Raw genomic sequence first — 46198 nt, 5'->3', positions numbered from 1 at the left:
CCTTCGTGGCCACGAGGGGCACAGGCTCCTCCTCCCAGGTGAAGGCGGCGTAGACCTTCCCCTCCTTGAGGGAGAGCTCCACGTTGTAGGGGAGGGAGGCGTGGACACGCTCCACCAGGGCGCTCAGGTTGGGGTGGGAGGTCTTCACCAGGGCGTGGGCGTGCCTCCCGTTTCCCAGGTTGACGCGGAGCCAAAGGGCTCCGTCCTTTGCCTCCAGGCGGAGGTTGAGGTTGCCCCCTTTTGTTCTGTCCCCTCGGGAGTAGAGAAGCCCCTGGCGCTTCTCCTTCCATTCCCGCTTGACCTTCTCCCTGCGCTTGCCGGAGAGGTGCTTGCGCTTGAGCTGCTCAAAGAGCCCCCTCCCTCCGAACACCACCTTGCGGGGGTCTTCGCCCAGTTCCCTGGCGGCGTCTATGAGGGCCTGAGCTTTCAGGACCGCGTCGTCCGCGTAGCGGGTGTTCAAACCGAATAGGGTGCAGAGGGGGCCGTTCTCCCGCTTGAGGGCTTCCCGGCTCCATCCTTCCAGGAGGCGGTTGTAGGCGTACCGCATGGCGGCGGAGAAGCGGCGCATGAGGTCCAGGAGGAGGTGGAGGTCCTCTGTGAAGGGGAAGAAGAGGAGGGCGTGGACCCCGGTGAAGGTCTTCTTCTCCTTCCTTTTCAAGGTACGCTTACGCGTGACCCTGGGCTTCTTCTTCACCGGGAGCCTCCTTGGGGAGAGTATAGCGTTCCCAGGCTTTTGCGTCGTGGGGGCTCGCCGAGGTGAAGTGGCGGGAACTGGGGGCGCGTGAGCGATGGGGTGAAGTGGTGTGCGCTATTTCCCAACTGTTTGCACCTCCCCGAAAATACTACTACCGCCACAGGGGGCATAAGTTTCTCACGCCAGACGCCATCCTGCAAGCCCACCACGAAATTCTGGAGAAGACCGGGGGACCCTGGGACTCAGGGACAGGAAGGCTTTGGAGAGCGCCGCCTATGCGCCACGGGAAAGCGCTGGTGGTCAGGACGCTTACCCCACCTTTTTCAGCAAGGTAGCGGCCCTGGGCTACCGCCTCTGCCAAAACCATCCCTTTGTAGACGGAAACAAGCGCACAGCCCTCCACGCCATGGTTTGGACGCTCGAGGCCAACGGCTACACAGTTCGCCTAGAACCCCTCGCCAGCGCTACGGTCATGGTGCTCGTGGCCACAGGGGCCTTAACTATCCTGGGCCTCCGAACCGCGCTGCTTCTCTGGTGCGACCTTAACCCCGCCGACGGAAGCCTTTAGAGCTCCACCAGGTCCACCCGCTCCAGGACGGGAAGGGCCCTCAGGGCCTCCAGCACCTCCGGGGCGGGCTTCTGGTCCACGGTGAGGACGAAGAGGGCCCGGCCGCCGGGCACGTCCCGCCCCAGCTGCATCCCCGCGATGTTGACCCCCGCCTCGCCCAGAAGCGTCCCCACCTGACCCACCACCCCAGGGCGGTCGTAGTTCACGCAGACCAGCATGTAGCCTTCCGGCACCACCTCCAGGGCGTAGTCGTCAATGCCCACCAGCCTGGACCTGCCCCCCATGACCACGCCCCGGGCCCGGCGCTCCTCCTGGTCCGTGGCCAGGCGCACCTCTAGAAGCCTCGTGTACTCCCCCGCCTCCTCCTGCCGCCGGGTGACCAGGCGGATGCCCCGGTCCTTGAGGAGGGGCCTGGCGGAGACCAGGTTCACCGCCTCGCCCCCCAGCACCCGGGAGAGGAAGCCCTTGGCCACGGCGCTGGCCACGGGCTCGGGGTCCTTCTCAAACTGCCCCAGGAAGCTCACCTCTAGGACCTCGGGCCGCCCCTTGGTGATCTGGGCCAGGAGCCTGCCCAGGGCCTCCCCCAGGGGCAAAAAGCCCTGCAGGGCCTGGAGGGCCTCCGGGTCAAAGCCCGTGTTCAGGGCATGGGAAAGGTCCCCCTCCAGGGTCCGCACCACCCGCTCCAAGACCGCCTCCCCCACCCGCTCCTGGGCCTCGAGGGTGTTCGCCCCCAGGTGGGCGGTGAGGACCACCCGGGGGTGGGCGAGGAGGGGGTGGTCCTTGGGCGGGGGCTCCTCGGTGAAGACGTCCAGGCCTGCGGCGAAGAGGTGCCCCTCCTCCAAAACCTCCAATAGGGCCCTCTCGTCCACGATCCCGCCCCTGGCCGCGTTCACCACCACCGCCCCCCGGGGAAGAAGGTAGAGCTCCCTCCGGCCGATCATCCCCCGGGTCTCCTCGGTGAGGGGGGTGTGGACCGTGAGGAAATGGCTCTGCCGGAGGAGGTCCTCCAGGTGCTCCAAAAGCTCCACGCCCAGGCTCTCCGCCCGGGTCCTGGGGATGTAGGGGTCGTAGGCCAAGACCCGCATCTCAAAGCCCTTGGCGAAGCGGGCCACCTGGCCGCCGATCCTGCCCAGGCCCACGATCCCCAGGGTCTTGCCCTTGAGCTCCAGGCCCAAAAACTTGCGGTCCCACTCCCCTCCCCGAATCTTCCGGTCGGAAAGGGCGATGCCCCGGGCCGCCGCCAGGAGGAGGCCAAAGGCGAGCTCGGCGGCGGAGCGGGTGTTGGCCTCGGGCACGTTCACCACCAGGATGCCCAGGCGGCTTGCCGCCTCCAGGTCCACGTTGTCCACCCCCACGCCGCCCCGGCCCACCACCTTGAGCCGCTTCCCCCGCTTTAGAAGCTCCGCGTCCACCCGGGTTCGGCTCCGGGTGATGAGGGCATCGTAGGCGGGAATGACCTCCAGCAGCTCCTCCCGCCCGATTCCCGGCCGGTAGTCCAGGATGACCCCCGGGTACCTGGCCTCCCCAAGCCGCATGTCGTCGGACACGAGAACCCGCCACATATACCCTTGACCCTAGCAGAAATGTCCCCCAGGGGCAACAAGCGGGCTACACTACACCCTACCCCTATGGTATCCTGGGCCGGACCGGAAGGAGGCCTTATGAAGGTAGCCCTGGTAACCGACTCCACCTCCGACCTACCCAAGCCCCTGAGGGAAAGCCTGGGGGTCCGCGTGGTCCCCCTCTACGTGAACCTGGGGGGCAAGGTCTACAAGGACTGGGAGGAGATCACCCCCGAGGCCATCTTCCAGAAGGTGCGCCAAGGGGAGGCCTTCCCCACCACGAGCCAACCCTCCCCCGAGGACTTCCTCCGGGCCTACCAGGAAGCCCTGGCGGGGGCGGACCACGTCCTTTCCATCCACATCTCCGCCAAGCTCTCGGGAACGGTGCAGTCGGCGGAGCTGGCCGCCCAGAACTTCCCCGGCCGCGTCACGGTGTTTGACAGCCAAGCGGCCTCCTTGGGCATCGGCATGATGGTCCTGCGCGCCCACGAACTCCTCTCCCAGGGAAAGGGCCTGGAGGAGGTGCTGGCGGAGCTGGAACGCCTCCGCCGGGACCACTTCGTCCGCTTCAGCGTGGCCACCCTGGAGTTCCTAAAACGGGGGGGGCGCATCGGCGGGGCCCAGGCCCTCCTGGGGACCCTCCTGGGCATCAAGCCCATCCTCACCCTCAAGGAGGGCCGGGTAGAGGCCGCGGGCCGGGCCCGGGGGGAAAGGAAGGCCAAGGAGGAGATCCTGCGGGACTTCAAGGCCTGGGGGGCCGGGCGGGGGCGGATCCGCGCCTTCTTCCTCTATAGCGCGGAAGAGGGGGCGGTGCGGGAGCTCAAGGAGCTGATCCTCGCCTCCGGGCTACCCGTGGAGGAGGCCCTGGTGAGCGAGCTGGGGGCGGTGATCGCGAGCCATACGGGACCGGGCACCTATGGCTTCTACGCCTACAGCCTCTGAGGTGGCCTTCGTGGCCGACTCCACCCTGGGCTTAGGCCTGGAGGAGGCCAGGAAGCGGGGCATCCACGTGGTGCCCCAGCAGGTGATCTGGAAGGACCGGGCCTTCCGCGACCTGGTGGAGATCTCCCCCGAGGAGGTCCTGGCCCTCCTGGAAAAGGGCGAGCGCCTCTCCACCAGCCAGGTGGCCCCCGAGGACCTGAGGCGGACCTACGAGGACCTCCTCGCCACCCACCGCCGGGTCCTCTCCGTGCACGTGTCGGGCCAGCTCTCGGGCACGGTGGCCACCGCTAAAGCGGTGGCCCGGGACTACGGGGGAAGGGTCAAGGTGCTGGACTCCTGGTCCCTCAGCGGAGGGCTTTGGCTGGTCCTGGAGGAGGCCCGGCGGCTCCTAAGGGAAGGGGTATCCTGGGCGCGCCTGGAAGAGGCCGTCCACCCCTACCGGGAACGGGTGCGGGGCTACGTGCTGCCCAAGACCCTGGCCTACCTCCACCGCTCGGGGCGCATCTCCGGCCTGCAGAACCTGGTGGGAAGCCTCCTGCGCGTCCTGCCCGTCCTCGAGGTGAGGGAGGGCAGGGTCCTCCCCGGCCCCCGGGTGCGGGGCTTCGCCGAGGGCCTGCGCAAGGTGGTGGAGGTCTTCCGCCGGGACTTCCCCCAAGGGGCCCTGGTCCACCTGGCCCACGCGGGGAACCCCGAGGGAGCCCTGGCCCTGGGCCAGGGGGTGCGGGCGGAGGGGGTGGAGGTCCTGGCCCTTTTGCCGGCGGGGGCCGCGGTGAGCGTGCACGCCGGGCCCGGAACCGTGGCCCTCTTCGCCGGGCCCAGGAGGTAGGCGGTGCGGGCGGTGGTGCAGCGGGTTTCCGAGGCCTTTGTGGAGGTGGAAGGGGAGGTGGTGGGGAGGATCGGCCAGGGCCTTTTGGTCCTCCTCGGGGTGGGGCAGAAGGACACCCCCGAGGACGCCTTCTACCTGGCCCGGAAGATCGTGGCCCTCCGCATCTTCCCCGACGAGGCGGGGAAGATGAACCTGTCCCTGAAGGAGGTGGAGGGGGAGGTGCTTCTGGTGAGCCAGTTCACCCTCTACGCGGACACCCGCAAGGGCAACCGCCCCTCCTTCGTCCAGGCCGCCCCGCCCGACCAGGGCAAAAGGCTCTACGAGGTGGCCCTCGAGGCCTTCCTGCAGCAAGGGGTCCACGTGGAGACGGGCGTTTACGGGGCCCACATGCGGGTGCACCTGGTGAACGAGGGGCCCGTGACCCTCCTTTTGGACTCGGAGGAGCGGCTCAAACCCCGCTAGGCCAAAAGGGGGCTGGCCGCCCCAGAAGATACCCTTGTCCCAGGCGGTAGCCCGCCCGTAGGAGCCAGGCCCGTTCCTCCTCCCGCTCCACCCCCTCGGCCACCAGGAGCAGGCCGAGCTCCTGAGCCAGGCCCACCACCGACCGAAGGACGGCCTCGGCCCTGGGTTCCCGACCGATGCCCCGGGTAAAGGCCCGGTCCACCTTGACCACGGAGAAGGGGTGGCTGGCCAGGGTTTTCAAGGAGGCGTACCCTTGGCCGAAGTCGTCCAGGGCCAGGCCGAAGCCCATGCGCTTCAAGGCCAGGAGGACCTCCTCGGAACCCGGTTGGGCCAGGGCGTACTCCGTGAGTTCCATGCGCAGCCTCCGCCCCTGGAGCCCCCTGGCCACCTCCAGAAGCCTGGGGTCCAGGAGGGTCTTGGGGGACAGGTTCACGTGGTAGCACGCCCCCGTGTCGGGGAGGGCCCCCACCTGGCGCAACACGTAAAGGTCCAGCTCCGGGATGAGCCCGGCCTCCTCCGCCAGGGGGATGAACTCCGCGGCGGGAACGAACCCCCCTTCCCTGGACCAGCGCAAGAGGAGCTCCAAGGCCACCGGCTTCCCCGTGTCCAGCTCCGCGATGGGCTGGGCGAAGAGGGCCAGGCTCCCCTCCCCTAGGGCCCGCTCCAGGCCGGAAAGGAGTTCGGTCCGCCGCCGGTAGGCCTCCTCCACCTCGAGGTCAAAGAAGGCCAAGCCCCCCCGTCCCTGGGCCTTGGCGCGGCGCAGGGCCAGGTCGGCCCGGCGCAGGAGCGCGGGGAGGGCCCGCCCGTCCCGAGGGGCGAAGACTACCCCCAGGGAGGCCCGCACCCGGACCGGCTGGCCCAGCACCGGCACCGGGTGGGCCAAGGCCTCCTGTAACCGCCGATGGAACGCCTCCACCCCCGGCAGGTCCAGGGGCAGGAGGAAGAGGAACTCGTCCTCCCCCGTGCGGTAAAGGCGGGCCCCCGGGGGCAGAAGGCCCTCTAGGCGCTGGGCCAAGGCCCGAAGGAGGGCATCGCCCCCAGACCGTCCCAGGGCCTCTTGGACCTGGCCGAACCCGTCCAGGTCCAGGAGCGCCAGGGCCACGGGCCCGTCCAGCTGGGGGTGCTCGGCCTCCAAGCGGGCCCGGTTGGGCAGGCCCGTGAGGGGGTCGTGGTAGGTGAGGTAGTGGGCCCTGGTCTGCTCCCGCTCCCACTCCAAAAGCCCCCGGAGCTCCAGGGCCAAGAGCTGGACGGTCTCCCCTACGCTTTGGGGCAGGGGCGCCGCGAAAGAGGCGAAGAAAAGCAGGCCCACCGCCTTTCCCGCCACCTCCAACCGGGCGTAGACGGCCTCGCGAAGCCGCAAGAAGCCCGCCTGGAAGAGGCGGCGCTTCTCCTCGGGCAAGGCCTGGAGGAGGCGCCCCACCTCCTCCCCGCCCAAGCGGCCCCAGGCGGCCAGGCCCAACCCCTGGAACTCCTCCTCCGTGAGGACGAGTTCCCCCAGGCTAGGCTCCATCCCCACCAGGGCGGCAAAGGAGTAAAGGCCGTCCTTCCCCTGCAGGAGAAGCCCGGCCCCGTCCGCCCCCGGCACCGCCTCCAAGGCCTCCCGCAAGAACCCCTGGAGGTGGCCCCGGCCCGCCCCCTGCCGCAAGAAGAGGTCCAGGTGCCGCAGGAGGACTTGCTGCACGCGGTAGAGGCTATATTCCCGGGTGATCTCCCTTCCCGTGGAGGCGTAGGCCACCACCTGCCCCCTGGGGTCCCGCAAGGGGGTGAGGAGCTTGTGCTCCACGAGGAGCTGGCCATCCTTCCTGCGGTTCCAGAAGACCGCCTGGAACACCTGGCCCCGGTCTAGGGTCTCCCAGAGGGCCTGGTAAAAGGCCGCGGGGTGCTTCCCCGACTTGAAGAGGCGGGGGGTTTGCCCCAGAACCTCCTCCGGGGCGTAGCCGGTATGGGCGAAGAGGGCCCGGTTGGCGTAGAGGATGCGCCCCTCCAGGTCGGTGACGAAGATGCCCTCGGGCACCTCCTCCACCACCTGGGCCAGGAGGTGGGCCCGGGCCTCGGCCCGGAAACGCTCCAGGCTCTTCCCCGCCAGGCGGGCCAGGTCCTGAAGCAGCTCCACCTCCTCCGCGTCAAAGGCGTCCGCCTCCGGGGCGTAGACGTTCAAAGCCCCCCAGACCCGCTCCCCCAGGCGGATGGGCAGGGCCGCGGAGGAGGCAAGGCCAAAGGCCCGGGCCCGGGCCCGCCAAGGGCCATATCGGGGGTCCTGGTCTCGGTCCCGAAGCACCTGGGGCATCCCCAGGCGCACCGCCCGGCCCGTGGGGCCCTGCCCCTCCGGGGCCTCATCCCAGCGCACCACCAGGCCCTCCAGATAGGCCACCGCCCCCGCACCCTCCACGGGGCGCACCCGGCCGTCCGCCAGGGCCTCCCCCACCCAGGCCAGGGCGTAGCCCTCCTCCACCAGGAGGGCGCACAGGCCCTTCAGGTACGCCGCCTCGTCCGCGGCCTCGAGGCTCAGCAGGGTAGCCCGGTGCAACACCCTCGCCGCCCGCTCCGCCCGCTCCCGAAGCACCGCCAACGCCAACAGGCCCGCCGCCATCTCCAAGGTGGCCCGGGCCTCGGAGGAAAGCCTGGCCCCGGGCTCCAGGTACAGGTTCAGCACCCCCAGCACCCGCTCCCCCACCTTGAGGGGGTAGAGGGCGTGCCCGTGGGGCGGCATGCCCTCGTAGCGGGTCTCGTGTTCCTCGTCCACTTCCGCAGCGTGGAGGGCCACGCCCGTGAGGCCCACGCGCCCGCAGAGGCACCGCCCCAGGGGCACCCGGGCGCAGAGGGACTTCAGGGGCCCGTCCAGGTTCCTCTCCGCCACCAGGTGGAGGCTCTCCCCCCGCTTCAGGAAGATGGCCCCGGTGGGCTTAAGGGGTAGCCAGGGGATGCCGAGGAGGACCAAAAGAAACCGCTCCAACTTCTTCGGCCAGGAACCTTCCTCCAGAAGCGCCTGGGAGAGGCGCAGGGCCACTTGGGTTCGCCGGGGCATCTCGCAGGCCATTTTAGCCCAGGGCCCCTTACCTGGGAGTGAATTCCCACCCCCGTTCCCCTACCCGGAACCGCCCTCTCATCGCCCTCATGATTCCCCAGGGTACCCTAAAGGGGCTCCCGAAAAGAGGAGTGATTATGGCGAAAGTAGAACCCAAAGACTGGATCCCCCTCATCAAGCCCTACGCCAAACCCAACCTCTCCCGAAGCCTGCGCCAGGTGGCGGACACCCTCCTGCCCCTCCTCCTCCTCTTCTACCTGGCCCATAGGGCCCTTTCCGTCTCCCTCCTCCTCACCCTGGCCCTGGACCTGGTGGCCGCCCTCTTCCTGGTGCGCCTCTTCATCCTCCAGCACGACGCCGGGCACGGCTCCTTCTTCCCCAAGAAGTGGATGAACGACACCCTGGGCTTCCTCGCCGGGGTGCTGACCCTGGTGCCCTACCACCACTGGCAGCTCTCCCACGCCCGCCACCACGCCACGAGCGGCAACCTGGACAAAAGGGGCGTGGGGGACATCTACACCATGACCCTGGAGGAGTACCTGAAGGCCACCCCCTGGCAACGCCTGCAGTACCGCCTCTACCGCAACCCCTTCGTCATGTTCCTCCTGGGGCCCATCTACGTCTTTATGCTCTCCTACCGCCTGCCCTTGGGCTACGGCTCGGAGAAGCCCTCCGTGCGGAACGCCGTGGCCCTCACCAACCTCTTCCTGGTGCTCCTTTGGGTGGGCATCTACCTGGGCTTCGGCCTCAAGACCCTCCTCCTGGTCTACCTCCCCATCCAGTACCTGGCCGGGATGCTGGGCATCTTCCTCTTCTACGTGCAGCACCAGTTTGAGGACGCCTACTGGGAGCACGACCCCCGCTGGGAGTACCTGAAGGCGGCCATGGAGGGAAGCACCTACCTGAAGCTTCCCAAGGTCCTCCAGTGGCTCACGGGCAACATCGGCTTCCACCACATCCACCACCTGGCCCCCAAGATCCCCAACTACCACCTGCCCAAGGTGCAGGAGGAGGTGGACCTGGTCCGGGTGGCCCCCACCGTGACCCTGAAGGACGCCCTTAGGATGGCCTTCGCCGACCTGCACCTCCACGACGAGGAGAGCCGCAAGCTGGTGGGCTTCAAGGAGGCCCACCGGCGCCTGCGGGAAGCGGCCAGGCTCGCTAGTGGCGGAAGTGGCGCACGCCCGTGAACACCATGGCCATCCCCGCCTCGTCCGCCGCCTTGATGGAATCCTCGTCCCGCACGCTCCCCCCGGGTTGGATGATGGCGGCGATGCCGAAGGAGGCGGCCAGGCGCACCACGTCGTCAAAGGGGAAGAAGGCGTCCGAGGCTAGGACTGCCCCCTTCGCCTTCTCCTTGGCGGTCTTCAGGGCGTGCTTGGCCGCGGCGTAGCGGTTGGTCTGCCCCACCCCGATGCCCAGGGTCTGGCCGTCCTTGGCCACCACGATGGCGTTGGAGCGGGCGTGCTTCACCACCTTCCAGGCGAAGAGGAGGTCGGGCCAGAGGGCCTCTTCCGGGGCCTTGGCCGTGACCACCTTCAGCGCCACGGGGTCCTCGGTGTCCGCGTCCTGAAGGAGCACCCCACCCCTTAGCCGCCTCAGGTCCAGGTAGGGGCCCCGGGCGGGGAAGGGCACCTGGAGGAGGCGCAGGTTCTTCTTCTTGGCGAGGACCGCCAGGGCCTCGGGGCTGAAGGCGGGGGCCAGGACCACCTCCAAGAAGACCCCCGCCATGGCCTCGGCCGTGGCCCCGTCCACGGGGCGGTTGAGGGCCACGATGCCCCCGAAGATGGAGACGGGGTCGGCCTCGTAGGCCTTGCGGTAGGCCTCCAGGGGGCTCTCCCCCAGGGCCACCCCGCAGGGGTTCTGGTGCTTGACGGCCACGCAGGCGGGCCCCTCAAACTCCGACACCAGGTTCCAGGCGGCCTCGGCGTCCAGGTAGTTGTTGAAGCTCATGGCCTTGCCCTGGAGAACCCGGGCCTGGAGAAGGGGCCCCTCTTCCCCGGCCACCCGGTACAGGGCCGCCTCCTGGTGGGGGTTTTCCCCGTAGCGCAAAGGGGCTTCCCGCTTGAGGGGGAGGAGCTTCTCCTCGGGGAACTTCTCCCCGGCGAGCCACTCCGCGATGGCGGCATCGTAAAGGGCGGTGTGGGCGAAGGCCTTGCGGGCAAGCTCCCGGCGGAAGGCCGGGGTGGGGCCTTGGCGCAAGGCCTCGAGGACCTTCCCGTAGTCCTCGGGGTCGCAGACGGGGAGGACCGCCAGGTGGTTCTTGGCCGCCGCCCGGAGCATGGCGGGCCCCCCGATGTCAATCTGCTCCAGGGCCTCTTCCCAGGAGGCCCCCCGGGCCACCGTCTCCCGGAAGGGGTAGAGGTTCACCGCCAAGACCCCGATGCGCTCAAAGCCCAGGGCCCTGAGCTCCTCCTCCTGGTCGGGCCGGGCCAGGAGGGCGGCGTGGACCTTGGGGTGGAGGGTCTTGACCCGGCCCTCGAGGACCTCCGGGAAGCCCGTGAACTCGGAGACGGAGGTGACGGGAAGCCCCGCCTCCGCCAGGGCCCTGTGGGTCCCCCCGGTGGCCAGGAGGCGGAAGCCCAGGGCGAGGAGCCCCCTGGCGAAGTCCACAAGCCCCCTTTTGTCGGAAACGGAAAGGAGCGCCCACATAAGCGCATTTTACGGGCTAGACTAAGGGGGATGGGGATCTACGAGGCCATCAAGGAGACCATCAAGGAGGCCATGAAGGCCCGGGACCAGAAGACCCTGGACTTCGCCCGGGTGGTGAAGGCGGAGCTGGACCGCAAGGGGGACGGCAAGCCCCTCCCCGACGCCGAGGCGGTGAAGGTGCTCAAGGCCCTGAAGGAGATCGCCCTGGAGCAGGGCAACCCCTTCGAGGTGGAGTTCCTGGACCGGTTCCTCCCCAAGGAGATGAGCGAGGAGGAGCTGGAGGCCTGGATCCGGGAGCACATAGACTTCTCCCAGTTCAAAACCCCCCTGGCGGCCATCGGGGCGGTGACCAAGGCCTTGGGCCCCAAGGCGCCGGGGGACAAGGTGCGGCGGGTCATCGAGCGGATGACGCGATGAGCCCCTGGAAAAGGCTTTCCCTGGAGGAGATCCTCTCCGAGCCCGTGCGCCTGGTGCGGGAAAGGCTCCGCACCCACACGGGCAAGGAGCTCACCTACATCTACCGCCCGGGGCCCGTGGCGGCCAGCTTCGTCCTGCCCGTAACCGAAAGGGCCACCGCCCTCCTCATCCGCCAGTACCGCCATCCCACGGGAAAGTTCCTCCTGGAGATCCCCGCGGGCAAGGTGGACGCGGGGGAAACCCCCGAGGAGGCAGCCCGGCGCGAGCTTTTGGAGGAGGTGGGGGCCCGGGCCCGGGAAGTCCTCTCCCTTCCCCCCTTCCACCCCCAGCCCTCCTTCACCGCCGTGGTCTTCCACCCCTTCCTGGCCCTGGGGGCGGAGGTGGTGGCCGAGCCCCACCTGGAAGACGGGGAACTCCTGGAGCCCGTGGAGTTGCCCTTGCGGGAACTCTACGCCCTCCTGGAGGGGGGAAGGGTGGAAGACGCCTCCACCGCCCTCACCCTCTTCTACGCCAGGCCCCACCTCCTGGCCCGGGGCCTGCTCTAAACCCCCCGCAAAACCCTGCGTTCTCCCCGCATAAAGTGCCCCTGGGAAAGGGCCTATCCCCCTGGTAGACTGGCCCCGTATGAAACCGGAAGTGAGGACGCCCCTCCCGGGGCCCAAGGCCAAGGCCCTCCTGGAAAAAGGGGAGGCTCTGCTTTCCCCCAGTTACGTCCGGCCCTACCCCTTCGTCCCCGCCAAGGGCCAGGGGGTCTTCCTGGAGGACGTGGACGGCAACGTCTTCTTGGACTTCATGGCGGGCATCGCCGTGAACACCACGGGCTACGCCCACCCCCGGGTCCTGGAGGCGGTATCGGCGCAGGCGGCGCGCTTCGCCCACGTCTGCTTCTCCGACTTCACCCACGAGCCCACCCTCTCCCTGGCCGAGCGCCTGGTGGCCAAACTGGGCCGAGGCTACCGGGTCTTCTTCGGGAACTCGGGGACGGAGGGGATTGAGGCCGCCATCAAGCTGGTGCGCCACCACACGGGCCGCCCCTACCTCCTGGCCTTCACCGGGGCCTTCCACGGCCGGAGCCTGGGGGCGCTTTCCCTCACCGCCAGCAAGAGCGCCTACCGCAAGGGCTTCTCCCCCCTCCTTCCCGGGGTGGTGCACGTACCCTTCCCCAACCCCTTCCGCCCCCCCTTGGGGGCGGGCCCCGGGGAGGTGGGGGAGGCGGTCTTGGACCACCTGGAGCACCTCTTCCGCACCACCTTGCCCCCGGAGGAGGTGGCCGCCTTCTTCGTGGAGCCGATCCAGGGGGAAGGGGGCTACGTGGTGCCCCCGGCGGGCTTCCTCCCCAAGCTCAAGGCTCTCCTGGAGCGCCACGGCATCCTCCTGGTGGCCGACGAGGTGCAGACCGGGGCCGGGCGCACGGGGCGGTTTTTCGCCCTGGAGCACGAGGGGGTGGAGGCGGACGCCTACGTGCTGGCCAAGGGGCTGGCCTCGGGCTATCCCCTAAGCGCCCTCCTCTTCCGGGAGGAGCTGGGAAGCTGGCGGCCCGGGGCTCACGGCACCACCTTCGGCGGGCAGGCGGTGGCCGCGGCGGCGGCCCACGCCACCCTGGACCTCCTGGAGGCGGGCCTCATGGAAAACGCCGCCCAGGTGGGGGCCTACCTCCTAGGGGAGCTCAAGGCCATGCAGGGGCGCTTCCCCTTCCTGGGGGACGTGCGGGGGCGGGGGCTCATGATCGGGGTGGACTTCGGCTCCCCCGAAAGGGAGCGGCCCGACCTCCGGGACAAGGCGGTGGCCCTGGCCTTCCAAAAGGGGCTCCTCCTCCTCCCCGCGGGGCCCTCCGCCCTTAGGATCGCCCCGCCCCTCGTCCTGAACCGGGAGGAGGCCGCCTTGGGCCTCGAGATCCTGGAGGAGGTCTTCCGCAGCCTGTAGCCCCTCGGGGCCATGACAGGGCCCCCATGCTGGCTTGCGCCAGCATGGGGTGTATTGCTGGGCCCCCGTGCCGGCATGGGCCGGCACGGGGTAGGCTCACCGGGGCTCCCCGGGCCAGTCCCCCACCACCCCGGGGGCGGCCCACTCCATGGTGAGGAGCTCCTCGAGGGTGGCCTTCCTGCCCGCGGGAACCCGGACCACCCCCTTGCGGTCCTGGATGGGGCCGGTGAAGGGGTCAAAGGTGGGCTTTGGGCTTTGCATGTCCTTGAGAAGGGCCATGATGCGGTCGTAGACCGGGACCTCCTTGCCCCCCACCCGCATCCGGGCCTTCTGCAACAGGGGCACGTGCTTGGGGTTGATGGGCACGCCGTAATCCGCCCCCATCTCCACCGCCCCGTGCTGGAGGAGCCAGAAGTAGTCCACCTTGTCCAGGTTCTTGGCGGTGTAGACCCCTTCCCGCACCTTCTTCAGGAAATCCACGTAGATGACGTCCCAGTGCACGATCTGCCCCGAGACCACGTGGTCTTTGGCGAACCTGAGCATGGGGGTGTAGTGGCCGAAGGAGTAGGCGCCCTTCTTGGCCGCGGTCTGGATCACCGTGGGGGTGTCCTCGGTGAAGGCGAAGACGTCGGCCCCTTGGGCGAGGAGGGCCTCCGTGGCCTCCCGGGCCTTGGCCGGGTCGTACCAGGCGTTGATCCAGCGCACCAGCACCTGGGCCTTGGGGTTCACCGCCCGCACTCCAAGGGCGAAGGCGTTGATGTGCCGCTTCACCTCGGGGATGGGGAAGGCGGCCACGTATCCCACCTTGCCCGTCTTGGAGAGGGCCCCCGCCGCCAGGCCGTTCAGGTAGTAGACCTGGTAGAAGTCGGCCATGTAGGTGGCCACGTTGGGGGCCCGCTTGATCCCGGTGGCGTGGGCGAAGAGGACGCTCGGGTACTTCTTGGCGGCCTCGAGGACCGCCTCCATGTACCCGAAGCTGGTGGCGAAGACCACCTGGCACCCCTCCCGCACGAAGCGGTCAATGACGGGCAGGGCCTGGACCTCGGGCACGCTTTCCACGTACCGGGTCTCCAGCCAGGGCAGGGCGGCCTCCGCCTTCTTCCGCCCCACGTCGTGGGCGTAGGTCCAGCCCGCGTCCCCGATGGGACCCACGTAGAGGAAACAGGCCTTCAGCTTCTCCCCTTGCCCCAGGGCCAGGCCCAGGGCCAGGATCCACAGCACCCAAAGCTTTCTCATCCCTCACCTCCCCCGCTCAAAGGGCACGCCCAGGGCCTTGGGGGCCCGGGTGCGGCCCGAGAGGGCCAGGACCAGGATAACCAGGAGGTAGGGCATGGCGGCGAAGGCCTCGGACGGTATAGGTACACTGCCCTGGAGGCGGAACTGCAGGAAGAAGAGAAGCCCGAAGAGGTAGGCGAAAAGCACCGCCCTCAGGGGCTGCCAGGCGGCCAGGATCACCAAGGCGATGGCCACCCAGCCGAGCCCCGAGGTCATCCCGTCCGTCCAGGAGGGGCGGTAGGCCAAGGAGAGGTAGGCCCCCGCAAGCCCGATGAGCCCTCCCCCCACCCCCAGGGCCAGGTAGCGCACCCCGTCCACGTTCACCCCGAAGAGGTCGGCCGCCTTGGGGTTCTCCCCCACGCTCCGCAGGTAGAGGCCCAGGCGGGTGCGCAGGAGGAGGTGGTGCAAGACCACGGCAAGCCCCAGGGCCCAGAGGGCAAAACCCCCTTCCGGCAGGGGGCTCTCCAGGGGTACCCCCTCGTAGCGCTTGCCCAGAAGCCCCGAGGCCCCAAGCCCCAGGGCGGCCACCGCCAGCCCCGCCACGAACTGGTTGGCCCGCAGGGTGATGGCGAAGACCCCCAGGAAAAGCCCCAGCACCCCCCCTACCCCCACCCCGGCGGCGACCCCCAGGTAGGGCCCGGCCTCCTGGGCCACGGCGAAGGCCGCCAGGGCGGCGAGGGCCATCATGCCCTCCACCCCCAGGTTCACCACCCCACCCCGCTCGCCCAGGAGCGCCCCCAAGGAGGCCAGGAGGATGGGGGTGCCAAAGAGGACCGCGCGCAACAAGGCCTCTTCCATCAGCGCCTCCAGATCAGGCGGTGGCGGCTTGCCGCCTCGGCCCCGATGAGGGCCAAAAGCAAGAGCCCCGCCACCACGTCCACCACGCGAAAGGGCATGGAAAGGGAAAGCTTCAGGGCATCCCCCCCGGCGAGGATGAGGCCCAAAAGGGGGGCGGTGAGGAGGACCCCAAGGGGGCGCCCCCGGGCCAGCCACGCCGCCAGGATGGCGGTGAACCCGTAGCCCAAGGAGATCTGGGCGGGCTCCAGGAGCCTGTGGTGGATCCCCGCCACCTCCCCCACCCCGGCGAAACCCGCCAGGATGCCGGAAACCAGGGCCGCCCCCAGGAGGAGCCTCCCCCCGTTGAGGCCCAAATACCGGGCCGCCAGGGGGTTTTCCCCCAACACCCGCCAGGCGAAGCCCAAGGGGGTGCGGAAGAGGAGGAGGTGCAAGAAGGCCGCGGCCAACACCCCGAGGCCGAGGGTGGGCCAGTGGACGAGGCTTTCCCCCAGGCGGGGAAGCTCGGCCTCGGGGGGAAACCGGTCCGTGTAGAGGAAGCCGAAGACGAACTGCCCCTTCCAGGGCCCCGCCACCAGGTAGACCACCAGGTAGTAGGCCAGGTAGTTCTGCATCAGGGTGGTGAGGATCTCGCTGGCCCCGAAGCGCACCCTGAGCCAGGCGGCAAGCCCCACCCAAAGGGCCCCCAAGGCCCCCCCGAGGAGGAACATGAGGGCGGGGGTCCAGGGGCCTGGGGGCAGGAAGAGGGCCACGTAGGCCGCCCCCACCGCCCCCAGGAGGAGCTGCCCCTCGGCCCCGATGTTGAAAAAGCCCACGCGGAAGGCCAGGGCCAGCCCCGAGCCGATGAGGAGGAGGGGGATGCTCCGCCGGGCCACCTCCGCCAGGCCCAAGGGGTCCCCCAAGGGGGAGAGCATGAGGGCGTAGGCCCTGGCGGGGTGGACCCCGTAGGCCAGGAAAAGCCCCCCTAGGGCCAGGAGGGCGAGGGCCAGGAAGAGGGCGTAGGCCAGGACCACCTTCTTGGGGCTCGGGCTAGGGTCCAGCTCCCACCTCATGCCCGCCCCTCCGTCATCATGCGCCCAAGCCGCTCCCGGTCCGCCGCCTCCCGGGGAACGGGCCCCACCATCCGCCCGTGGTACAGGGCGGCCACCCGGTGGGAGAGGGCCAGGATCTCGTCCAGGTCCTCGCTCACCAAAAGGACCGCCGCCCCCTGGCGCACCAGGTCCAGGATGCGCCCGTGCACCTCCTCCGCCGCCCCCACGTCCACCCCGTAGGTGGGATGCATGGCCAAGAGGAGCCTGGGCCCGCGCCCAAGCTCCCGGGCCAGGATCACCTTCTGGACGTTGCCCCCGGAGAGGAAGCGCACGGGGGTGCGGGGGGAAGGGGCCGCGATGCGGTACTGGGCCATGAGGGCCGCCGCGTCCCTTTCCAGGGAGCGGTAGTCCAGAAGCCCCTTTGGGGCGTACTCCCGGTACGTGCGCAGGGCCAGGTTCTCCGCCACGCTCATCCCCCCCACCACGCCCACGGCCCGCTCCTCGGGGATGTGGGCCACGCCCAAGGCGAAGAGGCGGGCGGGGTCTTGGGGCAGGGGCTTTCCCCGAAGGCGCACCTCCCCCCGGAAGGGCCTTAGGCCCGCCAGGGCCTCCAGGAGTTCCGTCTGGCCGCTCCCCGCCACCCCCGCCACCCCCAGCACCTCCCCCGCGCGCAGGGTGAAGGAAACCCCCTGGACGGGAAAGCCGTGCCGGGGCACCAGGAGGTCCTTGACCTCCAGGACCACCTCCTCCCCCGGGGGCGGCACCCGGGGGGGCGGGGCCACGCTCCGCCCCACCATGAGCCGGACCAGGAGGTCCTTGTGGGCCTCCTCCCGCCTCACCTCCCCCACCTTCTCCCCTCCCCGCAGGACCGCGATCCGGTCGGCCACGGCGAGGACCTCGTCCAGCTTGTGGCTGATGAAGATCACGGAAAGGCCCAGGGCCTTGAGCCTACGCACCTCCTGGAAGAGGTCCTCCGCCTCCTTGGGGGTGAGGACGCTGGTGGGCTCGTCCAGGATGAGGACCTTGGGGCGGTTGAGGAGGGCGCGGAGGAGCTCCACCCGCTGTTTTTCCCCCGCGGAGAGCCGGGCCACGGGGGCCTCGAGGTCCACCCCCAGGGGATGGTCCCGGAGGAGGGCCTGAAGCCGGCGCACCAGGCCCCGCCGGCTGAAGAAAAGGGGCAGGTCCAAGCCCAGGGCCAGGTTCTCCGCCACCGTGTGGGCCTCGATGAGCTCCGGGTGCTGGGGCACCAGGGCGATGCCCAGGCGCTGGGCCGCCCGGGGGGAGGGGATGCGCACCTCCTTTCCCTCCAGGAAAATCCGCCCCTCGTCGGGGGCGTAGAGGCCGTAGAGGAGGCTCACCAGGGTGGTCTTCCCCGCCCCGTTCTCCCCCAGGAGGGCCAGGACCTCCCCCCGGCCCACCTCGAGGCTCACCCCCCGGTTGGCCACCACGGGGCCAAAGCGCTTGGTGATGTTTTCCAGCCGCAGCATGGGAGGGCCCTTGGGCCCGGCCCTGAGGATACCACGGCCCATCACCCTTCCGCCAAAAGCCCCTCCAGGTCCTCCCGGGGCCTCAGGACCTCAAAGCCCTCCCCGGTCCAGAGGAGCTCCAAGGGCCTGGGGGTGTCCAGGTAGGTGAGGGCCATGCTGGCCCCGTAGGCCCCGGCCTCGAGGAAGGCCAGGGCATCCCCCTCTTTGGGCCTCGGGAGCCGCACGCCCCGGGCCATCACGTCCCCCGCCTCGCAGGCGGGCCCCGCCAGGTCAAACACCTCCTCCTCCCCACCCTCGTAGAGGGGAAGGACGGGATGAAAGGCCCCGTAGAGGGCCGGGCGCAGCAGGGTGGTCATGCCCGCGTCCAAGACTAGGTAGGGCCTCCGCGTGCGCTTGAGGGCCACCACCCGGGCCACCAGCACCCCGGCCTCCGCCACCAGGTACCGGCCAGGCTCCAGGAAAACCTTCGCCCCGTACCGCCGGGCCAGGGCCTCCATGGGGGCCTGTAGGCTTTCCAAGGGCAACCGGAGCCCAAACCCGCCCCCCAGGTCCAGCACCGCCACCCGCCCCACCTCCGGGAAGAGGGCCTCCAAGACCCGGTATCCCTCCAGGAAATCCTCCACCCGGTCCAGCTTGGAACCCGGGTGCAGGTGCAGGCCGCGCACGTCAAGGCCCAGGTCCCGGGCCAGGCGAAAGAGGCGGGGCACCTCCTCCGGCAGCACCCCGAACTGGCTCTCTCCGCTCCCCGTGGCCAGGTGGGGATGGGTGGCCACGGGAAGGTCGGGGTTCACCCGGAGCAAGGCCCGGGCGCCGGGAAGCACCCGGGCCACCCGGCGCAGGTCGCTCTCCGAGTCCAGGACCACCCAGGGGACCTGCCCCTGGAGAGCCCGGAGGGCCTCCTCCGCCTTAGCCGGGCCGTTGAAGACCACCTCCTCCGGGGCGAAGCCCGCCCGGTAGGCGCGCAGGACCTCCCCCAGGGAGACGGCCTCCGCCCCCAGCCCCAGGCCCCGCAGGCGGCGGAGAAGCCCGAGGCGCGGGTTGGCCTTCAGGGCGTAAAAGAGCCGGGCCCGGGGAAAGGCCGCTTTGAGCCTCGCCACCTGGACCTCCACCCGGGTCCAGTCGTAGGCGTAAAAGGGCGTGGGGTAACGGGCCAGGGCCTCCTTCAAGGCGGCGAGGAAGCGCGGGGACACCGCCCTCACCCCTTCAGGCTCCCCAGGGTCAGGCCCTGGATGAAGTAGCGCTGGGCCAGGAGAAAGACCAGGATGGGGGGAAGGGTGCCTAGGGTGAGCCCGGCCATGAGCACGGTCCACTCCGTGGAGAACTGCCCCTGGAACACGGCAAGCCCCACGGTGAGGGGGCGCATCTCCAGGGAGTTGGTGACGATGAGGGGCCAGAGGAAGCTGTTCCAACCCGCGAGGAAGGTGAAGGTGCCCAAGGTGGCTAGGGCGGGCGCCGCCAGGGGCAGGGCCACCCTCCAGTACACCTGCCAGGGCGTGGCCCCGTCCACGATGGCCGCCTCCTCCAGCTCTCTGGGGAGTTGCAGGAAGTGCTGCCGCATGAGGAAGATGGCGAAGGCGTCAAAGAGGCCCGGAAGGATGAGGGCGTAGTAGGTGTCCACCCAGCCCAGGTTCCGCATGAGGATGAAGAGGGGAATGATGAGCACGTGCACGGGGATCATGAGGGTGGCCAGGAAGAGGAGGAAAAGCCCCCCCTGGCCCCGGAAGCGGAAGCGGGCGAAGGCGTAGCCCGCCATGGCCCCGCTGGTGAGGTTCAAGAGGGTGAGGCCCAAGGCCACGAGGAGGGAGTTCAGGTACCAGCGCCCGAAGGGAACGGCGGTCACCACCCGGTAGTAGTTCTCCCAGTGGAGCTCCCGGGGCCAAAGCTCCACGGGGAGGTCGAAGACAGATCCCGGGGCCTTCAGGCTGGTGGAGACCATCCAGAAGAAGGGGACGAGCATGGTGAGCCCCCCCAAGAGGAGGAAGAGGAAGACCAGGGCGTCCCAAAGCCGGCCGAGAAGCCTCATGCCTCCTCCAAAACCCAGCGCCGCCTGAGGACCCACTGGAGGTACGTGAGGGCGAAGAGGATGAGGAAGAGGACCCAGGCGATGGCGGAAGCGTACCCCATCTCAAAGGGGAAGGTGCCGAAGGCCTTCCGGTAGAGGTAGAGCATGAGCACGTTGGTGCTGTCCAAGGGGCCACCCCCGGTCATGGTGTAGATGAGCCCGAAGACCTGAAACCCCCCGATCATGGCGAGGAGGGTGTTGAGGAACACGGTGGGGGAAAGAAGGGGCAAGACCACATAGAAAAAGCGCTGAAGGCTGTTGGCCCCGTCCAGGCTGGCCGCCTCCAGGTACTCCCGGTTGATGCCCTGGAGCCCGGCGAGGAAGATGAGCATGCGGAGGCCCACCCCCGCCCACACGGCGGCCAGGATCACCCCCCACATGGCAAAGGCGGGGTCGGAAAGCCACCCTGGCCCCTCCTTGGCCAGCCAGACCACGGGGCCCGGGGGCTCCCACCCCAGCAAGCCCCAGAGGGCCAGAAGCCTCTCCCCCACCCAGCGCAGGAAGAGGTTCACCGGCCCCACGGTGGGGTTGAGCACCCAGCGCCAGAGGAGCCCCACCGCCACCACGCTGGTCACCGTGGGGAGGAGGTAAAGGGTGCGCAGGAGGCGCACCCCCGGCCAGGGCCGGTTGAGGCCTAGGGCCAGAAGGAGGGCCAGGACGATCTCCAAGGGAACGGCCACCCCCACGTAGAAGAGGGTGTTGAGGAAGGCCTTGTGGAAAACGGGGTCCTCGAGGAGGCGGCGGTAGTTGGCCAGGCCCACCCAGTTCTCCCGAACTGTCTCCAGGTTCAGGGGGCGCAGGCCATCGTAGCTCACGAAGGAGAGGAGGAGGCTCGCCAGGATGGGCCCCAGGTTGAAGGCCAGGAAGCCCACCAAGGAGGGCAGGAGGAAGAGGAGGGGGAAACGGGCGTAGGCGCGCATGGGGCCTCCTGGCCCAGTGGGCTAGCGGCGCTTCCGCTCCGCCTGGACCTCGTCCAGGATCTTCTGCACCTGGGGGGCCACCCCGTCCAAGGCCCCCTTCAGCTCCGCCTTGCCCTGCCACACGGGCTCGAGGGCCTTGTTGATGAGCTGCAGGGCCTCGTTCCAGCGCTCAAAGGTCTCCGTGGGCCTGGCGGTGCGGTTCACGGTGAGGAAGTACTGCTGGTTCTTGGGAGGGGGCGGGACGAAGAAGTCCTTGAGGCCCTGGATGCTCCTCTCCACGTTCTTCACGTCCACCCCCCGGGCGGGGATGATGAGGCCCGTCTTGGTGAAGGCCTGGCTGGCCTCCGGCCCCGCCAGGAAGGAGAGGAGCTTCCAAGCGGCCTCGGGGTTCTTGGTGCCCGCGGCCATGACCCAACCAGAGCCGTCAATGTCCACCACGCTCCCCGCCTTGCCCCGGGGGAAGGGAACCACGTCAAAGTCAAACTTGGCCCGGGCCTTCAGGGTGGGCACCCGCCAGCGCCCGTCCACGATCATGCCGGTCTGCCCGTTCAGGAACATGGTGAAGGCCCCCCGGTCCTGGGCCTCCTCGGGGGTGGGGGCCACGTGGTGCTTGTACCGCAGGTCCAGGTAGAACTGGAGCCCCTCTAAAGAAGCCGGACTGTTGAGCAGGAACCGGCTGTGGTCCGGGGCGTAGAAGCGCCCCCCCGCCGACCAGACCCAGGGCTGCCAGAAGAGGTAGAAGGTCTGGAAGGAAACCCCCCACTGCACCCGGCGCCCGTCCTTTTCCACCGTGAGGGCCTTGGCGTAGCGCAGGAAGTCCTCCCAGGTCCAGTCGGGGCTAGGGTCGGGCAGGCCCGCCTTCCGCAGGAGGTTGCGGTTATAGAAGACCACTAGGTTGGAAACGTCCCGGGGAAGGCCGTACTGGGCCCCGCCCCACTGGAAGGCCTTGAGGATGCCGGGGAAGATGTCGCCCGTGGGGTAGTTGTCCCGCTTGAGGTAGGGGTCCAAGGGCTTGAGCACGCCCCTCGAGGCCATCCCGGGGAAGTCTATGTTGTTGAGGAAAAAGACGTCCGGGGGCGTGCCCGCGGCGATCATGGCGGTGATCTTGGCCAGGTACTCGTTGGAGGGGATGTTGATGTACTCCACCTGGATGCCGGGGTTTTTCTCCTGGAAGAGGCGGAGAACCTGCTGGTAAGCCTGGATCTCCTCCTGGCTTCCCCAGCTGGCCAAGACCAGCTTCTGGGCCGAGGCCAGTCCCAAAAGGACCAAAAGGGCCACAAGCATTCCTCTCATGGTTCACCTCCAAACACCCACTGCCCGGTGGGGGTATACACCCCCGCCAGGGCTTCCAACGCGGCCCGCACCTGGACCGCGCGGTAGCCGTGTGTGGCCAGGTAGCCCTCGGGCCTTCCCCCCAGGTGGCTTAGGTCGTCGGGGTTGCCGAGGGCCACCACGTAGAGGGGCTTTCCCAAGGAGGCCAGGGCCCGGTAGAGGGCCCTCTGCCCCGCCTTGAAGTCCCCGAGCCAGTGGAAGGTGGATAGGACCACCCGCTCCGCCCTCTTGGCGGCGGCCAGGGCCTCCGCAATCTCCTCCGGGGTGGGGTCCTCTCCCAGGTTCTTCCCTGCGCTCCCCGGGAGGTAGATGGGGGCCAGGTCAGCCAGGGTAGGCTCGGCCCCGTAGCGGGTCGTCACCCTGAGGCCCAGGACCAGGGTTCCCGGCCCCGGGATGGGGAGGGCGCCGAAGCGGTGCACCACCCCTCGGCGGGCGGCCTCGAGGGCCAGGGCCTCCTCCTCCTTAGGGGTGAAGGCGCAGGTGCCCGGGCCCGCCAGGAGGGAAAGGGCCCGCCTTTTGGCCTCCTCGGCCCGGGCCTTGGGGATCTCCTTGCCCAGGGCCCGGGTGAGGCGGGCGTGGACCTCGAGGACGGCCCCCTCGTCGGGCTCCAAAAGGAGCAGGTCCGCCCCCGCCTTCACCGCCAGGAGGGCCGCCTCCCCGGCCCCGTAGTTCCGCTTGATGGCCCCCATGGCCATGTCGTCCGTGAGGACGGCCCCCTTGAAGCCCAGCTCCTTGCGCAAAAGCCCGGTGAGGATGGCGGGGGAGAGGGTGGCGGGAAGCCTGGGGTCCAGGGCGGGGAAGAGGATGTGGGCGGTCATCAGGGCGGGCATCCCCGCGGCCACGTAGCGGCGGAAGGGCAGGAGTTCCACCCGTTCTAAGGCCTCGCGGGGCTTGTCCACCCGGGGAAGGTCCAGGTGAGAGTCGGTCTGGGTGTCCCCATGGCCAGGAAAGTGCTTGCCCACGGGCCTTGCCCCGGAGCGCAGGACCCCGCGGGCGAAGGCGAGGGCCATGCGGGCCACCCGCTCGGGGTCGGCCCCGAAAGACCGGATCCCGATGATGGGGTTTTGGGGGTTCACGTTCACGTCCAGCACCGGGGCCAGGTTCACGTCCGCCCCTAGGCGGCGCACCTGGCAGCCCAAGGCCCAGCCCACCCGCTCCACCAGCCCCTCATCCCCGCTGGCGGACAGGGCCATGGCGGGGGGGAAGCGCACCACCCCCTCCCGGTAGGTGGTGAAGGGCCCGCCCTCCTGGTCCACCATCACCACCAGCCTGGGGTCAAAAGCTTTAAGGCGCCGCACCAGGCCCTGGGGGTCCCGCCGCAGGTTGGAGGGGTAGAGGATCACCCCCGCGGGGCGGACCCGCTCCAAAAGACCCCACGGGGGCTCCTCCTCCTTGAAGCTCACCACCAGGAAGTTTCCCGCCTGCGCCGCCGCCATACCCATGCCCAAGGCCAGAGCCAGAAGCCTCACCCCCTCACCTCCGCCAAAGCGCCCCGTACCCCCTTGGCCTCCAAAAGCCCCTCCGCCGCCTCGGGGGAAAGGCCCAGGGCCACCAAGGCGGCGAGGGCCGGGTCGGGATACTCCTTAAGGAGGTCCAAGGCCTCCTTCTCCCCCACCCCGGCCAGCTCCGCCACCATCCCCGCCCCCCGCTGGCGGAGCTTCTCGTTGCTGGCCCGCATCCGGGCCATGCGGTTCCCGTAGACCCGGCCCAGGAGGACCATGGCCAGGGTGGAAAAGAGGTTCAAGGCGGCCTTCTGGGCGGTCCCGGCCCCAAGCCGCGTGCTCCCGGCGATGACCTCGGGGCCCGTGTCCAGGAGAACGGGATGGTGGGCCTCCCGCAACAGGGGGGCGCCGGGGTTGTTGGCGAAGGCCACCGTCAAGGCCCCAGCCTCCTTGGCCCCCAGGAGGACCCCGAGGGTGTAGGGGGTGGTGCCGCTCGCCGCCACCGCCACCAGGACATCCCCCGGGGCCAGGCCGCGCCCCTCCCTAAGCCCTTCCTCCAGGTCGTCCTCTGCGCCCTCCACCGCCTGGAGGAAGGCCTCCTTCCCCCCGGCGAGGAGGAAGCGTACCCGGGAGAAGCCGAAGGTGGGGAAAAGCTCCACCCCGTCCAGCACAGCCAGGCGGCCGCTGGTCCCGGCTCCGGCGTACACCAGATGGCCACCTTCCCTTAGGCGCCGGGCCGCCTCCAAGGCCGCCTCCTTGAGAAGGGGGAGGGCGGCTTTGAGGGCGGAGAGGGCTCGGAGCTGCCCCTCATAGAGGGCCTCCAGGACCTCCTCCGGGGGCCACAGGTCCAGATCTCGGTAGCGCTCCGCCCAAACCTCCGTCATGGCACCTCCGCGGCCAGGGCGTTGGCCACCGCCCGGCGCAGGGGAGCGATGGAGGGGCGGTGGCGGGTGGGGTGGACGGCGTTGGTGAGGAGGGCCCAGGCGTACCCCCGCTCCGGGTCCACGAAGGCCGCCACCCCGGTGAACCCCGTGTGCCCGAAGGCCTTCTCCGAGGCTAGACTCCCCCCTTGCCAGCCCGGGCGCTTCCTTTCCCAGGAAAGAAGCCTCTCCCCGTGGGGGCGGAGCATCTCCTCCAGGGCGGCCCGGGAAAGCCAGCGCCCCTGAAGGATAGCCAAAAGCTCCTCCAAAAGGCCCTCCAGGGTGCCGAAAAGCCCCGCGTGCCCCGCCACGCCCCCCAGGGCGAAGGCGTTCTCGTCGTGGACCTCGCCCCTAAGGACCCTCCCCCGCCAGGGGCAGCGCTCCGTGGCCACGCTTCTCTCCGGGGGAGGGGCGAAGGTAAGCCCCTCGGGCAAGGCAAACTGGGCCAAGGGCCGCCCCCAAACCCGCTCCAGGAGGATGCCTAAGAGCATGTAGCCGATATCGGAGTACACGGCCTCCCCCAGGGGCCAGGGGTGCTGGAGGAGGCGGGCCTTGAGGGCCTCCCCCTGGCCCCAGGTGTACACGGCCTCCCAGGCGGGAAGGCCCGCGGTGTGGGCGAGGAGTTCCCGCACCGTCTTGCCCTTCAGGGGATGGTCCTTGAGCCAGAGGAGGTCGGGAAGGTGGGCGGCCAGGGGGTCGTCCAGGTCCAAAAGCCCCTCCTCCACCGCCCGCAACACCTCCTTAAGGGTGAAGAGGGGCTTGGTGAGGCTGGCCAGGTCAAAATAGAAACCGGCCTCGAGGGGCACCGCTTCGGGCTCCCGCTGGGCTAGGCCCAGGTGGAAGGCCTGGCGGCGGCCATCGGCGAAGACCACCCCAAACGCCGCCCCCGGCACCACGCCCCGGGCCACGGCCTCCTCCAGGATCCGCCTCACCCGCATGGCCTAGAGTTTACTTGGCAAACGATTGGTATGCAAGTGGTATGCTTAGGGGGGTCCGCGGGACCCCCGGGAAAGGAAGGTGAACCCTTGGCGGCCACGGGACCCAGATACCTCCGGCTGGCGGAAGAGCTGAAGGCGGCCCTCCTCCGGGGCACCTACGGGAAGGCCCTACCCCCGGAAAGGGCCCTGGCCCAAGCCCTGGGCGTCTCCCGCGTGACCCTGCGCCGGGCCCTGGCGCTTTTGGAAGAGGAGGGGCTTCTGGTGCGCCGGCAGGGAAGCGGCACCTACGTGGCCCAACGGGCCACCTTCCGCGCCAAGCTCCTGGGCTTCAGCGAGGAGATGCGGGCCCTGGGCCTCACCCCGGAGACGCTAACCCTGCGGGCCGAACGGGGGCCCGCCACGGGGGAGGAGGCCTTCCACCTCCGCCTCTCCCCCGGGGAAGGGGTGTGGCGCCTGGAAAGGCTACGCCTGGCCGACGGCGAGCCTTTAGCCTTGGAGCGGGCGGCGCTTCCCCTCTGGGCCTTGGAGGAGGTTCCCCAGGGCTCCTTGTACCAGGCCCTCGAGGCCAAGGGCCTCCGCCCGGTGCGGGCCCTCCAGCGCCTCCGGGCCGTGCCCGCCCGGGAGGAGGACCGCCTCCTCCAGGTACCGCCGGGAACCCCCCTCCTCTACCTGGAACGGGTGAGCTTCCTCGCGGACGGGCGTCCGGTGGAGTTCGTCAAGAGCCGCTACCGGGGGGACCGGTACGAGCTTTTGGTGGAGCTGGCATGAGGGTTTTGGGGATCATGTCCGGAACCAGCGCCGACGGGCTGGACCTGGTCCTGGCGGACTTCTCCGGGGGGCCCAGGGACCTAGGCCACCAGGTCTTGGCCCACCGCGAGGTGCCCTACCCCGAGGCCCTGCGCCGGAGGGTCCTCGCCGCCATGCGGGGAGCCGACACCCGGGAGGTGGCCCTTTTGCACCACGACCTCGGCCGCTTCTATGCGGAGGCCGCCCTCCCCTTCCGGAACGAGGCGGAGCGGGTGGGGCTTTCCGGCCAGACCCTCTGGCACGAACCCCCCCGGGCCACCTTCCAGGTGGGGGAGCCCAGCTACCTGGCCCAGGCCCTGGGGGTGCCGGTGGTCTTCGGCTTCCGGTCCGTGGACCTGGCGGCGGGGGGGCAGGGGGCCCCCTTGGTGGCCTACCCGGACCTGCTCCTCTACGGGGAGGAGGGGCGCACCCAGAGCGTGCACAACCTGGGCGGCATCTCCAACCTCACCTTCTTCCGCGGGCGCGACCCCGCCACCCTCCTGGCCATGGACACGGGGCCCGGGGTCTGCCTCTTTGACGAGGCCGCCGCCTCCTTGGGCCTGACCCCTGAGGAGGCCGCCGCGGTGGCGGCGGAGGGTGGGGTGGACGAGGCGGCCTTGGCCCTTTGGCTGGCCCACCCCTACTTCCAAAAGCCGCCCCCCAAGACCACGGGGCGGGAGGTGTGGCGCCTAAAGGCCCTTCCCCAAAAGCCCCGGGAGGCCCCCACCCTCCTCAAAACCCTTCTCGCCTTCACGGCCAGGAGCGTGGTCCTGGCCTACGAGCGCTTCGTGGGGCCCGTGGACCGGGTGCTCCTGGCCGGGGGCGGGGCCCGCAACCCCGTCCTGGTGGACCTCCTCAGGACCCACCTCCCCGTGGTGGTCATGGAAAACCCCAAGGTGCGCGAGCCCTTGGCCTTCGCCCTGCTGGCTTACCTCCACGCCCTGGGGGAGGTGAACGTCCTGGGACAGGCCACCGGGGGGCGGGACGTTCGGGCAGGGCAGGTGGTGGAACCCTTTTGATGCCACCCCATACTGGCTTGCGCCAGCATGGGGGCCCCGGCCGAAAAGCCTTGGCGGAGATTTCCGGTGGCAGGCGGGTGAACGAAACAGGAGAAAAGGGTATGAGGCTTGTAGGAAAAGAGCGCATGGGCAAGACGGCGGAAGCGGCCACCTCAACCTTGGCGGGCCAGATCCTCACCCCCCGTGGTTTCGTGCGGGGAAGGCTCCACTTCTCCGAGCGCATAGAGGCCCTGGAGGAGGCCCCCGTGGAGGGGCCTTACCTCCTCCCCGGCTTTTTGGACCTCCACGTCCACGGCGGCCTCGGCGCCGACGCCATGGAGGGGGAGGAGGCCGTCCTCAGGATGGCCCGCTTCCACCTCCGCCACGGCACCACCGGCCTCCTCGCCACCACCGTCACCGCGCCCCAGGAGGCCCTAAAGGAGGCCCTCCGCGGCATCGCCGGGGCCATGGCACGGTGCGAGGCCCTCCTCGGGGTCCACCTGGAAGGCCCCTTCCTAAGCCCCAAGCGCCTGGGGGCCCAGCCCCCCTTCCCCCAGGAACCCGACCCCTCCCTGATGGAAGACCTCCTGGCCCTGGCCCCCATCCGGGTGGTCACCCTGGCCCCCGAGCTCCCCGGGGCCCTAGACCTCGTTCGCTTCCTGCGGGAACGGGGGGTGCGGGTCCAGCTGGGCCACACCGCCGCCAGCTACCCCGAGGCCTTGGCCGCCCTGGAAGCGGGAGCCGTGGGCTTCACCCACCTCTACAACGCCATGACCCCCCTGCACCACCGGGAGCCGGGGGTGGTGGGCCTGGCCCTGGAGCGGGGGGCGTGGGCGGAGCTCATCCCCGATGGGCTCCACGTGCACCCCGCGGCCCTGCGGCTCGCCTTAAAGGCTATTCCCGGCCTCTACTTCGTGACGGACGCGGTGGCGGCGGCGGGGATGCCGGAGGGGGAGTACCCCTTGGGGGCCCACCGGGTGGTGAGGCGGGCGGAGGGGGTGTGGCTGGGGGAGAGCCTGGCGGGGAGCACCCTCACCATGGACGAGGCCCTGCGGAAGCTGGTGGGGTTCGGCCTCTCCCTGGAGGAGGCGGCCCGGAGGCTTTCCACCTACCCCGCCCGCTACCTGGGCCTAGAGGACCGGGGGGAGATCGCCCCGGGCAAGCGGGCCGACCTGGTGGTCCTGGACGAGGGGCTACGGGTGGAGGCCGTCTACCTGGGGGGGAGGCGGGTGGCCTGAAGCCGAGGGGTTTTGCCTTCAGGACCTGGCGGGCCCGGAGGGATTCGAACCCCCGACCTACCGCTTAGAAGGCGGCTGCTCTGTCCCCTGAGCTACGGGCCCATAACAGGGGGCCGGGGCTGGCCTCGCCCCGGCCATCTGGAGCGGGAGACGGGACTCGAACCCGCGACCCTCGGCTTGGAAGGCCGATGCTCTACCAACTGAGCTACTCCCGCGTGGTCGGGGCGGCCCGATTTGAACGGGCGACCCCCTGCTCCCAAAGCAGGTGCGCTACCGGCCTGCGCTACGCCCCGGAGGCCGTGGCCACCCACAGGCCACGATAACACCTGGCCCAAAGAGGGTCAAGGCGTGCTATGATGGCCCCATGCGCTTAGGACCCCTGGAAATCGTCCTCATCCTCCTGGTCGTCCTGCTCCTTTTCGGCGCCAAGAAGCTCCCGGAACTGGCCCGGGGCATCGGCCAGTCCGCCCGGGAGTTCAAAAAGGGGCTCCAGGAGGAGGAGAAGAAGGACGAGCCTAAGGCTTGAGGACCCCTTCGGCCACGGGCATGCCCCCGGGGACGTAGAGGCGGTAGCCCGTGGGCCGCACGTAGGCGGCCAGGGCCAGGCCGTAGGCCCGGGCCAGGGCCACCGCGGGGGCCGTGGCCCCCGTGCGGCTCGCCAGGAGCACCGCCCCCATGCCGATGGCCTTGGCCGCCATCTCCTGGCTGACCCGCCCCGTGGAGGCCAGGAGGACCGGGGGGGTTACCCCGTGGAGGAGCATGAACCCCGCCAAGCGGTCCACGGCGTTGTGGCGGCCGATGTCCTCGTTGAGGTAGAGGAGCCGCCCGGAGGGGTCAAAAAGCGCCGCCCCGTGGATGCCCCGGGTCCGGGCGTACCGGGCCGCGCCCTGCCGCAGCTGGGCCAGGAGGTGGAGGGGAAGCTCTGGGTCCAGGGCCACCCGGGGCACCGGGGCCAGCCGGGGCTCCCCGTAGCGGAGCCCGGCGGCACACCCGCTGTCCCTGACCCCCAGGCCCCGCTCGGGATCCTGGGGCAGGTCCACGGCCACCACCCCGTCCCCCACCAGGTACCGCACCCCCTCGAGGCCCGAAAGCACCCCGCTCAAAAACAGGTGCCCCAGGGCTAAGTAGGCCTCGTCCCCAGGGGTGTAGCTGAAGGCGGTCCAGGGCTTGCCGTTCACCACCAAGAGCAGGCGCTTCTCCTCGGGGAGGGGAAACGCCTCCTCCCGGAACCGCCCCCCTTCATACCTCCACATCGCCTTCCTCCGCCAAGGCGTACCAGGCGGCCCGGGCCCGCAGGGCGGGCAGGTCCAGGTCAGGCTTTAGGCGCAGGTCCTGGACCACCAGGCGTTCCCCGCAGGTACCGCACACGTAAACCCGGTAGGGGTCTTCCGCATAGTACACCAGGCGCTCCGACCGGGTCTCGCCGCAGAAGGGGCAGGCCAGCCGAGGAGCGCGCCAGGCCTCGTCGCAGAAAGCACACACAAAAAAGCGGCGCCCCTCGGAGTCCAGGTACCCCACGTCGGGGAAACCCCCGCAGGTGGGGCAGCGGCCCTCTCCCTGCCTTTCCTCTCGCCAGGGGACAAGGCGCAGGGCCTGGTGCAGCCAAAAGGCGTACGCCTCCCCGGGCGGAGCCTCTCCTTCCCGCAGCCTTCCCGCGTCCCGTAAGAGCTCTGCCTCGGGCGGCAGGCGCACCCCGGCCAGGAAACCGGGGGCCACCTCCTCCACCGCCTCCCGCACCTCGGCGAGCGCCAGGTGCAGGGCCTCGGGCCAGGGCTCAGACCGCTTGGGCAAAAGGCTGAGCCTACGGTGCACCACTTCCAGAATGTCCAGCACGGCCTACCCCCCTTTAGGGACAAGACTACCCCCTGTCCTGGGCGGACAGGGGGTAGCCCCTCACACTTGCCCAGCCACCACCACGAAGTACCGCAACAAGAAGGCCCCCACCAGGGTGAGCCACGCCGCCAGCTGGCCGTTCCTCCTTTCCAGCCAAAGGGGCAACCCCCAGCCCAGCACCACAAACCCCCAGAAGGCCCAGGCCACGGGGCCGGCCAAGAGGACCATCACCGCCTGGGCGGCCGCCGGGTAAACCCAGAGGAGATGGGCCACGAGGAGCAGACCCTCCACCACGGCCATGGTGAGCAGGATCCGTTTCAAGGGCTCCGCCGGCTCCAAGAGCTGGAGGAGGGCGCTGCCTGCGGTAGCCGCCGAGGCCAGGAAGAGCCAGGGGAGGAGGGGGGAAGCGTTCCAGAAGGGTTTGGCCGTGGCCATGAGGAGGACGGCCGTGTAGCCCACCACCAGGGCCACCAAAAAGGCCACCACCTGCTGGAACCAGCGGGGCGTGGGCCTCAACCACACCGCAAGGAGGCCAGCCCCTGCTAGGAGGAGGAACCAGCTACCAAGCCACATCACCGAGGCAGGGTGCCAACCTCCCAAGAACAGGTTCAAGAAGCGCAGGGGCTGGCCCAGGTCCAGAATCAAAAGCCCCGAGCCCAGGACCACGGTGATGAAGGCCCAAAAGGCCGTCTTCCGCACCCGGTGCTCGCGGCAGTAAAGGGTGCTGACGAGGTACGCCCCGCCCCCGGTTCCCGCCAGGAAGAAGTAGAGGGCAATCCAGATGCCCCAGGACTCCTCGCCCATGGGGTTCGGCCAGGTCCAGGTGATCACTTGGAACCTCCCTTCAGGCTCTCCCGCCGGTCCACGATGAACTTAAGGCCCGCGCCCATCACCGCCGCGGCGATGCCCGCGGAAAGCCAGCCCTTGGCGGCCCGCTTTTCCGCCTCCACCACCGCGGAGGGAAGGTCGAAGTAGCTTGGGTGCTCGGTGAGCACGTAGAGGACGTGGGTACCGCCCAGCTCGTTGAGGCCATAGACGGTGGCCCTGGCGTAGCCGCGCTCCTTGAGGACGCGCACCCGCTCCTCGGCCATGGCCCTGATCTCCTGGTAGCGCCCGAAGGTGAGGGCGTCCACCGGGCAGGCCTTCACGCAGGCGGGCTGGTCCCCGTTGGCGATGCGGTCGTAGCACATGGTGCACTTGTGCACCACGCCCTTGGCCTCGTCAAAGTGCACCGCCCCGTAGGGGCAGGCCTGGACGCAGGAGCGGCACCCGATGCAGGTCTTTTCGTCCACGGTGACCACCCCGCCCTCCCGGTGGGCCATGGCCCCGGTGGGGCAGCTGGTCACGCACGGGGCGCTGGTGCAGTGCATGCAGGAGCTCCGCAGGAAGTCAAAGTAGGGGGTCCCGTCCGGGCGGAGCCCCTCCAGGTAGTTCATCTTGAGCCAGGTGTGCCCCGAAAGCTTAGGGGGGTTAGCGTAGCTACCCGTGTTGGCCGTTTTTTCGGCAGGGAGGTCGTTCCACTGCTTGCAGGCCACCTGGCAGGCCTTACAGCCGATACAGCGGCTCGCGTCAAAGAGGATGGCGTAATCGCCAGGGTTAGGCATCCTCCACCTCCTCAGATCTTCTCAATCCGCACCAGGAAGGCCTTGGTCTCCTGGATGAAGGTGTTGGGGTCCAAGGCCTGGGGGGTGAGCTGGTTGGCGGAGTCGCCGGGGTTTGCCCCCTGGTAGCCCCAGTGGATGACGATGCCCACCTGGTGCAGGGTCTTGTCCCCCACCTTCACCGGCTGGACCCTGGGGGTCACCAGGGCCACCGCCTTCATTTCCCCGCGGGCGCTCTTGATGCGCACCCACTCCCCGTTCTTGATCCCCAGGCTCTTGGCCAGCTCCACGTCCATCTCCACGAAGGGGTCGGGCTGGAGCTCCAAAAGCCAGGGCACGTTGCGGCTCATCATCCCCGTGTGCCAGTGCTCGGTGAGGCGGTAGGTGGTGGCCACGATGGGGTATTCCTCAGGGGTGCCGTAAACGTCCAGGTTCCCCACCCAGACCTTGCACACGGGGTTCTTGTCCTGACCGGAGAGGAGGTTGGCGAGGGCGCTCTCCCAAGGCTCGTAGTGCTCGGGCAAGGGACCGTCCTTAAGCTGGGCGGCGAAGAGGCGCCCCACCCCTTCGGGGAGCATGATGAAGGGCAAGGCCTTGTCCGGGGGGGCCACGCCGTCGGGAACGTCCCCCTCCCACTTCTCCTCCTTGGGGTTCCAGCGCACGAGCCACTTGGCGGGGTTCCGAGGCTGCCCCTGGAGGTCGGCGGAAGCCCGGTTGTAGAGGATCCTCCGGTTGGCGGGCCAGGCGTAGGCCCAGTTCTGGTAAAGCCCCAGGCCCAAGGGGTGGGTGTCCTTGGGGTCGCGGCGGGCCATCTTGTTGCCCTCTTCCGTGAAGGCCCCGCAGTAAAGCCAGTTGCCGCAGGCGGTGGTGCCGTCGTCCCGGAGGTCGGCGAACTTGGCCATGAGCTTCCCGGTGGTGAGGTCGTAGCCGTTGTACTCCTTGGCCACCTCCTCAGCCATCTTCTCCGAGTGCTCCCACCAGGAGAGGTTCAGGATGGCCTCCTTATTGGGCCCTCCCTCTTCCGCATAGAGCTTCTTCAGGCGCTGCACGAGCTCCGTCAGGATCCAGAGTTCGTCCTTCGCCTCCCCAGGCGGATCCAGGGCCTTGTCGTACCACTGGGCCCAACGCCCGGTGTTGGTGATGCTTCCGGACTTTTCCGCCCACACCGCCGAGGGCAGGAGGAAGACCTCGGTCTGGATCTCCTTGGGGTCCACCCCGGGCCGCTTCCAGTGGGCGGCGGTCTCCGTCTCCATGGGGTCCACCACCACCAGCCACTTGAGGCTGTCCAGGGCCTTGCGGGCCAGGTTGGCGTTGGCCGCGGAGTTGGCCGGGTTCTGCCCGATGGCGATGAGCCCCTCAATGCGCCCGGCCAGCATGGCGTGGAAGATGGCGTAGTGGGAGTAGTCGGCGCTCTTGTCGGGGATGCCGTCCTTGTGAGGCGAAAGCTTGGGCAGGTAGCCGTAGGCCTCCTCGGGACTCACCTTGGGCCACCAGGCCTTCAGGAGGCTCACGAAGTACTTGGGGTAGTTCTGCCACCAGTTGGCCGAGGGGGCGTAGATGGCCTTGGGCACCCGGGACTCCAGCCACGCCTTCAGGGTGGGCTTGTCCCCGGAGGGCAGGCCCAGGTAGCCGGGAAGGTCGTGGTAGAGGAGGGCGAAGTCGGTGCTCCCCTGCACGTTGGAGTGGCCCCGCAGGGCGTTCACCCCGCCCCCGGGGAGGCCGATGTTGCCCAGGAGGAGCTGCACGATGGCGTAGGTGCGGATGTGCTGGGTGCCGTAGGTGTGCTGGGTGGCCCCCATGGCGTAGGTGATGGTGCCCGCCCGGTCGGGCCGCCCGGTGGAGGCGTAGAGGTCGTAGATGGCCAGGAGCTTTTCCACGGGGACGCCCGTGATCTTGGACACCACCTCGGGGGTGTAGCGCTCGTACTGCCGCCGGAGGATCTGGAAGACGCAGTGGGGATCCTGGAGGGTGGGGTCGGTCTTGACCTGGCCGTTCTCGTCCAGCTGGTAGGCCCAGGTGGAGGTGTCGTAGGCCTTCTTCTCGGGGTCATAGCCCGAGAAGAGCCCGTCCAGCTCCCCCGCCGTCTTGAACTCGGGGTGGATCAGGAAGGAGGCGTTGGTGTAGTGCTTGACGTAAAACTCATCATAACGCTTGTTTTCCAGGATATACCGGATCATGCCGCCCATGAAGGCGATGTCGGTGCCTGGGCGGATCTGGGCGAAGAGGTCCGCCTTGGCGGCGGTACGGTTGAAGCGGGGGTCCACCACGATGAGCTTGGCTCCCCGTTCCTTGGCCTCCAGGATCCAGCGGAAGGTGAGGGGGTGCTGCTCCGCGGGGTTGCCCCCTTGCACCAGGATCACGTCCGCGTTTTTGAAGTCGATGGGGTGGTTGGTCATGGCCCCGCGGCCAAAGCTCGTCCCCAGGGCGGGCACGGTGGAGGAGTGGCAGATACGGGCCTGGTGTTCGATATAAACGATGCCGAGGGCCCGGAAGAGCTTGGACATGGCGTAGGCCTCCTCGTTGGAGCCCACGCTGGTGCCCAGGGTGGCGATGGCCTCGGTGCGGCGCACCACCTGGCCCTGGTCGTCCACCTCCACCCACCCCCGGTCCCGGGTCTCCTTGACGAGGCGGGCGATCCGGTCCAGGGCCCACTCCCAGCTCTTCTCCTCCCAGCGGTCGGCGCCCGGGGCCCGGTAGAGGACCTTGGTGACCCGGTAGGGGCTTTCCACGAAGCCCCGGGCCGCCTGGCCCTTGGAGCAAAGGGCTCCCTGGTTGATGGGGTGGTCGGGGTCCCCCTCGAGGTTCACCAGCTTGCCCCCCTGCACCGCGGCGATCATGCCGCACCCGGTGGCGCAGTAGGGACAGATGAGGGGCTTCTCCCCGATGGGCTTGCGCAAGACGGGCTTCTCGCCCCGCGCCAGGCCCCGCTCGAGGAGAAGGCCTCCCCCCGTCACCGCACCCGCTAGGCCGATAAATTTGCGACGGGTCAGCATTTTTCACCTCCTTTGCTCCCTTATACCCTTCGCCCGTAACCCCGTCCAGGGAAAAAAGTCCCGGAAGGGCGTCGCGCCGGGGACGCCCTTCTTGTGAAAGTAGTCACGTTGTCGCGGGGATACCCCGGCTAAAGCCTGCGCAAGACTTCCTCGGCCTCCTTATAACCCGGCTTCAGCTTCAAGGCCTCCTGGCACTGGTACCGGGCCCCCTCCTTGTCCCCGAGCTTTTCGTTGGCCAGGCAAAGCCCGTAGCGGTACTCCGCCCGCTTGGGCTCCAGGCGCACCGCCACCGTGAACCGGCTCTTCGCCTTCTGCCAATCCCCCAGGGCCATGTACACCTGGCCCAGGAAGTAGTAGGCGGCGGGAAAGCGCAAGGGGGCCAGGGCCACGGCGTTCTCCAGGGCCACCCCCGCCTCCTTGCTCCGGCCCAAGGCCAGGTAAGCCTGGCCCAGGGTGTACCACCCCTCCGCATCCAGGGGCCTCTGCCGGTGGCCCTCCTCCAACACCCGGGCCGCCTCCTCCGCCCGCCCCTTGAGGAGGAGGGCCGAGGCGTACCGGACCCTCAAATCGGCCTCCTTCGGGGCCAGCTGGAGGGCCCTGGCGTACTGCTCCAAGGCCTCGTCCAGGCGGCCTGCCGCCAGGTAAAGCTCGGCCAAAGCCCCCCGCACCTCCGGGGTGTCCTGCAGGCTCAGGGCCTTCTTAAAGGCCTCTTCCGCCTTGTCCCCCTGCCCCAAGAGGGCGTAGACCAGGCCCCTCTGGGCGAAGAGGGGGGCATAGCGGGGGTTCACCCGCTCCGCGTCCCGGAGCACGGTGAGGGCCTGCTCCAGGTAGGCCTTCCCCTTCTCCCGGTCCTCCGAGGCCCGGTACAGGGCCAGGTAGGCCTCGGAGAGGACCATGTACCCCCCGATGTACCGGGGGTTTTTGGCCACCAAGCCCTTGGCGTTCTCCAAGGCGGGGTTCAGGAGGCCCACCTTGAGCTGGGCCCGGGCCAACCAGTAGAGGGCATCCGCATCCTGGGGCTTCTCCTTCACCGCCCGTTCAAAGAGCTCCAAAGCCGCCTCGTACCGGCCCAGGGCGTAGAGCTGCACCCCAAGCCTCAGGGCATCCTGCTTTTCCTGGGCGGAGGGCGGCGGGGGCGTCTGGGCCAGGGTGGGAGCGGCCAACAAGCTCAAGGCCAAAAGAAACCAGCGCATATCCTTCCTCCTACAGGACGAACCGCGTGAGGTCGGGGGAGGCGAAGACCGCCTCCAGCCTTTGCTCCACGTAGGCCCGGGTGATCTCCACCCGGCCTAGGTCGGTCTGGAAGCTCACCTCCTCCAAGACCCTCTCCAAGACCGTGGCGAGCCTCCGCGCCCCGATGTCCTCCAGCTCCTGGTTGGCCCGGTGGGCCGCTTTGGCGATGGCCCAAAGGGCCTCGTCCTCAAAGATGAGCTCGGTGCCGTCCGCCCGCAAAAGCTCGGTGTACTGGCGGATCAGGGAGTTTTCCGGCTCCTTGAGGATCCGGTAGAACTCCTCGGGGCCCAAGGGGGATAGCTCCACTCTTATGGGAAAGCGGCCCTGGAGCTCGGGGATCAGGTCCGAGGGCTTGGCCACGTGGAAGGCCCCGGCGGCGATGAAGAGGACGTGCTCCGTGGAGATGGGGCCGATGCGGGTGGAGACCACGGTGCCCTCCACGATGGGCAGAAGGTCCCGCTGCACCCCTTCCCCGGAGACATCCGGCCCCACGGTGCCTTCCCGGCGGGCTACCTTGTCCAGCTCGTCGATGAAGACGATGCCCTCCTCCTGGGCGCGCCTGCGGGCCTCTTCCTTGAGCTCCTCCTTGTCTATGAGGCGCTCGGCGTGCTGGTTCTTGAGCACCTCCCGGGCCTCCTTCACCGTCATCCGCTTGCGCACCGGGCGCCTGGGGAGGAGGCCCTTGAGCATCTCCCCCATCCCCCCGAAGCCTTCCCCTCCCAAGACCCCCATGAAGGGAAGGGAGACCTCCTCCTCCACCTGGACCTCCACGGAAAGGGCGTCCAGGCGGCCCGAGCGCACCTCGGCCACCGAGGCCCGAAGCAGGGTGGCGAGTTCCTCCTCGGCCATGGCCAGGGCCTTTTCCTCCACCTTCTTCTTCATCTCCTCCAGCACGAGCTGGTAGCTGGCCTCCGCCAGGTCGCGCACGATGGCGTCCACGTCCCGGCCCACGTACCCCACCTCGGTGAACTTGGTGGCCTCCACCTTCACGAAGGGGGCCCCGGCCAGGCGGGCGAGGCGCCGGGCGATCTCCGTCTTCCCCACCCCTGTGGGCCCGATCATGAGGATGTTCTTGGGGGTCACCTCCCGGGCGATCTCCGGGGGAAGCCGCTTGCGGCGGTAGCGGTTCCTTAGGGCCACGGCCACCGCCCTTTTGGCCGCCTCCTGCCCCACGATGTGCTTGGAAAGCTCCCGTACGATCTCGGCGGGCGTCAGGTTCATGCCTCCCCCAGGGTGAGAACCGTCACCTGGCCCGAGGTGTAGAGGTCCACCTCGGCGGCGATCCTAAGGGCCTCCTCCGCGATCTCCCTGGCGGAAAGCCCCGAGTGGCGGTAAAGGGCCTTGGCGGCGGCCAGGGCGTAGGGGCCGCCAGAGCCCACCGCGAGAAGGGGTTCCTCCGGGGTGATCACCTCCCCGCTTCCCGAGAGGAGGACCAGGGTCTCTCGGTCGGCGGCCACGATCATGGCCTGCAGGTGGCGAAGGACCCGGTCGGTGCGCCAGAGCTTGGCGGTTTCCACCGCAGCCCTAAGGAGGTTCCCCTTGGCCTCCTTGAGCCTTTCCTCAAAGCGCTCCAGGAGGGCCATGGCGTCGGCCACGCCCCCGGCGAAGCCCACCAGGACGCCCTCCCCCACCTCCAGCCTGCGCACCTTGACCGCGGCCCGCTTCAGCACGGTCTGGCCGAAGGTTACCTGGCCGTCCCCCGCCAGGGCGGTGACGCCGTCCTTGCGCACGGCCAAGATGGTGGTGCCATGGATCTCCACGCCGCCAAGATACCCCTTGGGCATGAGAGAGGCGTTAGGCAGAGGGGACGAGTCCCAAGGCCCCAAGGCGCTCCAAGGCGCCCTCCCGCGCCCAAAGGAGGACGCCCTCCCTCAGGGCCACGGGCGCCACCCCGAGGCCCTCTTTCACCTCCTCGAGGGTGTAGGGAAAGACCTCCACCCGCCTCACCCCCTCCGGGCGGTAGCGCACGAGCCGCTCGGGGAAAGGGAGGGGGGTTTCCCGGAGAAGGACCAGGAGGTCGGCATCGCTGAAGGCGGTGGCCTCCCCCCGGACCAGGGAGCCGAAGAGGACCACGGCGAGGACCTCAGGGTGTGCCCCCAAGGCGCGGGCCGCCTGGGCCACCTCCTCCAGGCGGGCCTCGGGGTCAAAGCGGAAGACCCGGGTCATAGCCTTTCCTCCACGAAGGCCACGACCCTTTGGGCCAGGGCCAGGGCCTCCTCGGCCTCGAGGCGGGTGTAGTGCCGGGCGGCCGGCCCCGCTGGGTGGGCGTCCGGGTAACGGGTGGGGATGTCGCGGGCCCGGTTCACCCCTTCATTATCTCACGGAAACCAAGGCCACATACTGGCTCCTCCCCTTCCCCTAGACTGGAAAGGGTGAAGGCCAAGACCCTAGGCGAACTCAAGCGCACCTACCCCTTGGAAAAGCTGAGGCGCACCGTCAAGGAGGAGGCCCGGGAGAACCTAAGGGCCAAGCTCCGCCAAGGGGAAAGGCTCTTCCCCGGCATCCACGGCTACGAGGACACGGTGATCCCCGCCCTGGTCCAGGCCATCCTGGCGCAGCAGAACTTCATCCTCCTGGGCACCCGAGGCCAGGCGAAAAGCCGCATTTTAAGATGCCTCACGGGCCTCCTGGACGAGGAGGTGCCCGCCCTCGCCACGGAGCTTCGCGACAACCCCCTTCGCCCCATCTCCCCCGAGGGCAGGAGGCTTCTGGAGGAGGCGGGGGACGAGGCCCCCATCGTGTGGCTTCCCCGGGAGGAGCGCTACGTGGAGAAGCTCGCCACCCCCGACACCACCGTGGCCGACCTCCTCGGGGACATGGACCCCATCAAGGCGGCCAGGCGGGGCACGGGGATGGCGGACCTGGAGAGCATCCACTATGGCCTCCTGCCCCGGGCGAACCGGGGGATCTTCGCCGTGAACGAGCTCGCCGACCTCGCCCCCAAGGTGCAGGTGGCCCTCTTCAACATCCTCGAGGAGGGGGACGTGCAGATCCGGGGCTACCCCATCCGGCTCCCCCTGGACGTGTGGCTCGTCTTCACCGCCAACCCCCAGGACTACACCGCCCGGGGGCGCATCGTGACCCCCCTCAAGGACCGGATCGGGAGCGAGATCCGCACCCACTACCCTCGCTCCCTGGAGGAGGGGGCCCGGATCAGCGCCCAGGAAGCCTACGTGCCGGAGGGGGTCCTGGTCCCGGAGTGGGTGAGGCTTTCCGTGGAGGCCGTGGCCTTCGTGGCCCGGGAGGACCGCCGTGTGGACCAGACGGCGGGGGTCTCCCAGCGCCTCGCCATCAGCCTTTTGGAGGTGGTGGCGGCAAGCGCCGAAAGAAGGGCCCTCCTCTACGGAGGAAGGCCCGTGGCGAGGCCCTTAGACCTCTACCAGGGGCTTCCCGCCATCACCGGGAAGCTGGAATTGGAGTACGAGGGGGAGCTCCAGGGGGCGGAGAGGGTGGCGCGGGAGATCGTGCAGCGGGCCTTCGGCCTGGTCCTCCCCCGCTACCGCTTAAGGACCGAGCCCATCGTGGCCCACTTTGAGGAGGGGAACCTCCTCACCCTGCCCGAAGGGGACGTGGAGGAGGCCCTTAGGGCCATGGCCGGGGTCCCGGGGCTTTTAGAGGCGGCAAGGGTCCTGGCCGAGGGGGAAGCCCCTGAGGTTTTGCTTTCCGCCGGGGAGTTCGTCCTCGAGGGCCTGGTGGGGCGAAGGAAGCTCTCCCGGGGCGAGGCGAGCTACCAGGCGGCGGAGCGCCCGAGGAGCTATGGCAACTAGCCTGGACCGGGACAAGGAGGCGGTCCTAAAGGCCCTGAGGCCCTACCTCGAGGGCATGGGGACGCGGCTTTTCCTCTTCGGCTCCTTCGCCCGGGGGGAGGGGAGGCGGGCCTCCGATTTGGACCTCGCCCTCCTCTCCCCCGCGCCCCTCACGGACCTCATGCCCCTCCTCCGGGAGGCCCTGGAGGAGGCCCCTGTGGTGCGGCGGGTGGACCTAGTGGACCTGGCCGAGGCGGAGCCCGCCTTCCGGGAGCGGGTGCTTAGAGAGGGGATCCTATGGGCCGAGTTCTAGAGCGGGGGAGGTTGCCGCGATGAAAGCCATCCGCTATAGCCGCTACGAGGGAGGCCTGGAGGAGCTTTCCCCCGAGGAGATCCTAAGCCTCCTAGAGGACTTCCTCCTGGACTCGGGGTTTTCCGACCCCTTCCAGCGCTACGACCCGGACCCCGACCGCGCCCCCACCCTCGAGGACCTCTACGACGCCCTCCTCCAGGCCCTCCTCAAGAACGAGCTCGTCCCCGAGGACTGGCTCAGAGAAGCCCGCTTCGCCGACCGCAAGGAGGAGACGAGGCTCTACCAGGCCATCCAGGGGATGATCCGGAAACTCCAGGAGGCGGGCTACCTGCGCCTTCCCGGGGAGGACCCCACGGACCCCGCCCAGGGCGGCTACCGGGGGGAGGCGGGGGAGGCCCGCTTTGAGCTCACGGAGAAGGCCTCGGACTTCCTGGGCCTGAAGAGCCTCCGGGAGCTCCTCGGGGCCCTGGGCCGCAACCCCCCGGGCCTCCACCCCACCCCCCACCACGCCCCTGGGGTGGAGAAGACGGGGGAGACCAAGCCCTGGGAGTGGGGGGACCCCCTGGAGCTCAACGTCCCCGAGACCCTCAAGAAGGCCGTGGCCAAGGGGCTGGAAGGCCTCTCCCACGAGGATCTGGTCATAGACCTCGCCGAGTACACCGCCAGCATGAGCACCGTGGTCCTCCTGGACTGCTCCCACTCCATGATCCTCTACGGGGAGGACCGCTTCACCCCGGCGAAGAGGGTGGCCCTCGCCCTCGCCCACCTCATCCGCACCCAATACCCCGGGGACCGGGTCCGCTTCGTCCTCTTCCACGACACCGCCGAGGAAATCCCCGTGGCCAAGCTCCCCCTGGCCCAGGTGGGGCCCTACCACACCAACACCAAGGCAGGCCTGGAGCTCGCCCGGACCCTCCTTAAGAAGATGGGCGGGGAGATGAAGCAGATCATCCTCATCACCGACGGCAAGCCCTCGGCCTTAACCCTGCCGAGCGGGGAGATCTACAAAAACGCCTGGGGCCTGGACCCCCTGATCCTGGCCGAGACCCTCAAGGAGGCCACCCTGGCGAGGCGCGAAGGGATCCCCATCCACACCTTCATGCTCGCCCGGGAGCCCGAGCTTCTCGCCTTCGTGAAGAAGCTTTCCCAGATCACCCGGGGCAAGGCCTACCTCACGAGCCCCAGGAACATCGGCAAGTACCTCCTCCTGGACTTCCTCAACAAGAAGGTGCGGAGGAACTGATGCGCCCCTTTAGGCTAAGCCTCCTCCTGGAGCGCCTGCGGAGGCCCAGGGTTTACCCAAAGTCCCTCCCCGCCCTGGTGCGGGAACACCTCGAGGTGCGGCCCCCCCTCTCCCTCGCCCTCCCCTACTACGCCGCCCGGAAAAAGGAGGGCTACGCCCTCATCCCCTGGGACCGCTACATGGAGGAGGCGGAGAGGGCGCTGGAGGAAGCGGCCCGCCTTTAGCCCTTCCGCTCGGCGAGCACCCGGCCCTCCGCCAGGGCCCGCCGGGCCAGGGGATTGGCCTCGGCCTCCTTCGGGGTGTAGACGAAAAGGTCCACGGGAAAACCCAGATCGGCGAAGAGGGGAAGGTAACGCCCGGGGCGCTCCAGGAAGGGGGGAGCCTCCCCCACGAGAAGGAGGAGGTCGGCGTCGCTCCGCGGGGTCGCCTCTCCCCGGGCCAAGGAGCCGAAGAGGACCACGGCGAGGACCTCGGGGAAGGTGGCGAGGAGCTCGGCCGCCTTTTCTTCAAGAGCCTGAAGCAGCCTCTCCCGGTCCAGCCAGAACACTTTGACCGAACCGTAGGATTTCTCCTGCACAAAGGAGCGCATCCCGGGCCTCCTCCTCTCCATAGTAGTCCAGAGGGGCACCCGCCTCCCAGCTGTCCGGATAGCGCGTGGGGATGTAGAGCCTATCCAGGACCAGGGCGCAGCGCCTGAGCTCGGGGACCAAGTTGAGCCGCTCCTGGAGGCCAGCCAAGGCGTTTAAGGTCCCGCTCGGCTTGCCGCATCCAGTCACGCGCCCCCCCCCGGAAGGAGCCCCCTGGGGCCTAAGCGCCTCGGCCACAAAGGCGGCCATCACCCCGAGCATCAGGCCCAAGGCCACCGCCAGGGCGAAGAGGAGGCCCCGCCTGGGGGCCACCTTCTCGTAGACGGGGTAGGCCGGGGCCAGGAGGGAGGCCCAGGCCTCCTGGCTGCTGGCGATCTGGATCTCTAGGTCCGTGCGCTTCTGGGCCAGGGCCAGGTAGGCGTTTTTGGCGAGCTCCAGGGCCTGGCTGAGGGTGTCCTGCTCCACCTGGGCCCGGGCCACCCGGTCCTTGAGGACGTTGATGCGGGCGTCCACCTGGGCGACGCGGGCCTCGAGGGCCGCCTTCCTGGAGAGGAGCCTGGCCTCCTCCGCCTGGGCGTCTATGAGCGCCGAGCGCAGGCGCTGGTACTCGGGATTGGGGTTGTCAAAGGCGAGGTCCGCCTCCGAGAGGTTCGCGATCTGGTCGTAGCGGGCGCGGAAGGCCTCGTAGGCGGCCTTCTTCGCGCCGTACTCCAGGGTGATGGCCTCCTTTTCCCGCTCCTGGGCGGCGATCTGGGCCCGACGTTCCCGGATGCGCCGGTCGTACTCGGCCAGGTTGCGGTTTAGGGCCGCCTTCTCCCCCTCCAGAGCCGCGATCTCCGCCTGAAACCCCACCACCAGGTCCCGGTAGCGGAGAACGTCCGGGCTCACCTCCCGGAGGCGGTCCTTCGGTTTGGAGGCCATCTGCTTGAGGGTCTCGGCGTAACGGTAAACAGCGTTGTAAACATCCCGCGCCACGTCCAGCTCGGTGAGAAGCCGGGCCCGCCTAGCCTCCTCCTCGGCCACCCGCGCCTGCAGGTCCTCCACCTGGGGCAACAGCTTCCCCTCCTCCTCCCGCAAAGCCCGCTCCTCCCGTTCCAAAGCCGCCAGGTCCGCCCTCAGGTCCAAGGCGGCGGAGAGGAGCTTCTGGTGAGTGGGGTTGAGCTCCTGGTTTTTGAGCTTGAGGCCCACCAGAGCCTGGAGGCCACCTCCTTGGGCGATGGCCGCGGCCACCACGGGATCGGCCACGATCTCCCGCTCCAGGGCAAGGAGCTTGGGCTCCTTAGCCAGCTCGGCTTCCGCGGCCTGGAGCCTGGTCTGCAAAATCGCCCTGTCCGTGGGGATCTTCTCCAGCCGCTGCCGGATTCCGGCCACCCGGTCGGCGAACCCGGCGAGTTGCTGCTTGAGCACGGAAAGCTTGCTCTCCTTCTGGTAGACCTGCCAGGCCGCCTCCGCCTGCTTGAGCCGGGCGTCCGCCTCCTTCAGGCGCCCGGCCACCAGGGCCTGGGCCTCCTCCACCGTGAGCCCGGCCACCAGGTTCTCCACGGAAAGACCGGGAATCTCCGCCTTGTACTGGGCGAGGCGGCTTTGTGCCTCGGCGAGCTGGGTCCGCTTCACCGCCAGGTCCTTTTCCAGGGCGATAAGGCGGGCCTGGACCGAGGCGTAGCCGTCCGTGTAGGCGGAGAGCTCCGCCTGCCACACGGGGACGCGCTCACTCGCCTTAAAGGCCTCGAGGGCCTTAGCCGCCGCCAGGTAAGCCTGCCTGGCCTTCTCCGTCTCCCGCTTCAGGGCGGCCTGGGCCTCCTGGAGGCGCTTGCCGATGACGGCGAGGCTTTCCGGGCTCGTGTTCAGGGGCACCAGGCGGGCCTGGCGGGCTACCTCCCGCTCCAAGGCGGCGATCCGCCCCCGCGCCGCGGCCAGGTCCCGCTCCAACCCCGAAAGCTCCGTGTCCAGGCTCACCCGCTCCCCCGTCTTGGCCTCCAGCTCCGCCTTGTCCTGGGCCAGGGTGGTGGCCTTCTGGAAGGCCTCCCAGCGGGCCTGGGCCTCCCGGTAGGTCCTTTCCGCGGGGGGCACCTGCTCCTCGAGGGCGGCGAGGCTCGCCTTGAGGCGCCGCAAGGGAATCTCGTTCACCTTCGCCTTCACCGCCTCCACCCAGAGGTTGGCCGCCTTGGCCGCCACCTCGGGGTCCGGGGCCTTCACGGTGAAGCTAGCCACAATGGGGGGGACCTGGTTGGGGTTCGCCACCTGGAGCTTAGGGGAGATGTCCTTCACCTCGAGGTCCCGGAGCATCCGCTCCACCCCCCGCCCGTCCCCCTGGTCCTGCCAGCGGGTGGGAAGCTTTCCCTCCTTTTTTAGGGCCTCCCACACCTCCCCCACCGCCTCCTCCGAGAGGGCCAAGGCCTTCAGCCCCTCAAAGGTGATGGGGGTGGCCTGCTGCACCTGGATCCTCTGCTCCAGCTGGGCCTGCACCTGCACCGGGGCCACGCTCAAGGTGGCGGTGGAGGCGTAGGTGGGCTCGGCGATGAAGAAGCTGTAGATGAGGGCCACCGCGCCGAAGAGGAGGGGGAAGGCCCAAAGGTAGGTGCGGTGCCGCTTTAGAACCTCCACGATGTCCCGTAGGGTGATTTCCTCCTGGGGTGCTTCCATCATACGCGCTCCACTTTACCCTAGTACGCTCCCTTCCGCGTGAGCACCACCCACACCGTCCGGGCCAGGATGTAGAGGTCAAGCCAGAGGGACCAGTTGCGGATGTAGTAGGTGTCCAGATTCACACGTTCCTGGTAAGTGGTGTCGTTGCGCCCCGAGACCTGCCAAAGCCCAGTCATGCCTGGCTTTACTTTGATATAAAGGGCAAATTTTTCGCCGTACTTTATCACCTCATCCTGAACAATCGGCCGGGGTCCCACGAGGCTCATTTCCCCTCGCAGCACGTTCCAAAGTTGAGGCAGCTCGTCCAAGCTTGTTTGGCGCAGTATCCGTCCTATCCGTGTCACACGAGGATCGCTCCGAAGTTTTTGATCTCGTTCCCATTCTACGCGTAGCTCAGGGTGTTTCTCTAGGTATTCCTTGAGAACCTTGTCAGCATCCTTCACCATGGAACGAAATTTCCAAGCTTTGAACCGCCGTCCGTTCTGGCCAATCCGCGTGTGGCCGTACAGTACAGGACCTGGCGAGTCCAATTTGATAAGGATGGCGATTAGTGCTAGAAAAGGTAAAAGTAACAGACCCCCAATGAGGGAAAGGCCAACGTCAACGATGCGTTTCGCAAGGCGCGGTCCTGGTAGTAGGAGCTGCTGGCGTACCTCGAGCCCCAGTATCCCCCCGAGGTCCTTTGTTGTAACCCAAAGGCTGGAAAAGCCAAAGAGGTCGGGGATTAGGACTAGGTGAGGGAACGCGTGACCGTGTTGCTCTAAGACTTCCAGCAGCTTGGCCCGCGGCACCCCCGGCATCGCCACGATGGCGTGTCGCACCCTCAGTTCGCGTGCCAGCGCCGGAGCCAGATCCAGGCCACCAAGTACGGGTACGCCTTCCATTACCCCCTGTTTTTCCGGATCATCGTCCAAAACGGCCACCGGCTTCAGGCCTAGTCCCGGTTGTCGCTTGAGCATCTGCACCACCATGCGTCCGGTTTCCCCGGCCCCGAGCACCACGGCCGGATAGCCCCACCACTTTCTGTGGGCAAAAAGGTGGCGCGTGAGGGCACGGCTTAGAGGCACCAGGACTACCGAGAGTGCCCATGCACCAAGGAAGGTTGCCCGCGAGTAGGTATCCCCTACCTTGAATAAGAAGGTTGCCGCGCCGAGTACGAGGTAGACCAGCGTCGTCGTGAGCGTAAGTTGGCGCAGCTCTTCTGCCGGGGCTTTTCCTATACCGGGGTAGAGACCCATGAGGGCGTAAGCCAACACAAAAAGCCCGATTACCGGCCAAAGCGACACGTAGAGGGCTGGGTTGAAGCTGCCGTCCCAAAGAAACCGGACCCCTACGGAGAGCCCTCCGGCTAAAACCAAAGCCCCTAAGTCCGAAGCTAAAAGAAGGAGTACGGTGAGTAGGGGGCGAGTGGTTACGTTGATGGGGCGAACGATGGTTTGGGTACGTGGCCTCGCCTGCATACTGGTGTTATGCTAACCCAAGTTGCTACCCAGCCATCTTCTGGGTCAGGAGACTGATGTTATGGGCCAGGACGAAGGTGAGAACTTTGATGACGAAACCCTCCTGGGTCACGGCGTGGATGCGCCTGGGGAAGAGGTGATGGAGCATGCTCCCCACCGTCTCCACCACCCTCCGCCCCACGATGGCCAGGTACTGCATCCAAGGGAGATACCGCCGGCTGTTCCTCCTGCGGATGACCATGGGAACA

43 protein-coding genes, 3 tRNA genes and 2 pseudogenes are annotated in these 46198 nt (G+C 68.8%); 16 read left to right on the top strand and 32 right to left on the bottom strand.

Annotation, left to right across the window (positions count from 1 at the left end; all coding sequences use genetic code 11):
- Positions 1 to 694: pseudogene (locus ACYQ0J_RS05565) on the bottom strand (IS200/IS605 family accessory protein TnpB-related protein); the annotation flags it as partial.
- Between the two features lie 259 nt (positions 695 to 953).
- Between ACYQ0J_RS05565 and ACYQ0J_RS05560 the strand changes: the two are divergent.
- Positions 954 to 1262 carry a type II toxin-antitoxin system death-on-curing family toxin gene (locus ACYQ0J_RS05560; protein WP_460171189.1) on the top strand — a complete coding sequence of 103 codons (309 nt, stop codon included), beginning with the start codon at positions 954 to 956 and terminating at the stop codon, positions 1260 to 1262.
- Here the strand turns inward: ACYQ0J_RS05560 and serA are convergent.
- The gene (gene serA / locus ACYQ0J_RS05555; RefSeq protein WP_460171188.1) at positions 1259 to 2824 is read right to left on the bottom strand and encodes a phosphoglycerate dehydrogenase; all 1566 of its coding nucleotides are present in this window, start codon (positions 2822 to 2824) and stop codon (positions 1259 to 1261) included. The genes ACYQ0J_RS05560 and serA overlap by 4 nt on opposite strands.
- Positions 2825 to 2923: 99 nt before the next feature.
- Between serA and ACYQ0J_RS05550 the strand changes: the two genes are divergently transcribed.
- From ACYQ0J_RS05550 to dtd, 3 genes are read left to right on the top strand one after another with little or no spacing between them, the layout of a single operon-like run.
- The gene (locus ACYQ0J_RS05550) at positions 2924 to 3766 is read left to right on the top strand and encodes a DegV family protein (RefSeq protein WP_460171187.1); all 843 of its coding nucleotides are present in this window, start codon (positions 2924 to 2926) and stop codon (positions 3764 to 3766) included.
- Complete coding sequence (locus tag ACYQ0J_RS05545) at positions 3741 to 4592, top strand: DegV family protein (protein ID WP_460171186.1); 852 nt, start codon at positions 3741 to 3743, stop codon at positions 4590 to 4592. Before ACYQ0J_RS05550 ends, ACYQ0J_RS05545 begins: the two co-directional genes overlap by 26 nt.
- Before the next feature lie 3 nt (positions 4593 to 4595).
- A complete protein-coding gene (gene dtd, locus ACYQ0J_RS05540) occupies positions 4596 to 5054 on the top strand; it encodes a D-aminoacyl-tRNA deacylase (protein ID WP_460171185.1) in 459 nt (152 codons plus the stop codon).
- Here dtd and ACYQ0J_RS05535 read toward each other — a convergent pair.
- Positions 5041 to 8079: a bifunctional diguanylate cyclase/phosphodiesterase gene (locus tag ACYQ0J_RS05535; RefSeq protein WP_460171184.1), complete on the bottom strand. Its 3039-nt coding sequence runs from the start codon at positions 8077 to 8079 to the stop codon at positions 5041 to 5043. The genes dtd and ACYQ0J_RS05535 overlap by 14 nt on opposite strands.
- A 137-nt stretch (positions 8080 to 8216) precedes the next feature.
- Between ACYQ0J_RS05535 and ACYQ0J_RS05530 the strand changes: the two genes are divergently transcribed.
- Entirely contained in the window at positions 8217 to 9269 is a 1053-nt protein-coding gene (locus ACYQ0J_RS05530; RefSeq protein WP_460171183.1) for a fatty acid desaturase, read from the top strand.
- Here ACYQ0J_RS05530 and purH read toward each other — a convergent pair.
- Entirely contained in the window at positions 9241 to 10731 is a 1491-nt protein-coding gene (gene purH, locus ACYQ0J_RS05525) for a bifunctional phosphoribosylaminoimidazolecarboxamide formyltransferase/IMP cyclohydrolase (protein WP_460171182.1), read from the bottom strand. The two genes, ACYQ0J_RS05530 and purH, sit on opposite strands and share 29 nt — an antisense overlap.
- 30 nt (positions 10732 to 10761) lie before the next feature.
- On the opposite strand from purH, the gene ACYQ0J_RS05520 reads away from it, so the two are divergent.
- The 3 genes from ACYQ0J_RS05520 (at position 10762) to ACYQ0J_RS05510 (ending at position 13071) form a co-directional block, all read left to right on the top strand.
- Entirely contained in the window at positions 10762 to 11148 is a 387-nt protein-coding gene (locus ACYQ0J_RS05520; protein WP_460171181.1) for a GatB/YqeY domain-containing protein, read from the top strand.
- Positions 11145 to 11693 carry an NUDIX hydrolase gene (locus ACYQ0J_RS05515; RefSeq protein ID WP_460171180.1) on the top strand — a complete coding sequence of 183 codons (549 nt, stop codon included), beginning with the start codon at positions 11145 to 11147 and terminating at the stop codon, positions 11691 to 11693. The genes ACYQ0J_RS05520 and ACYQ0J_RS05515 overlap by 4 nt, the downstream gene beginning before the upstream one ends.
- 79 nt (positions 11694 to 11772) lie before the next feature.
- The gene (locus ACYQ0J_RS05510; protein WP_460171179.1) at positions 11773 to 13071 is read left to right on the top strand and encodes an acetyl ornithine aminotransferase family protein; all 1299 of its coding nucleotides are present in this window, start codon (positions 11773 to 11775) and stop codon (positions 13069 to 13071) included.
- A gap of 96 nt (positions 13072 to 13167) precedes the next feature.
- On the opposite strand, the gene ACYQ0J_RS05505 is transcribed toward ACYQ0J_RS05510, so the two are convergent.
- Genes ACYQ0J_RS05505 through ACYQ0J_RS05455 form a run of 11 tightly spaced genes read right to left on the bottom strand, consistent with a single transcriptional unit; the run spans position 13168 to position 25273 of the window.
- Positions 13168 to 14307, bottom strand: coding sequence for a BMP family ABC transporter substrate-binding protein (locus tag ACYQ0J_RS05505; RefSeq protein WP_460171178.1), 1140 nt, complete (start codon positions 14305 to 14307; stop codon positions 13168 to 13170).
- A 3-nt stretch (positions 14308 to 14310) separates the two neighbouring features.
- Positions 14311 to 15144, bottom strand: coding sequence for an ABC transporter permease subunit (locus tag ACYQ0J_RS05500; RefSeq protein ID WP_460171177.1), 834 nt, complete (start codon positions 15142 to 15144; stop codon positions 14311 to 14313).
- On the bottom strand, positions 15144 to 16193 hold the full coding sequence (locus ACYQ0J_RS05495; RefSeq protein WP_460171176.1) for an ABC transporter permease: 1050 nt from the start codon (positions 16191 to 16193) through the stop codon (positions 15144 to 15146). The genes ACYQ0J_RS05500 and ACYQ0J_RS05495 overlap by 1 nt, the downstream gene beginning before the upstream one ends.
- On the bottom strand, positions 16190 to 17659 hold the full coding sequence (locus ACYQ0J_RS05490; protein WP_460171175.1) for an ABC transporter ATP-binding protein: 1470 nt from the start codon (positions 17657 to 17659) through the stop codon (positions 16190 to 16192). Before ACYQ0J_RS05490 ends, ACYQ0J_RS05495 begins: the two co-directional genes overlap by 4 nt.
- Before the next feature lie 41 nt (positions 17660 to 17700).
- On the bottom strand, positions 17701 to 18858 hold the full coding sequence (gene lysA, locus ACYQ0J_RS05485; protein WP_460171174.1) for a diaminopimelate decarboxylase: 1158 nt from the start codon (positions 18856 to 18858) through the stop codon (positions 17701 to 17703).
- Positions 18855 to 19682: a carbohydrate ABC transporter permease gene (locus tag ACYQ0J_RS05480; RefSeq protein WP_460171173.1), complete on the bottom strand. Its 828-nt coding sequence runs from the start codon at positions 19680 to 19682 to the stop codon at positions 18855 to 18857. Before ACYQ0J_RS05480 ends, lysA begins: the two co-directional genes overlap by 4 nt.
- The gene (locus ACYQ0J_RS05475) at positions 19679 to 20641 is read right to left on the bottom strand and encodes a carbohydrate ABC transporter permease (RefSeq protein WP_460171172.1); all 963 of its coding nucleotides are present in this window, start codon (positions 20639 to 20641) and stop codon (positions 19679 to 19681) included. The genes ACYQ0J_RS05480 and ACYQ0J_RS05475 overlap by 4 nt, the downstream gene beginning before the upstream one ends.
- Before the next feature lie 21 nt (positions 20642 to 20662).
- Positions 20663 to 21934, bottom strand: coding sequence for an ABC transporter substrate-binding protein (locus ACYQ0J_RS05470; protein WP_460171171.1), 1272 nt, complete (start codon positions 21932 to 21934; stop codon positions 20663 to 20665).
- Positions 21931 to 23442 carry a glycoside hydrolase family 3 N-terminal domain-containing protein gene (locus tag ACYQ0J_RS05465; RefSeq protein WP_460171170.1) on the bottom strand — a complete coding sequence of 504 codons (1512 nt, stop codon included), beginning with the start codon at positions 23440 to 23442 and terminating at the stop codon, positions 21931 to 21933. The genes ACYQ0J_RS05470 and ACYQ0J_RS05465 overlap by 4 nt, the downstream gene beginning before the upstream one ends.
- Positions 23439 to 24299 (bottom strand): N-acetylmuramic acid 6-phosphate etherase, encoded by an 861-nt coding sequence (locus ACYQ0J_RS05460; protein WP_460171169.1) that lies wholly within the window; start codon positions 24297 to 24299, stop codon positions 23439 to 23441. The genes ACYQ0J_RS05465 and ACYQ0J_RS05460 overlap by 4 nt, the downstream gene beginning before the upstream one ends.
- Positions 24296 to 25273: a serine hydrolase domain-containing protein gene (locus tag ACYQ0J_RS05455; RefSeq protein WP_460171168.1), complete on the bottom strand. Its 978-nt coding sequence runs from the start codon at positions 25271 to 25273 to the stop codon at positions 24296 to 24298. Before ACYQ0J_RS05455 ends, ACYQ0J_RS05460 begins: the two co-directional genes overlap by 4 nt.
- A gap of 87 nt (positions 25274 to 25360) precedes the next feature.
- Here ACYQ0J_RS05455 and ACYQ0J_RS05450 point away from each other — a divergent pair, with 87 nt between their 5' ends.
- The 3 genes from ACYQ0J_RS05450 to nagA all read left to right on the top strand — a co-directional run bounded on the left by ACYQ0J_RS05450 (position 25361) and on the right by nagA (position 28295).
- Positions 25361 to 26041 (top strand): GntR family transcriptional regulator, encoded by a 681-nt coding sequence (locus ACYQ0J_RS05450; RefSeq protein ID WP_460171167.1) that lies wholly within the window; start codon positions 25361 to 25363, stop codon positions 26039 to 26041.
- Positions 26038 to 27078: an anhydro-N-acetylmuramic acid kinase gene (locus tag ACYQ0J_RS05445; RefSeq protein WP_460171166.1), complete on the top strand. Its 1041-nt coding sequence runs from the start codon at positions 26038 to 26040 to the stop codon at positions 27076 to 27078. Before ACYQ0J_RS05450 ends, ACYQ0J_RS05445 begins: the two co-directional genes overlap by 4 nt.
- Before the next feature lie 101 nt (positions 27079 to 27179).
- A complete protein-coding gene (gene nagA, locus ACYQ0J_RS05440; protein ID WP_460171165.1) occupies positions 27180 to 28295 on the top strand; it encodes an N-acetylglucosamine-6-phosphate deacetylase in 1116 nt (371 codons plus the stop codon).
- A 26-nt stretch (positions 28296 to 28321) separates the two neighbouring features.
- Here the strand turns inward: nagA and ACYQ0J_RS05435 are convergent.
- From ACYQ0J_RS05435 to ACYQ0J_RS05425, 3 genes are all read right to left on the bottom strand, one after another.
- Positions 28322 to 28397 (bottom strand) — tRNA-Arg (locus ACYQ0J_RS05435).
- A 37-nt stretch (positions 28398 to 28434) separates the two neighbouring features.
- Positions 28435 to 28510, bottom strand: a tRNA-Gly gene (locus ACYQ0J_RS05430).
- A gap of 1 nt (position 28511) precedes the next feature.
- A tRNA-Pro gene (locus ACYQ0J_RS05425) sits at positions 28512 to 28588 on the bottom strand.
- A gap of 71 nt (positions 28589 to 28659) precedes the next feature.
- Between ACYQ0J_RS05425 and tatA the strand changes: the two genes are divergently transcribed.
- Complete coding sequence (gene tatA / locus ACYQ0J_RS05420; protein ID WP_460171164.1) at positions 28660 to 28821, top strand: twin-arginine translocase TatA/TatE family subunit; 162 nt, start codon at positions 28660 to 28662, stop codon at positions 28819 to 28821.
- On the opposite strand, the gene ACYQ0J_RS05415 is transcribed toward tatA, so the two are convergent.
- From ACYQ0J_RS05415 to ACYQ0J_RS05370, 10 genes are all read right to left on the bottom strand, one after another.
- The gene (locus ACYQ0J_RS05415; protein ID WP_460171163.1) at positions 28811 to 29548 is read right to left on the bottom strand and encodes a formate dehydrogenase accessory sulfurtransferase FdhD; all 738 of its coding nucleotides are present in this window, start codon (positions 29546 to 29548) and stop codon (positions 28811 to 28813) included. The genes tatA and ACYQ0J_RS05415 overlap by 11 nt on opposite strands.
- Positions 29535 to 30128: a hypothetical protein gene (locus ACYQ0J_RS05410; RefSeq protein WP_460171162.1), complete on the bottom strand. Its 594-nt coding sequence runs from the start codon at positions 30126 to 30128 to the stop codon at positions 29535 to 29537. Before ACYQ0J_RS05410 ends, ACYQ0J_RS05415 begins: the two co-directional genes overlap by 14 nt.
- A 60-nt stretch (positions 30129 to 30188) precedes the next feature.
- Entirely contained in the window at positions 30189 to 30959 is a 771-nt protein-coding gene (gene nrfD / locus ACYQ0J_RS05405) for an NrfD/PsrC family molybdoenzyme membrane anchor subunit (RefSeq protein WP_460171161.1), read from the bottom strand.
- Positions 30956 to 31732, bottom strand: coding sequence for a 4Fe-4S dicluster domain-containing protein (locus tag ACYQ0J_RS05400; RefSeq protein ID WP_460171160.1), 777 nt, complete (start codon positions 31730 to 31732; stop codon positions 30956 to 30958). Before ACYQ0J_RS05400 ends, nrfD begins: the two co-directional genes overlap by 4 nt.
- 11 nt (positions 31733 to 31743) lie before the next feature.
- Positions 31744 to 34722: a formate dehydrogenase-N subunit alpha gene (gene fdnG / locus ACYQ0J_RS05395; protein WP_460171159.1), complete on the bottom strand. Its 2979-nt coding sequence runs from the start codon at positions 34720 to 34722 to the stop codon at positions 31744 to 31746.
- A 128-nt stretch (positions 34723 to 34850) separates the two neighbouring features.
- Positions 34851 to 35915: a tetratricopeptide repeat protein gene (locus tag ACYQ0J_RS05390; RefSeq protein WP_460171158.1), complete on the bottom strand. Its 1065-nt coding sequence runs from the start codon at positions 35913 to 35915 to the stop codon at positions 34851 to 34853.
- A 10-nt stretch (positions 35916 to 35925) separates the two neighbouring features.
- A complete protein-coding gene (gene hslU / locus ACYQ0J_RS05385; protein ID WP_460171157.1) occupies positions 35926 to 37176 on the bottom strand; it encodes an ATP-dependent protease ATPase subunit HslU in 1251 nt (416 codons plus the stop codon).
- Entirely contained in the window at positions 37173 to 37739 is a 567-nt protein-coding gene (gene hslV, locus ACYQ0J_RS05380; RefSeq protein ID WP_460171156.1) for an ATP-dependent protease subunit HslV, read from the bottom strand. Before hslV ends, hslU begins: the two co-directional genes overlap by 4 nt.
- Before the next feature lie 10 nt (positions 37740 to 37749).
- Positions 37750 to 38121, bottom strand: coding sequence for a nucleotidyltransferase domain-containing protein (locus ACYQ0J_RS05375; protein WP_460171155.1), 372 nt, complete (start codon positions 38119 to 38121; stop codon positions 37750 to 37752).
- Entirely contained in the window at positions 38118 to 38261 is a 144-nt protein-coding gene (locus tag ACYQ0J_RS05370) for a HEPN domain-containing protein (protein ID WP_460171154.1), read from the bottom strand. Before ACYQ0J_RS05370 ends, ACYQ0J_RS05375 begins: the two co-directional genes overlap by 4 nt.
- Positions 38262 to 38327: 66 nt before the next feature.
- Here ACYQ0J_RS05370 and ACYQ0J_RS05365 point away from each other — a divergent pair, with 66 nt between their 5' ends.
- From ACYQ0J_RS05365 to ACYQ0J_RS05350, 4 genes are read left to right on the top strand one after another with little or no spacing between them, the layout of a single operon-like run.
- A complete protein-coding gene (locus ACYQ0J_RS05365; RefSeq protein ID WP_460171153.1) occupies positions 38328 to 39722 on the top strand; it encodes a sigma 54-interacting transcriptional regulator in 1395 nt (464 codons plus the stop codon).
- Entirely contained in the window at positions 39712 to 40014 is a 303-nt protein-coding gene (locus tag ACYQ0J_RS05360; RefSeq protein ID WP_460171152.1) for a nucleotidyltransferase family protein, read from the top strand. Before ACYQ0J_RS05365 ends, ACYQ0J_RS05360 begins: the two co-directional genes overlap by 11 nt.
- Before the next feature lie 19 nt (positions 40015 to 40033).
- The gene (locus tag ACYQ0J_RS05355) at positions 40034 to 41257 is read left to right on the top strand and encodes a vWA domain-containing protein (protein WP_460171151.1); all 1224 of its coding nucleotides are present in this window, start codon (positions 40034 to 40036) and stop codon (positions 41255 to 41257) included.
- Positions 41257 to 41481: a hypothetical protein gene (locus ACYQ0J_RS05350; RefSeq protein WP_460171150.1), complete on the top strand. Its 225-nt coding sequence runs from the start codon at positions 41257 to 41259 to the stop codon at positions 41479 to 41481. Before ACYQ0J_RS05355 ends, ACYQ0J_RS05350 begins: the two co-directional genes overlap by 1 nt.
- Here the strand turns inward: ACYQ0J_RS05350 and ACYQ0J_RS05345 are convergent.
- From ACYQ0J_RS05345 to ACYQ0J_RS05330, 4 genes and pseudogenes are all read right to left on the bottom strand, one after another.
- Positions 41478 to 41804, bottom strand: coding sequence for a nucleotidyltransferase domain-containing protein (locus ACYQ0J_RS05345; protein ID WP_011228087.1), 327 nt, complete (start codon positions 41802 to 41804; stop codon positions 41478 to 41480). The two genes, ACYQ0J_RS05350 and ACYQ0J_RS05345, sit on opposite strands and share 4 nt — an antisense overlap.
- Complete coding sequence (locus ACYQ0J_RS05340) at positions 41764 to 44490, bottom strand: Wzz/FepE/Etk N-terminal domain-containing protein (protein ID WP_460171149.1); 2727 nt, start codon at positions 44488 to 44490, stop codon at positions 41764 to 41766. The genes ACYQ0J_RS05345 and ACYQ0J_RS05340 overlap by 41 nt, the downstream gene beginning before the upstream one ends.
- A gap of 17 nt (positions 44491 to 44507) precedes the next feature.
- The gene (gene wbaP / locus ACYQ0J_RS05335; RefSeq protein WP_460171148.1) at positions 44508 to 45950 is read right to left on the bottom strand and encodes an undecaprenyl-phosphate galactose phosphotransferase WbaP; all 1443 of its coding nucleotides are present in this window, start codon (positions 45948 to 45950) and stop codon (positions 44508 to 44510) included.
- A 25-nt stretch (positions 45951 to 45975) separates the two neighbouring features.
- Positions 45976 to 46198, bottom strand: a pseudogene (locus ACYQ0J_RS05330) (IS982 family transposase); the annotation flags it as partial.

It is taken from the genome of Thermus sp. FJN-A (assembly GCF_054655095.1).
This window is presented reverse-complemented; position numbering and strand designations above follow the sequence as displayed.

Bases quoted from the DNA above. Each gene is read 5' to 3' on its own strand.
- serA (WP_460171188.1), bottom strand. From the start codon at position 2,824: ATGTGGCGGGTTCTCGTGTCCGACGACATGCGGCTTGGGGAGGCCAGG.
- ACYQ0J_RS05550 (WP_460171187.1), top strand. From the start codon at position 2,924: ATGAAGGTAGCCCTGGTAACCGACTCCACCTCCGACCTACCCAAGCCC.
- ACYQ0J_RS05545 (WP_460171186.1), top strand. From the start codon at position 3,741: ATGGCTTCTACGCCTACAGCCTCTGAGGTGGCCTTCGTGGCCGACTCC.
- ACYQ0J_RS05535 (WP_460171184.1), bottom strand. From the start codon at position 8,079: ATGCCCCGGCGAACCCAAGTGGCCCTGCGCCTCTCCCAGGCGCTTCTG.
- ACYQ0J_RS05530 (WP_460171183.1), top strand. From the start codon at position 8,217: ATGGCGAAAGTAGAACCCAAAGACTGGATCCCCCTCATCAAGCCCTAC.
- purH (WP_460171182.1), bottom strand. From the start codon at position 10,731: ATGTGGGCGCTCCTTTCCGTTTCCGACAAAAGGGGGCTTGTGGACTTC.
- ACYQ0J_RS05520 (WP_460171181.1), top strand. From the start codon at position 10,762: ATGGGGATCTACGAGGCCATCAAGGAGACCATCAAGGAGGCCATGAAG.
- ACYQ0J_RS05515 (WP_460171180.1), top strand. From the start codon at position 11,145: ATGAGCCCCTGGAAAAGGCTTTCCCTGGAGGAGATCCTCTCCGAGCCC.
- ACYQ0J_RS05510 (WP_460171179.1), top strand. From the start codon at position 11,773: ATGAAACCGGAAGTGAGGACGCCCCTCCCGGGGCCCAAGGCCAAGGCC.
- ACYQ0J_RS05505 (WP_460171178.1), bottom strand. From the start codon at position 14,307: ATGAGAAAGCTTTGGGTGCTGTGGATCCTGGCCCTGGGCCTGGCCCTG.
- ACYQ0J_RS05500 (WP_460171177.1), bottom strand. From the start codon at position 15,144: ATGGAAGAGGCCTTGTTGCGCGCGGTCCTCTTTGGCACCCCCATCCTC.
- ACYQ0J_RS05495 (WP_460171176.1), bottom strand. From the start codon at position 16,193: ATGAGGTGGGAGCTGGACCCTAGCCCGAGCCCCAAGAAGGTGGTCCTG.
- ACYQ0J_RS05490 (WP_460171175.1), bottom strand. From the start codon at position 17,659: ATGCTGCGGCTGGAAAACATCACCAAGCGCTTTGGCCCCGTGGTGGCC.
- ACYQ0J_RS05480 (WP_460171173.1), bottom strand. From the start codon at position 19,682: ATGAGGCTTCTCGGCCGGCTTTGGGACGCCCTGGTCTTCCTCTTCCTC.
- ACYQ0J_RS05475 (WP_460171172.1), bottom strand. From the start codon at position 20,641: ATGCGCGCCTACGCCCGTTTCCCCCTCCTCTTCCTCCTGCCCTCCTTG.
- ACYQ0J_RS05470 (WP_460171171.1), bottom strand. From the start codon at position 21,934: ATGAGAGGAATGCTTGTGGCCCTTTTGGTCCTTTTGGGACTGGCCTCG.
- ACYQ0J_RS05460 (WP_460171169.1), bottom strand. From the start codon at position 24,299: ATGACGGAGGTTTGGGCGGAGCGCTACCGAGATCTGGACCTGTGGCCC.
- ACYQ0J_RS05455 (WP_460171168.1), bottom strand. From the start codon at position 25,273: ATGCGGGTGAGGCGGATCCTGGAGGAGGCCGTGGCCCGGGGCGTGGTG.
- ACYQ0J_RS05445 (WP_460171166.1), top strand. From the start codon at position 26,038: ATGAGGGTTTTGGGGATCATGTCCGGAACCAGCGCCGACGGGCTGGAC.
- nagA (WP_460171165.1), top strand. From the start codon at position 27,180: ATGAGGCTTGTAGGAAAAGAGCGCATGGGCAAGACGGCGGAAGCGGCC.
- tatA (WP_460171164.1), top strand. From the start codon at position 28,660: ATGCGCTTAGGACCCCTGGAAATCGTCCTCATCCTCCTGGTCGTCCTG.
- ACYQ0J_RS05415 (WP_460171163.1), bottom strand. From the start codon at position 29,548: ATGTGGAGGTATGAAGGGGGGCGGTTCCGGGAGGAGGCGTTTCCCCTC.
- ACYQ0J_RS05400 (WP_460171160.1), bottom strand. From the start codon at position 31,732: ATGCCTAACCCTGGCGATTACGCCATCCTCTTTGACGCGAGCCGCTGT.
- fdnG (WP_460171159.1), bottom strand. From the start codon at position 34,722: ATGCTGACCCGTCGCAAATTTATCGGCCTAGCGGGTGCGGTGACGGGG.
- ACYQ0J_RS05390 (WP_460171158.1), bottom strand. From the start codon at position 35,915: ATGCGCTGGTTTCTTTTGGCCTTGAGCTTGTTGGCCGCTCCCACCCTG.
- hslU (WP_460171157.1), bottom strand. From the start codon at position 37,176: ATGAACCTGACGCCCGCCGAGATCGTACGGGAGCTTTCCAAGCACATC.
- hslV (WP_460171156.1), bottom strand. From the start codon at position 37,739: ATGCCCAAGGGGTATCTTGGCGGCGTGGAGATCCATGGCACCACCATC.
- ACYQ0J_RS05375 (WP_460171155.1), bottom strand. From the start codon at position 38,121: ATGACCCGGGTCTTCCGCTTTGACCCCGAGGCCCGCCTGGAGGAGGTG.
- ACYQ0J_RS05360 (WP_460171152.1), top strand. From the start codon at position 39,712: ATGGCAACTAGCCTGGACCGGGACAAGGAGGCGGTCCTAAAGGCCCTG.
- ACYQ0J_RS05355 (WP_460171151.1), top strand. From the start codon at position 40,034: ATGAAAGCCATCCGCTATAGCCGCTACGAGGGAGGCCTGGAGGAGCTT.
- ACYQ0J_RS05350 (WP_460171150.1), top strand. From the start codon at position 41,257: ATGCGCCCCTTTAGGCTAAGCCTCCTCCTGGAGCGCCTGCGGAGGCCC.
- ACYQ0J_RS05340 (WP_460171149.1), bottom strand. From the start codon at position 44,490: ATGATGGAAGCACCCCAGGAGGAAATCACCCTACGGGACATCGTGGAG.
- wbaP (WP_460171148.1), bottom strand. From the start codon at position 45,950: ATGCAGGCGAGGCCACGTACCCAAACCATCGTTCGCCCCATCAACGTA.